The organism is Bacillus sp. FSL W8-1127, from assembly GCF_038006725.1.
GTDB classification, from domain to species: domain Bacteria; phylum Bacillota; class Bacilli; order Bacillales; family DSM-4216; genus Bacillus_O; species Bacillus_O smithii.
This window is the reverse complement of record NZ_JBBOVU010000001.1, coordinates 2,710,561-2,768,231: the sequence shown is the minus strand read 5'-3', so window position 1 is coordinate 2,768,231 and position 57,671 is coordinate 2,710,561. Positions and strand designations below refer to the sequence as shown.

Annotated in this window: 45 protein-coding genes, 21 tRNA genes and 3 rRNA genes (2 of these 69 only partly in view); 55 read left to right on the top strand and 14 right to left on the bottom strand. The window is 42.6% G+C overall.

Going from position 1 to position 57,671, the window contains the following annotated elements:
* Positions 1-212 carry the end of a hypothetical protein gene (locus NST12_RS13025; protein ID WP_048623903.1) on the top strand. The gene continues 421 nt to the left of window position 1, outside the view, so only the last 212 of its 633 coding nucleotides appear in the window; its start codon lies off the left edge, out of view; the stop codon is at positions 210-212.
* Between the two features lie 2 nt (positions 213-214).
* Positions 215-1,174, top strand: coding sequence for a hypothetical protein (locus NST12_RS13020; protein ID WP_341101441.1), 960 nt, complete (start codon positions 215-217; stop codon positions 1,172-1,174).
* Positions 1,175-1,237: 63 nt separating this feature from the next.
* On the opposite strand, the gene NST12_RS13015 is transcribed toward NST12_RS13020, so the two are convergent.
* Positions 1,238-1,636: a kinase-associated lipoprotein B gene (locus NST12_RS13015; RefSeq protein WP_061778466.1), complete on the bottom strand. Its 399-nt coding sequence runs from the start codon at positions 1,634-1,636 to the stop codon at positions 1,238-1,240.
* Positions 1,637-1,798: 162 nt separating this feature from the next.
* On the opposite strand from NST12_RS13015, the gene NST12_RS13010 reads away from it, so the two are divergent.
* Positions 1,799-2,389, top strand: coding sequence for a peptidylprolyl isomerase (locus tag NST12_RS13010; RefSeq protein ID WP_003354310.1), 591 nt, complete (start codon positions 1,799-1,801; stop codon positions 2,387-2,389).
* Between the two features lie 219 nt (positions 2,390-2,608).
* Positions 2,609-2,812 carry a hypothetical protein gene (locus NST12_RS13005; protein WP_003354307.1) on the top strand — a complete coding sequence of 68 codons (204 nt, stop codon included), beginning with the start codon at positions 2,609-2,611 and terminating at the stop codon, positions 2,810-2,812.
* Between the two features lie 104 nt (positions 2,813-2,916).
* Here the strand turns inward: NST12_RS13005 and NST12_RS13000 are convergent, their stop codons facing one another.
* Positions 2,917-4,089, bottom strand: a complete 1,173-nt coding sequence (locus tag NST12_RS13000; protein ID WP_327797029.1) for a MalY/PatB family protein — start codon at positions 4,087-4,089, stop codon at positions 2,917-2,919.
* Between the two features lie 82 nt (positions 4,090-4,171).
* On the opposite strand from NST12_RS13000, the gene NST12_RS12995 reads away from it, so the two are divergent.
* Positions 4,172-4,447, top strand: a complete 276-nt coding sequence (locus NST12_RS12995; protein ID WP_341101438.1) for a DUF1871 family protein — start codon at positions 4,172-4,174, stop codon at positions 4,445-4,447.
* On the opposite strand, the gene NST12_RS12990 is transcribed toward NST12_RS12995, so the two are convergent.
* The gene (locus NST12_RS12990; protein WP_341101436.1) at positions 4,407-5,264 is read right to left on the bottom strand and encodes an alpha/beta fold hydrolase; all 858 of its coding nucleotides are present in this window, start codon (positions 5,262-5,264) and stop codon (positions 4,407-4,409) included. The genes NST12_RS12995 and NST12_RS12990 overlap by 41 nt on opposite strands.
* 129 nt (positions 5,265-5,393) lie before the next feature.
* Here NST12_RS12990 and NST12_RS12985 point away from each other — a divergent pair, with 129 nt between their 5' ends.
* The 6 genes from NST12_RS12985 (at position 5,394) to NST12_RS12960 (ending at position 12,730) form a co-directional block, all read left to right on the top strand.
* A complete protein-coding gene (locus NST12_RS12985; protein WP_327797027.1) occupies positions 5,394-5,894 on the top strand; it encodes an Lrp/AsnC family transcriptional regulator in 501 nt (166 codons plus the stop codon).
* Positions 5,891-7,057, top strand: coding sequence for an aminotransferase (locus NST12_RS12980; RefSeq protein ID WP_341101435.1), 1,167 nt, complete (start codon positions 5,891-5,893; stop codon positions 7,055-7,057). Before NST12_RS12985 ends, NST12_RS12980 begins: the two co-directional genes overlap by 4 nt.
* Before the next feature lie 493 nt (positions 7,058-7,550).
* Entirely contained in the window at positions 7,551-8,894 is a 1,344-nt protein-coding gene (locus NST12_RS12975) for an ISLre2 family transposase (protein ID WP_341101434.1), read from the top strand.
* A 186-nt stretch (positions 8,895-9,080) separates the two neighbouring features.
* On the top strand, positions 9,081-9,464 hold the full coding sequence (gene yugI / locus NST12_RS12970) for a S1 domain-containing post-transcriptional regulator GSP13 (protein WP_341101433.1): 384 nt from the start codon (positions 9,081-9,083) through the stop codon (positions 9,462-9,464).
* 172 nt (positions 9,465-9,636) lie between these two features.
* Complete coding sequence (gene pruA, locus NST12_RS12965) at positions 9,637-11,181, top strand: L-glutamate gamma-semialdehyde dehydrogenase (RefSeq protein WP_341101432.1); 1,545 nt, start codon at positions 9,637-9,639, stop codon at positions 11,179-11,181.
* A gap of 304 nt (positions 11,182-11,485) precedes the next feature.
* Positions 11,486-12,730, top strand: a complete 1,245-nt coding sequence (locus NST12_RS12960) for a Glu/Leu/Phe/Val family dehydrogenase (RefSeq protein ID WP_048623896.1) — start codon at positions 11,486-11,488, stop codon at positions 12,728-12,730.
* 269 nt (positions 12,731-12,999) lie between these two features.
* Here NST12_RS12960 and NST12_RS12955 read toward each other — a convergent pair whose 3' ends face one another.
* Positions 13,000-13,233, bottom strand: coding sequence for a DUF378 domain-containing protein (locus NST12_RS12955; protein WP_003354296.1), 234 nt, complete (start codon positions 13,231-13,233; stop codon positions 13,000-13,002).
* A gap of 185 nt (positions 13,234-13,418) precedes the next feature.
* On the opposite strand from NST12_RS12955, the gene NST12_RS12950 reads away from it, so the two are divergent.
* The 5 genes from NST12_RS12950 to NST12_RS12930 all read left to right on the top strand — a co-directional run bounded on the left by NST12_RS12950 (position 13,419) and on the right by NST12_RS12930 (position 22,194).
* On the top strand, positions 13,419-14,582 hold the full coding sequence (locus tag NST12_RS12950) for an iron-containing alcohol dehydrogenase (RefSeq protein WP_003354295.1): 1,164 nt from the start codon (positions 13,419-13,421) through the stop codon (positions 14,580-14,582).
* Between the two features lie 212 nt (positions 14,583-14,794).
* Positions 14,795-16,144 (top strand): glucose-6-phosphate isomerase, encoded by a 1,350-nt coding sequence (locus NST12_RS12945; RefSeq protein ID WP_003354294.1) that lies wholly within the window; start codon positions 14,795-14,797, stop codon positions 16,142-16,144.
* Between the two features lie 1,477 nt (positions 16,145-17,621).
* Positions 17,622-19,721, top strand: coding sequence for a glycosyltransferase family 39 protein (locus NST12_RS12940; protein WP_371836620.1), 2,100 nt, complete (start codon positions 17,622-17,624; stop codon positions 19,719-19,721).
* A gap of 307 nt (positions 19,722-20,028) precedes the next feature.
* Positions 20,029-21,219, top strand: coding sequence for an MFS transporter (locus tag NST12_RS12935; RefSeq protein WP_341030092.1), 1,191 nt, complete (start codon positions 20,029-20,031; stop codon positions 21,217-21,219).
* Between the two features lie 570 nt (positions 21,220-21,789).
* Positions 21,790-22,194, top strand: a complete 405-nt coding sequence (locus NST12_RS12930) for a YugN-like family protein (RefSeq protein ID WP_327797021.1) — start codon at positions 21,790-21,792, stop codon at positions 22,192-22,194.
* Here NST12_RS12930 and NST12_RS12925 read toward each other — a convergent pair.
* The gene (locus NST12_RS12925; RefSeq protein ID WP_341030091.1) at positions 22,191-23,177 is read right to left on the bottom strand and encodes a potassium channel family protein; all 987 of its coding nucleotides are present in this window, start codon (positions 23,175-23,177) and stop codon (positions 22,191-22,193) included. The genes NST12_RS12930 and NST12_RS12925 overlap by 4 nt on opposite strands.
* Before the next feature lie 239 nt (positions 23,178-23,416).
* Between NST12_RS12925 and NST12_RS12920 the strand changes: the two genes are divergently transcribed.
* Complete coding sequence (locus NST12_RS12920; RefSeq protein ID WP_169799149.1) at positions 23,417-23,584, top strand: hypothetical protein; 168 nt, start codon at positions 23,417-23,419, stop codon at positions 23,582-23,584.
* 495 nt (positions 23,585-24,079) lie between these two features.
* On the opposite strand, the gene NST12_RS12915 is transcribed toward NST12_RS12920, so the two are convergent.
* Together NST12_RS12915 and NST12_RS12910 are read right to left on the bottom strand one after the other, a co-directional pair.
* A tRNA-Ala gene (locus tag NST12_RS12915) sits at positions 24,080-24,152 on the bottom strand.
* Positions 24,153-24,301: 149 nt separating this feature from the next.
* Positions 24,302-24,988 carry an MgtC/SapB family protein gene (locus NST12_RS12910; protein ID WP_327797103.1) on the bottom strand — a complete coding sequence of 229 codons (687 nt, stop codon included), beginning with the start codon at positions 24,986-24,988 and terminating at the stop codon, positions 24,302-24,304.
* Positions 24,989-25,857: 869 nt separating this feature from the next.
* Between NST12_RS12910 and NST12_RS12905 the strand changes: the two genes are divergently transcribed.
* The 28 genes from NST12_RS12905 (at position 25,858) to NST12_RS12770 (ending at position 41,091) form a co-directional block, all read left to right on the top strand.
* Positions 25,858-27,412: ribosomal RNA gene (locus tag NST12_RS12905) — 16S ribosomal RNA — on the top strand.
* A gap of 260 nt (positions 27,413-27,672) precedes the next feature.
* Positions 27,673-30,605 (top strand): 23S ribosomal RNA (locus NST12_RS12900).
* Between the two features lie 165 nt (positions 30,606-30,770).
* Positions 30,771-30,886: ribosomal RNA gene (gene rrf / locus NST12_RS12895) — 5S ribosomal RNA — on the top strand.
* Together the 16S, 23S and 5S rRNA genes with 20 tRNA genes alongside form the textbook arrangement of a ribosomal RNA operon.
* A gap of 6 nt (positions 30,887-30,892) precedes the next feature.
* Positions 30,893-30,968 (top strand) — tRNA-Val (locus tag NST12_RS12890).
* Between the two features lie 10 nt (positions 30,969-30,978).
* A tRNA-Thr gene (locus tag NST12_RS12885) sits at positions 30,979-31,054 on the top strand.
* A gap of 129 nt (positions 31,055-31,183) precedes the next feature.
* Positions 31,184-31,256 (top strand) — tRNA-Lys (locus tag NST12_RS12880).
* 6 nt (positions 31,257-31,262) lie between these two features.
* Positions 31,263-31,344, top strand: a tRNA-Leu gene (locus tag NST12_RS12875).
* A gap of 9 nt (positions 31,345-31,353) precedes the next feature.
* Positions 31,354-31,428, top strand: a tRNA-Gly gene (locus tag NST12_RS12870).
* A 7-nt stretch (positions 31,429-31,435) separates the two neighbouring features.
* Positions 31,436-31,521, top strand: a tRNA-Leu gene (locus NST12_RS12865).
* Positions 31,522-31,528: 7 nt separating this feature from the next.
* Positions 31,529-31,605, top strand: a tRNA-Arg gene (locus NST12_RS12860).
* Positions 31,606-31,607: 2 nt separating this feature from the next.
* A tRNA-Pro gene (locus NST12_RS12855) sits at positions 31,608-31,681 on the top strand.
* Between the two features lie 16 nt (positions 31,682-31,697).
* Positions 31,698-31,773, top strand: a tRNA-Ala gene (locus NST12_RS12850).
* A 22-nt stretch (positions 31,774-31,795) separates the two neighbouring features.
* Positions 31,796-31,869 (top strand) — tRNA-Met (locus NST12_RS12845).
* 6 nt (positions 31,870-31,875) lie between these two features.
* Positions 31,876-31,952 (top strand) — tRNA-Ile (locus NST12_RS12840).
* Between the two features lie 9 nt (positions 31,953-31,961).
* Positions 31,962-32,054: transfer RNA gene (locus NST12_RS12835), tRNA-Ser, on the top strand.
* A 20-nt stretch (positions 32,055-32,074) separates the two neighbouring features.
* Positions 32,075-32,148 (top strand) — tRNA-Met (locus NST12_RS12830).
* Positions 32,149-32,179: 31 nt separating this feature from the next.
* Positions 32,180-32,255: transfer RNA gene (locus NST12_RS12825), tRNA-Phe, on the top strand.
* 33 nt (positions 32,256-32,288) lie between these two features.
* Positions 32,289-32,364 (top strand) — tRNA-His (locus NST12_RS12820).
* Positions 32,365-32,375: 11 nt separating this feature from the next.
* Positions 32,376-32,449 (top strand) — tRNA-Gly (locus NST12_RS12815).
* A 13-nt stretch (positions 32,450-32,462) separates the two neighbouring features.
* Positions 32,463-32,536, top strand: a tRNA-Ile gene (locus NST12_RS12810).
* A 6-nt stretch (positions 32,537-32,542) separates the two neighbouring features.
* Positions 32,543-32,614 (top strand) — tRNA-Asn (locus tag NST12_RS12805).
* 14 nt (positions 32,615-32,628) lie between these two features.
* A tRNA-Ser gene (locus NST12_RS12800) sits at positions 32,629-32,721 on the top strand.
* Between the two features lie 13 nt (positions 32,722-32,734).
* Positions 32,735-32,806: transfer RNA gene (locus tag NST12_RS12795), tRNA-Glu, on the top strand.
* A 356-nt stretch (positions 32,807-33,162) separates the two neighbouring features.
* Positions 33,163-35,163 (top strand): 1,4-alpha-glucan branching enzyme, encoded by a 2,001-nt coding sequence (gene glgB, locus NST12_RS12790; protein WP_244878009.1) that lies wholly within the window; start codon positions 33,163-33,165, stop codon positions 35,161-35,163.
* Positions 35,105-36,178 (top strand): glucose-1-phosphate adenylyltransferase, encoded by a 1,074-nt coding sequence (locus NST12_RS12785; protein WP_327823827.1) that lies wholly within the window; start codon positions 35,105-35,107, stop codon positions 36,176-36,178. The genes glgB and NST12_RS12785 overlap by 59 nt, the downstream gene beginning before the upstream one ends.
* Positions 36,179-36,222: 44 nt before the next feature.
* Positions 36,223-37,251, top strand: a complete 1,029-nt coding sequence (locus NST12_RS12780) for a sugar phosphate nucleotidyltransferase (protein WP_048623888.1) — start codon at positions 36,223-36,225, stop codon at positions 37,249-37,251.
* A complete protein-coding gene (gene glgA / locus NST12_RS12775) occupies positions 37,248-38,699 on the top strand; it encodes a glycogen synthase GlgA (protein ID WP_341030089.1) in 1,452 nt (483 codons plus the stop codon). The genes NST12_RS12780 and glgA overlap by 4 nt, the downstream gene beginning before the upstream one ends.
* On the top strand, positions 38,686-41,091 hold the full coding sequence (locus NST12_RS12770) for a glycogen/starch/alpha-glucan phosphorylase (protein ID WP_341101429.1): 2,406 nt from the start codon (positions 38,686-38,688) through the stop codon (positions 41,089-41,091). The genes glgA and NST12_RS12770 overlap by 14 nt, the downstream gene beginning before the upstream one ends.
* A gap of 259 nt (positions 41,092-41,350) precedes the next feature.
* Here NST12_RS12770 and NST12_RS12765 read toward each other — a convergent pair whose 3' ends face one another.
* Positions 41,351-42,274: a 1,4-dihydroxy-2-naphthoate polyprenyltransferase gene (locus tag NST12_RS12765; protein ID WP_048623885.1), complete on the bottom strand. Its 924-nt coding sequence runs from the start codon at positions 42,272-42,274 to the stop codon at positions 41,351-41,353.
* Between the two features lie 403 nt (positions 42,275-42,677).
* Between NST12_RS12765 and NST12_RS12760 the strand changes: the two genes are divergently transcribed.
* From NST12_RS12760 to NST12_RS12740, 5 genes are all read left to right on the top strand, one after another.
* Entirely contained in the window at positions 42,678-44,090 is a 1,413-nt protein-coding gene (locus tag NST12_RS12760; protein WP_048623884.1) for an isochorismate synthase, read from the top strand.
* Positions 44,083-45,828: a 2-succinyl-5-enolpyruvyl-6-hydroxy-3-cyclohexene-1-carboxylic-acid synthase gene (gene menD, locus NST12_RS12755; RefSeq protein ID WP_327823830.1), complete on the top strand. Its 1,746-nt coding sequence runs from the start codon at positions 44,083-44,085 to the stop codon at positions 45,826-45,828. The genes NST12_RS12760 and menD overlap by 8 nt, the downstream gene beginning before the upstream one ends.
* Positions 45,825-46,634 carry a 2-succinyl-6-hydroxy-2,4-cyclohexadiene-1-carboxylate synthase gene (gene menH / locus NST12_RS12750; protein ID WP_048623882.1) on the top strand — a complete coding sequence of 270 codons (810 nt, stop codon included), beginning with the start codon at positions 45,825-45,827 and terminating at the stop codon, positions 46,632-46,634. Before menD ends, menH begins: the two co-directional genes overlap by 4 nt.
* A 14-nt stretch (positions 46,635-46,648) precedes the next feature.
* On the top strand, positions 46,649-47,467 hold the full coding sequence (menB, locus tag NST12_RS12745) for a 1,4-dihydroxy-2-naphthoyl-CoA synthase (protein WP_003352704.1): 819 nt from the start codon (positions 46,649-46,651) through the stop codon (positions 47,465-47,467).
* A gap of 76 nt (positions 47,468-47,543) precedes the next feature.
* Positions 47,544-49,049 (top strand): o-succinylbenzoate--CoA ligase, encoded by a 1,506-nt coding sequence (locus tag NST12_RS12740; RefSeq protein WP_341101426.1) that lies wholly within the window; start codon positions 47,544-47,546, stop codon positions 49,047-49,049.
* A 152-nt stretch (positions 49,050-49,201) separates the two neighbouring features.
* Here the strand turns inward: NST12_RS12740 and yidD are convergent, their stop codons facing one another.
* Positions 49,202-49,444: a membrane protein insertion efficiency factor YidD gene (gene yidD / locus NST12_RS12735; protein ID WP_270583970.1), complete on the bottom strand. Its 243-nt coding sequence runs from the start codon at positions 49,442-49,444 to the stop codon at positions 49,202-49,204.
* A gap of 126 nt (positions 49,445-49,570) precedes the next feature.
* Between yidD and NST12_RS12730 the strand changes: the two genes are divergently transcribed.
* The gene (locus NST12_RS12730) at positions 49,571-50,011 is read left to right on the top strand and encodes a Dps family protein (RefSeq protein WP_048623879.1); all 441 of its coding nucleotides are present in this window, start codon (positions 49,571-49,573) and stop codon (positions 50,009-50,011) included.
* A gap of 999 nt (positions 50,012-51,010) precedes the next feature.
* Here the strand turns inward: NST12_RS12730 and NST12_RS12725 are convergent.
* Together NST12_RS12725 and NST12_RS12720 are read right to left on the bottom strand one after the other, a co-directional pair.
* Positions 51,011-51,223, bottom strand: coding sequence for a hypothetical protein (locus NST12_RS12725; protein ID WP_048623878.1), 213 nt, complete (start codon positions 51,221-51,223; stop codon positions 51,011-51,013).
* Positions 51,224-51,432: 209 nt separating this feature from the next.
* The gene (locus NST12_RS12720) at positions 51,433-52,305 is read right to left on the bottom strand and encodes an EamA family transporter (RefSeq protein WP_341101425.1); all 873 of its coding nucleotides are present in this window, start codon (positions 52,303-52,305) and stop codon (positions 51,433-51,435) included.
* Between the two features lie 453 nt (positions 52,306-52,758).
* Here NST12_RS12720 and ahlS point away from each other — a divergent pair, with 453 nt between their 5' ends.
* Positions 52,759-53,607: an AhlS family quorum-quenching N-acyl homoserine lactonase gene (gene ahlS, locus NST12_RS12715; protein ID WP_341101423.1), complete on the top strand. Its 849-nt coding sequence runs from the start codon at positions 52,759-52,761 to the stop codon at positions 53,605-53,607.
* 17 nt (positions 53,608-53,624) lie between these two features.
* Positions 53,625-54,749: a zinc-dependent alcohol dehydrogenase family protein gene (locus tag NST12_RS12710; protein ID WP_048623875.1), complete on the top strand. Its 1,125-nt coding sequence runs from the start codon at positions 53,625-53,627 to the stop codon at positions 54,747-54,749.
* Between the two features lie 116 nt (positions 54,750-54,865).
* Here the strand turns inward: NST12_RS12710 and NST12_RS12705 are convergent, their stop codons facing one another.
* Complete coding sequence (locus NST12_RS12705) at positions 54,866-55,111, bottom strand: DUF6154 family protein (protein ID WP_003352715.1); 246 nt, start codon at positions 55,109-55,111, stop codon at positions 54,866-54,868.
* Between the two features lie 238 nt (positions 55,112-55,349).
* On the opposite strand from NST12_RS12705, the gene NST12_RS12700 reads away from it, so the two are divergent.
* Positions 55,350-55,694 (top strand): hydrolase, encoded by a 345-nt coding sequence (locus NST12_RS12700; protein WP_341030081.1) that lies wholly within the window; start codon positions 55,350-55,352, stop codon positions 55,692-55,694.
* 77 nt (positions 55,695-55,771) lie between these two features.
* A complete protein-coding gene (ytkD, locus tag NST12_RS12695) occupies positions 55,772-56,254 on the top strand; it encodes an RNA deprotection pyrophosphohydrolase (RefSeq protein ID WP_003352721.1) in 483 nt (160 codons plus the stop codon).
* On the opposite strand, the gene NST12_RS12690 is transcribed toward ytkD, so the two are convergent.
* The gene (locus NST12_RS12690; protein WP_048623873.1) at positions 56,251-57,060 is read right to left on the bottom strand and encodes an ABC transporter permease; all 810 of its coding nucleotides are present in this window, start codon (positions 57,058-57,060) and stop codon (positions 56,251-56,253) included. The two genes, ytkD and NST12_RS12690, sit on opposite strands and share 4 nt — an antisense overlap.
* Positions 57,047-57,671 carry the 3' portion of an ABC transporter ATP-binding protein gene (locus tag NST12_RS12685; RefSeq protein ID WP_327823836.1) on the bottom strand. The gene runs 146 nt beyond the window's last position, so 625 of the gene's 771 nt are visible here — the last part of the coding sequence; the start codon falls outside the window, past its right edge — the gene reads right to left on this strand; the stop codon is at positions 57,047-57,049. Before NST12_RS12685 ends, NST12_RS12690 begins: the two co-directional genes overlap by 14 nt.

The following is a 57,671-nucleotide window of genomic DNA, read 5'->3' as shown; positions in this document are numbered from 1 at the left end:
ATGAAATATCATGGATCAAGAAAGCGACGTTAAAGAGTTTTGGCGTTCCGCCTCAAACAAATGATACAACCGGCAGCGTGAACGGTTATACAACCGATAATGCAACAGACAACACCGCTATTGATCCAACAACGTTGCCGCGCTATCAAGCGGAGTATGTTTTACAGCTTGAAACGAGTAAATTAAAGATCGATACAGAAAAGGATGAGTAGGCATGAGCAAACGAGTGAAAATGTTGATCCCGTTAATTCTTGTGATCCTTTTCTGTTTTTTAGACATTTTTTATTATTGGAAAGCAATCGTCCCTGCCAAAAAACAGATTGCTGCCCTTTCTTCGCAAATGGCTCATGTCAATGATTCATCGGAAAAGGTTCAATCTGAAAAACAATTATCAGCAGACGATTTGAAAAAGGTCTATCAATGGCAGACAGCGCTTCCTTGGAACGATTCTGTCGACCAATTTATTTTGGATTTGCAAAAGGCTGAAGCATCATCAGGCTGTACCATTATTCAATACGCTCTTGCGGAAGACTCTGACTCATCAACGGATGCTGATGATGGTACGAATCAAGCGGATCAAATGGATCAAATGACTGGAACAAACTCAAACTCCAATGCGACTAGTTTCAATACGGGTGAAACGACGAGTACAACTGCACAAAATAACGATACGAAACCATCAAAAACGGCCAAAACTTCATTGCCGTCGGGGATAAAACAAGAAAAAGTCAATTTAGTCGTACAAGCGTCAACGTATCCTGAGATTTATCAGTTTTTAAAAAAATTGGAGCAAATGGATCGTGTCAATCGAGTGGAATCGATCCAATTTGCTGGAAACAACGAACCTGTTTCCACAGAGAATGAAGCGAATGCCTTAACGGTTAATATGACGATTTCCGTTTATTATGATTCAACGATTGCCAAAAAGTTAAAACTAACGCCGCCAAGTATCTCGACTCCGGATCCTTCAGGGAAAAGCAATCCATTAGTACCGGTGGCACCGACCAATCAATCGACGGAAAACAATCAGAACAACGACCAGAACAACAATGGTACTGCTGATCATACGCAAACGTCAGAAAACAATCAAAGCCAAACAACAAATGCCGATCAACCTTCGACGAGTGAAAACTCTCCTAATCAATCAAATGAAAAGATCCATCAGTCTCCATGATGGCAAACATGGAGAAGCGAAGGTTTGATGTGTAGAGAAAATACGAATTTTTGTACTGGATGATTAATTTGGGAAGGAAATCGAGTACATGAATTCGTATTCTTTTTGTATGGATGATAAACATTGGAGGCTTTTTTGGGCATATTCATTTTCCGGGTTTTGTTCCAGTTCCTGTTTATAAACGATAAAGGATTTCACCAATGATTCCGTGTAATTCGGCACTTTTCCGGTAAAAGGTTTCACCATTTTTTTAGGAATATTGGCTTGTTCTTTGAAAGCCAGCGCTTTGCGTTCGTGGAAAAAGCCTACATTTCCTTGTTTCGGATGATGAAGGTCTCCTTGCAGCGGGTGCTTTTCTACCGCTAATATTTGCACGGTATAATGTTCCGGTCGTTCGTCCGTAATTTTTCCGATATATTTTCCTGTTTTGTAAATGGCGGTTACCACATCTCCTATATCCATGATTCGTTCCTCCTGAAAAGTCTTTTTCATAAACATAACACAAAAAGAATGGAACGGGAAAAGAACTTTTTAGTCGGGAAGCTCCAGCCGAAGTTGCGATGTGGAAATTTCATCCGCAATAAGGTAAAGTAAGAGAGATAATAAAACGGAAGGAGAAAATTTATGACATTTCCGCAATTAACCAATCAAGTAGCAGAAAATGAGATCGTTGTTGAAATGAAGACCAATAAAGGCAGCATTAAAATCAAGCTGTTTCCGGAATACGCGCCGAAAACCGTGGAAAATTTTATTACTCACAGCAAAAACGGCTATTACAACGGATTAATTTTTCATCGTGTGATTCGCGATTTTATGATTCAAGGCGGCGATCCGAAAGGAAATGGAACAGGTGGAGAGAGCATTTACGGAAAGCCATTTGAAGATGAATTCTCGCCGAATTTGTTTAACATTCGAGGAGCGCTCTCGATGGCCAATGCGGGGCCAAACACAAATGGAAGCCAGTTTTTTATTGTCCAAAATCAAAACATCGATCCTGGTTTTCGGGAACAAATGGAAAAAGCCGGGTATCCGAAAGAAATTATTGACGTTTATATGGAGAAAGGTGGAACGCCTTGGCTTGACTTCCGCCACACTGTCTTTGGACAAGTGTTGGAAGGAATGGACGTTGTAGATGAAATCGCCAACGTGGAAACAGATCAACAAGATCGTCCTTTGGAAGATGTGATTATTGAAACGATATTGGTGGCCGAATAAATGAAAGTCCTCCGCGGGATGCTTCAATCCGGCGGAGGAACGATGGATTTCGAACATGATGATTTAAAGGTAGAGTGTAAGAAATCAGAATTTTGGGAATAAAATGTTTGATGTGGCTGCTTTTTTCTCGTATTTGAATCGAGAATGGACGAAGGGGATAGAAGTTGGAATGGTGAAGAGAAATAGGGAGCTCATTACTATTAAGGGGGCTGTTTTGTTTTGATCGCTTTCATATTAGGCTTGTTTTTGTATTTTCCGGAAGATAAATCGGAGTACATTCCGGCGGCTATATCTATGACCATTTTTTTTATTTTGGCAGTGATCGCCTTCCTGTTGATTAAAAAAATCTCCAAAAAAGAAGAGGAAAAAACAAGGGAATTAGAAGAGCAAATTAATAAACAAAGACGCCATTTAAGGAAATAAGCTCATTATTTTAAATTGGCGAGTTTATGTATCCAAACCATTGGGCGCCGGTTCAGATGACCGACGCTTTCGTCCATTTACGGCAACGTGCTGCATGAAGTGAATTAGTCTTTCGAAAACGCAGCTTTCATTCGCTTCAAACCTTCCTCGACTAAGGAGCGCGGGCAGCCGACATTCATACGGACAAACCCTTCTCCGCCTGGTCCGTATTTAGGGCCGGACTCTAAAGCGAGTTTTCCTTTGAATAAAAGCCGCTCTTTTATTTCTTGATCCGTTAAGCCGGTTTCTCGGCAATCAATCCAAATCAGATATCCGCCTTGCGGTTCCATTACTTTTAATGATGGAATTTCTTTTTCAATAAACTGCTTCACAAGCTCCACGTTTCCACGAATATAGGAAATGGCTTCATCCAACCACTTTTCCCCGTAACGATAAGCAGCTTCCATCGCTGCCATTCCCATCATATTCAGCTGGAAAAAGCCTTGACGTTTTTGAACGCGGGATAATTGATTCCGAATTTTTGGGTTTGGCACAATGATACAGGAAGCTTGAAGTCCTGCTAAATTGAAAGTCTTGCTTGGCGCGATGCAAGTAATGACAAATTCGCGGTATTCTTCTTTTATGGAAGCGATGGGGATATGTTTGTTTGGGAGTGCCGTCAAATCACTATGGATTTCGTCAGAGACGATCCATACTTGGTAAGTTTGACAGAGATCCGCTATTTTGGTTAATTCTTTTTTTGTCCATACCCTTCCGCCGGGATTGTGTGGACTGCACAGCAAAAACAATCGAATATTTCTAGTTTTTAACAACTGTTCAAACGCGTCAAAGTCGATCTCGTATTGATTGCCCTTTAATACAAGCGGGCAATAGGCCACTTTGCGGTTATTTGCTTTTACCATGTTGAAAAACGGCGGGTATATGGGCGGCTGCACTAGCACTTCGTCACCTTCCTCCGTCAACGCTTGAATGGCTAAACTGATGGAAGGAACTACGCCCGGGCTGAAAAGCAGCCATTCTCTTTGAACGGGAAAATGATGACGCTTCTCCATCCATTGGCAAACAGCTTCGATGGCAGAGTCCGGCATGGTCGTATAACCAAAAACGCCATGTTCGATTTTTTTCTTCAGAGCCTCGATCACTTCTTGCGGGGCGCGGAAGTCCATGTCTGCTACCCACATAGGCAACGCTTCTTCGGTTCCGAATATCGTTTTGATTTGGTCCCATTTTACTGAGGAAGTTCCTTTTCGGCCGATGATTTCGTCAAATTGCACCATTCCATATTTCCTCCTAGTTTTTGATTTCTCTACTCCATGGTAAAATAAGAAGCAAAAATGGTAAAACAAAAGGTGATGCAACTTGAATCCAATCGCTAAAACGAATCTGCAGCTGGCAGATATTTTAATGGGCTGGGATCCATTCCGCATTGGAGCAGGTCAATATGATACGGAAATGGCGGATATTATCCAAGCGGTTCATGAAACGGATAACCTTGAAACTCTTGAGCGAAAAATTCGTGCCATCTTTGAACTTTCATTTGAAGAACTTCTTCCGCGTGAAGAAATTGAACCCATAGCAAGCGCATTGTTAGCCGTCAAAGAAAATTCTTCGTGCGATCTCCCTTTTCAACGCTGACAAATTCGTTCAAGTGCCGGCAGATCTCTTCCGGATTTTCTTCCGGTAAAAGATGTCCGGCTTTTTCGATCATAACGAGACGACTGTTCGGCAAATCTTGAGCTAACCGTTTGCCGATATGGAAAGGAACGATCTTGTCAAATTCCCCGTGAATTAAAAGAGAAGGGGTTTGTATGTTTTGAATTTCTACGGAAGAAAGATCGCCTTCCCTATGGCGCAGAAATCGGATCAGTCCGTGGAAAATATCCTCAGAAAGAAATGGTTCCATATAGCCTGCCACCATTTCTTGATCAATTTTTTCATGTTCATAGACAGCTGACCGCAAATTTCCCTCCACCCCCGTTTTTTCCAGCAAGCGTTTTACCAATCGATGGGCAAATGGCAGATAACTGGCCAAAATCAGAGATTGTTTGAACCTCGGAATATAAGCAGAGCCATTGATGAGTATCATTTTTTCCGCCGCATCCGGCTTTTGTTTCAGCATATTCAAAATCAACTGTCCTCCCATGGAATGACCCACGAGCACGACGGATTCGAATTGGAAAGAACGAAGCAGCCGGAGAATGGAGGCGGCAATATTTTCGTACGAGTAAAGAAATGCCTTTGATTTTTTGCTTTTTCCAAACGGCGGCCAGTCAATCAAAAGAAGTGCATAATCTGTTTTTAATAAAGGAATCAGTTTGCGAAAACTAAAAGAGGAAGAAAGAAAGCCGTGCAAAAAGACAAGCGTGTATTTGGCTGCACTATTTGGAATATAGCGGTAATATAAGCAAGAATCGTCTATTTTCATTGAAACTCTTTCTTTTTGATTGAACAATGTTGGTTCCCCCCTAGTTGATGGAAATCCGTGAGAAACTTTTCTTGATTAAATGGAACTCTCTTCATTATTTTCTCCTAAATTTGTTATAATAAAGTAGTCTTAATATTTCAAAAATGGGGGAGAATCATGGAGCTCAACGAGAAAGAACTGGAGATATTGGCGATCCTGGAAAAGGATGCCAGAACGACTCTCGAGAACATAGCAAAAATGACACAATTATCTGTCGAGGAAGTTCAAGACGTGATTCAAAAATTAGAAAAAGAAAATATTATCGTCCATTATACAACTTTAGTAAATTGGTCGAAAGTAGATAGCTATCATGGAGTCACCGCCATGATAGATGTGAAAGTCACGCCAAAACGGGGAGTAGGTTTCGATGCCGTGGCTGAGCGCATTTATCGGTTTAAAGAAGTGAAATCCGTTTATTTAATGAGCGGCGCTTACGATTTGTCCGTGACGGTGGAAGGCCGTTCGATGAATGAAATTTCCCGCTTTGTTTCGGAAAAACTGTCCACGTTGGATTCGGTCGTTTCGACTACTACACATTTCCAACTGAAAAAATATAAGCATGACGGAATTATTTATGACCAAAACAATGATGATAGAAGAATTGTGGTGTCACCATGAATACAACGAAAAGCTATATAGCCAAATCAGTGGATAAAATTCCTCCGTCTGGGATTCGAAAGTTTTTTGATCTGGCGGCCAATATGGAAGGCGTCGTTTCACTAGGAGTGGGAGAGCCGGATTTTGTTACCTCTTGGTCCGTTAGGGAAGCGGCCATCTCCTCGCTGGAAAGAGGATATACTTCCTATACGGCCAATGCAGGTTTAATCGAACTAAGAAGGGCGATTGCCGATTATATGCGAGAACGGTTTCAAGCAGAATATGATCCGGAACAAGAAATTATCGTGACATCGGGGGGAAGCGAAGCGCTGGATATTGCCCTTCGAACGATTATTGACCCTGGAGACGAAATCGCGGTAGTAGAGCCATGCTTCGTTTCTTATGGACCCCTCGTTCAGCTGGCCGGCGGCAATGTCGTTTCCATAGGCACATTGGCGCAAAATGATTTTAAACTTCAGCCGGAAGAATTGGAACGGGCCATTACACCTAAAACGAAAGCGTTGTTGATCTGTTCTCCGAATAACCCGACCGGAACACAGCTGGCACGGGAAGACTTGATCGCCATTTGCGATATCGTAAAAAAATATGACTTATTGGTGATTGCGGATGAAATCTATGCTGAGCTGGCTTACGATATTCCGCATATCTCTTTTGCAAGCTTGGAAGGGATGAAGGAGCGGACGATATTAATAAACGGATTTTCGAAGGGATTTGCCATGACGGGCTGGAGACTTGGATTTACATGCGCTCCAAAAGAAATTTCCAAAGCGATGTTGAAAGTGCATCAATATACCATGATGTGTGCTTCCACTCCTGCGCAATATGCTGCGATTGAGGCTTTGCAAAACGGAATGGAGTATGTGGAAGAAATGAAAAACGATTATAGAAGAAGACGAAACTTCTTTGTCGAATCTTTAAATGAACTAGGATTGGATTGCCATATGCCGGGCGGTGCTTTTTATGCTTTTCCGTCTATTAAGGGAACGGGGCTTTCATCGGAGCAATTCGCTGAACAGCTTTTGCTTTCGGAAAAAGTGGCCGTTGTTCCCGGACATGTATTCGGCAAAGGCGGAGAAGGATATATTCGTTGTTCTTATGCTTCATCGATCGAACAGCTTCAAGAAGCGATTAAAAGAATGAAACGTTTTCTGGCTTCCCTTTAGATATGATCCAAAGGCTGAATTCCTTTACCGGGAAATCAGCCTTTCATTTTTGGCAAAAAAAAGAGGACGATCCACTCGTCCTGATAATAAGGGTAGGGGGAATACTATTAGAAAGCTTTGCTGCATTTTAAGGATGTCCAATGATGTGAAAATTTATTCTTATTTTTCCTAAAAATTTTGGATGATGGATAAATAAGACGTCTCTTGATGATGATTAGGCAAGTAATGTTTTGACCGCCATAAACATGGAATGCTTATAGACGATCGAAATTTATTCAGTTGAATATGGATGAAGTTTACAGTATGAGTAAAATTATTGTGGGCAAAATTTAACCCCCTCATTTGTTGAGGGAACGTTAGAACGCTCAACAAATGAGGGGGCCACCAAGCGAAAGCGCGGTAGTTAATAAGCAAATAACATGAAAAAGAGGGTTACTCCTTGGTAGAATCTTAGTCAACCAAAACTAAATCACAAACAAAGGAGTAACCCCTCATGCAAAAGAATAACACAGTATATCCAAATTTAAAACAGATTGAGCAATTAGTTTGGAGGCAATTACAGGAAACCTTCTCAAAGGTCATGAAAACACTATTAGAGGACATGGACAAGCAGATTGCTGAAGAACGAAATAAAAAGCGTTATCGTCTACTCGATAAGCGTATCACCACTATTATCCGTCTTTTTGGAGAAATAAAGGTGAAACGGAACTACTACCGAGACAGGGAGAAAGGTGAATATGTCTATCTGCTTGATCGCTCTTTGGAATTCGAAGGGACCGGCTCCTTTAGTCCGCTGATAGAAGAAGCGGCTCTAGAGCTTGCCATTACAGGGCCATCCTATCGAAAGGCAGAACACACGCTTGAAACACTTTTAGGATACCGAGTGATTAGTCACGAAGCTATACGTCAACACCTGTTACAGATTGAAAGTATCCCAAAAGAGCGACAGCCTGTAAACTATCCTGTCCTATTCGTGGAAGTGGACGGCCTATATGTGAAACGTCAAGGAAAAGGAAAACGGGGCAAGGAAGAAAAAATTGCAGCGGTTCATCAGGGCTGGGAAATCAACGGAAAACGAGTAAGTTTGAAAGACAAACGCCATTTTATTCACCGTGGGAACCAGCCATTTTGGGAGGCGTTTGAGGATTTTCTCATTGAAAACTTCGAGTATGACCCAACTGTCCATAAGCTAGTAATAAACGGGGATGGTGCCGGATGGATTACAGCCTGTCGAGACCATTTTAAAGGCAGGGCATTCTTTTCAATTGACCGTTTCCACGTGGCAAGGGATATTCGCAGCTTATTCCGTAAGCATCCTCGCTATCGCCAAATGCAAAAGGCACTAGCGTCCTATGACAGTCAGAAACTACTTACGGAATTAAACAGTGCTGTTGGAACACTAGAGACAGAGGATCAGGAAGAACGTCTTGACCAATTGATTCGTCAACTAGAAAAATATCCTGAAGCCCTCGGGGATTACCGGAAGTGGCTCCAAGAACAAGGTATTGACACCAAAGGAATGCGTCCAATGGGAAGTGCCGAGGGAACGATGAGTGTCTTCGCAAAAAGGCTCAAAAATGGACGTAGCTGGGTAGAAAAAGGCGTAAGTGCCATGATTACTGGATTGGTGGCTTTCCTAGACAATCTGGCATTGAAAACATTATTTGGGAAAGTCGAAAGATGGACAGAAACCAAGGAGGAAAAGAATCCACCAAAACATTACGTAGAAAAGGTGACAAGTACAATTGGTGAAGTCACAAGAGACAATCTCCTATACCTAAAAGGTAAGGCAAATATTCCAGTGTACAAGACTTTAAAGGAGTTGGCCGGATTTTAAAAAAGACAAATTTTTTATCAAGAGAGTACCCTAAAATGGTGAATCCGCTTTCATTGTTAGGGAGAAAAAAACTGCCCACAAATACTTGACTCAATCAAGTTTACAATCGTTTTTGCGGTGGAAGTATGATTATGCTATAATTGATCAATGCGTAAATAGGAGAAAAAATTTTATAGGAGTGTTTGCATGTCTGCAAAATATGAAGTTGGTGCCATAGTAACCGGAAAAGTCACCGGGATTCAACCATATGGGGCGTTTGTCGCCTTAGATGAGGAAACGCAAGGACTCATCCATATTTCGGAAATTACACATGGATATGTCAGAAACATTGAAGACTATTTAAAAGTTGGGGACGAGGTTCAAGCTAAAATTGTTGCGATTGATGAAGAAGATGGAAAAATCAGCCTTTCAATGCGTGAAATGGAATCCTCCAAAACGGATCGGAAAATGCCTCGACGATACGGAAATATTAAATTGGACGATTCTTCCACCGGATTTAATACTTTAAAAGAGAAACTGAAAGAATGGATTGCTCAATCCGAAAAAAGCAATACGTATCAAAAAAAATAAAATCGAACGGCAAAGCCGTTCGGTTTTATTTTTGCATGAAAAAAAGCCTTTTTCGATATCATGTAATAAGCTGATTTCCAAACAAAAAGATGATTTTTATCTGAACTTCATGGATGATTGCCTGTTTTATCGTGTTCCGCTGATTCCAATTTCATGTTCAGGAGGGAAAAAGATGATAGCTTATCAACATGAACCGTTGACAGATTTTATGAATGAGAATAATCGGGAAGCGTTTCAAGAAGCTTTAAAGAGGACAAATCAACATTTGGGGCAAGAGTATCCGCTTGTGATCGATGGCAAATTCATCACAACGAAAGAGAAAATCATTTCCCGGAATCCTGCGAACAAAACAGAAGTGATCGGCTTCGTTTCCAAAGCCAATCAAGAATTGGCGGAAAAAGCGATTCAAGCAGCTGCAGAAGCGTTTGAATCTTGGCGTAAAACGAAACCTGAAATGCGTGCGGACATTTTGTTTAAAGCAGCGGCCATCATCCGCAGCCGAAAGCATGAATTCTCGGCTCTCATGGTGAAAGAAGCCGGGAAATCGTGGATAGAAGCGGATGCTGATACGGCGGAAGCCATTGACTTTATGGAGTATTATGGACGACAAATGCTGAAAATAAAAGATGGCGCTCCTGTCCTAAGCAGAGAAGGAGAACGCAATCGATATCATTATATACCGCTCGGAGTGGGAGTGGTGATCTCTCCGTGGAACTTTCCGTTGGCCATAACCGCGGGAACGACGGTTGCTGCACTTGTAACAGGAAATACAGTATTGTTGAAACCGGCCTCCACAACGCCTGTGGTGGCGGCAAAATTGGTGGAAGTGTTGAAAGAAGCCGGTTTGCCTGACGGTGTTCTTCAATTTGTTCCGGGAAGCGGTTCGGAAATAGGCGATTTTTTAGTCGATCATCCGAAAACGAGGTTTATTTCATTTACCGGTTCTCGTGATGTTGGACTTCGAATTTATGAAAGAGCGGCAAAGAAACAAACCGACCAAATTTGGCTAAAACGAGTCATAGCAGAAATGGGTGGAAAGGATACGATCGTGGTGGATAAGGAAGCCGATTTGGAGTTGGCTGCTCAATCCATCGTCGCTTCCGCTTTTGGTTTTTCCGGGCAAAAATGTTCTGCCTGTTCACGGGCTGTTGTATTGGAAGAGGTATATGACGAAGTTCTCCATCGGGCAGCCAATTTGGCGAAAACATGGAAAATCGGCGACCCCGCTTGTTTTGAAACCAAAATGGGGCCGGTTATTGATCCCTCTTCTTTTCAAAAAATTATGAGATATATCGAAATCGGCAAAACAGAAGGAAACATCATTATTGGGGGCACGGGAGACGATTCAACAGGATATTATATAGAGCCGACCATTATAGCGGACGTGGAACCGGATGCTCGGATTATGCAGGAGGAAATTTTTGGTCCGGTTGTTGCGTTTGCGAAGGCGAAAAATTTTGAACATGCGCTGGAAATTGCGAATAATACGGAATATGGATTAACCGGGGCCGTTATTTCCAATGATCGACGAAACTTGGAAAAAGCGCGCGAAGATTTTCATGTAGGGAACTTATATTTCAACAGAGGTTGTACAGGCGCGATCGTAGGATACCAGCCTTTTGGGGGATTTAATTTGTCAGGTACTGATTCAAAAGCGGGAGGACCGGATTATTTGCTTCTTCATATGCAAGCCAAAACAGTGTCGGAAGCGTTTTGAGTGAAAAAATGGTTTTGTCGCCATCAGCGGAAGAATTCGTTAATCATACTTTTTTATAGAGAATTTTGAATTTCACAATGATTACAATAATAAATGAGAGATAAAAGACGTCGAACGAAATCTCTGAAAGTAATGGAAAGATTGGAAAGGATGAGAAATTTTTTTTGAAAAAACATGATAAAACCGTTATTCGTCTTGATGTTTCTGATCCGTAATGAAAAGAACTTTTCAAAGGGCGGTTGAACGAATCATCAAAATGTTATTATAATAGTAAAGATGAAAAAGGTGTAAAGAGGCGAAATTTATGACGGAAAATTTAAATCTATTTACTTCTACTCAAAGTGTAATCAAAGAGGCTCTTGTCCGATTGGGATATAATGAAGAAATGTATGAACTGTTGAAAGAACCAATGCGTATGCTGACGGTTCGGATACCGGTCCGCATGGATGATGGAACCACAAAAGTATTTACCGGCTACCGAGCACAGCATAACGATGCAACCGGCCCGACAAAAGGAGGAGTTCGCTTTCATCCGGATGTCACTGAAGATGAAGTGAAAGCGCTATCCATGTGGATGACGATCAAATCAGGCATCGTGAATCTTCCATATGGCGGCGGAAAAGGCGGGATTGTCTGCGATCCGAGACAGATGTCGATGGGAGAAATCGAACGATTAAGCCGCGGCTATGTCCGAGCGATCAGCCAATTGGTAGGACCGACAAAAGATATTCCGGCGCCTGATGTGTACACAAATTCTCAAATTATGGCCTGGATGATGGATGAATACAGCCGACTGCGCGAATTTGATTCCCCTGGTTTTATTACAGGCAAACCTCTTGTATTAGGGGGATCGCAAGGACGGGAAAAAGCCACCGCTCAAGGTGTGACCATTTGCATTAAAGAAGCGGCGAAGAAGCGAGGCATTGATATAAAAGGAGCGAAAGTCATTATCCAAGGTTTTGGCAATGCGGGAAGCTTCTTGGCCAAATTCTTGTATGATGAAGGAGCTAAAATTGTCGGAATTTCAGACGCTTACGGGGCTCTGTATGATCCGGATGGCCTTGATATCGATTACTTGCTGGATCGCCGTGACAGTTTTGGCACCGTCACAACATTATTTGAAAATACAATCACGAATAAAGAGCTTCTGGAATTGGAATGTGACATTTTAGTGCCGGCAGCAGTAGAAAATCAAATTACCTCAGAAAATGCACATAATATTAAGGCATCCATTGTGGTAGAAGCGGCTAACGGACCTACGACGATGGAGGCGACAAAAATTTTAACGAATCGCGGCGTCCTTCTTGTTCCGGACGTGCTGGCCAGCGCCGGCGGCGTAACGGTTTCTTATTTTGAATGGACGCAAAATAACCAAGGATATTATTGGACAGAAGAAGAAGTAAATGAGCGATTAAAAGAGAAATTAGTGAAAGCTTTTAACACGGTATACGATACCGCCCAATCCAGAAATATTGATATGCGCTTGGCTGCTTATATGATTGGAGTCCGCCGTACAGCGGAAGCGGCTAAATTTAGAGGCTGGGTATAAGTAAATAGATGAGTCAGATTTTTTAAACCGATGTAAAAGGAAGAAATATAAAAAGAAGAAGGACGAGCGCCTTCTTCTTTTTTGTGCGGAGAAAGGAATTCAGTTTGAGAAAGGAGCAGCGAAATAACTTTGGCAGGAGACGTTAGCGGCTGTTCGCTTCAAATGATGATAATGTCGTATGATTCAGCCGCCTTTTTGTTTTTATGTCTGTCCAAGCGATGCCTTTCGCTTTTGTCGAAAATTTCTTTCGTCTTCAAGACCAAAAATGTTTAATCAGCCGTGTTGGGTTCAGGATCGTGTTCAAGTGATTCGTTCGGCTTAAACAACAGACCGAGATTGATTAATCCGGCGATGCCTATAATGCCGTAAATGATTCGTGAAAGAGCCGAATCTTGTCCACCGAAAATGGCGGCTACTAGATCATACTGAAAAAAGCCAATTAATCCCCAATTGATGGCTCCTAATATAGTAAAGATAAGCGCCACTCTTTGAAGAGCACTCATAAGACAAACCTCCTTTTTTACGATTCTTTATTATAGTTTGCAGCAGAAGAAGACGTCCTATTCTTTTTGCCATCCGGTAAATTTTTCATTTCAAAACTTCCACTACTTTAAAAAGGTGGATGTTTTGAAAAATATATAGAAAATGTTACATAATAACATAGTTAGGATAGAAAGGAGAGTGCGGTATGGATAATTTTACTTTTTATAATCCGACGAAGTGGATTTTCGGGAAGGGACAACTGGAGGAGCTGAAAACGGAAGTTCCGAAATACGGAAAAAATGTGCTTCTTGTTTACGGGGGAGGAAGCATTAAAAGAAACGGACTTTATGACCGCGTGCTTTCTTTGTTGAAAGAAATCGATGTCCAAGTGCATGAGCTTTCCGGGGTGGAGCCGAATCCGCGGATTTCAACCGTTAGAAAAGGAGCAGATATATGCAAAAGAGAAGGAATTGATTTTATATTAGCGGTTGGCGGCGGAAGCGTTATTGACTGCACGAAAGCCATTGCGGCAGCAGCAAAGTTTGATGGAGATCCATGGGATATTGTCATGAAAAAAGTGGAAGTCGAGTCGGCATTGCCTTTTGGAACGGTGTTGACTCATGCAGCGACTGGATCAGAAATGAACGCAGGATCCGTCATCACCAATTGGGAAACGAAAGAAAAAGTGAGCTGGAAAAGCCCGCTCGTATTTCCGAAATTCTCTATTTGCGACCCGACCCATACGTTTACCGTACCGAAAGATCAAACCGTTTATGGGATTGTCGATATGATGACTCATATTTTTGAACAATATTTTCACGATGCCAAAGACACTCCTCTCCAAGACCGGATGTGTGAAGGGGCTTTAAAAACCATAATAGAAACAGCTCCTAAGCTTATCGAAGATTTGGAAAATTACCAGCTGCGCGAAACGATTATGTTTGCCGGAACGATCGCTTTAAACGGCATGCTGCAAATGGGCTACCGCGGCGATTGGGCTACTCATAATATTGAACATGCAGTTTCCGCCGTATATGATATTCCACATGCCGGTGGGCTGGCGATTCTTTTCCCAAACTGGATGAAACATAACTTGCATGTTCGTCCGGAACGTTTTCAACAATTAGCGGTCCGTGTCTTCGACGTGGATCCAACAGGAAAAACGCCGGAAGAAGCAGGATTAGAAGGAATCCAAAAACTGCGGGAATTTTGGAGTTCGCTTGGCGCTCCATCTCGTTTGGCTGATTACGACATTGACGATTCACGCTTGGAAGAGATTGCAGATAAGGCCATGTTCCGTGGGGAATTTGGCAATTTCCATGCTCTCAATCGCGACGATGTGCTTTCGATTTTAAAAGCTTCTTTATAAAGGGCATTTAAAATCTTTTTTGGCAGGGGCTGTATAGAACAGCCCCTGCTGATTTCATTATAAAAAATGGATATTGAACCATATAATAACTGATTATAGGAGTTTGAAATAATGTCAAATTTGTAATCGTTTCCTTCTTAAGGCTACAGCTTGATTATTTTTTTTTCATTCGATAAAGTTAAGTTGAAAATATTTCCTACGGAGGCTGCAATATGACACATATTCAATTCGATTACTCAAAAGCCTTAACTTTTTTTGGAGAACATGAAATTCGCTATTTGCAAGACGCTGTAAAAGTATTTCACCATGCTCTTCATGAGAAAACGGGACAAGGCAGTGATTTTACTGGATGGATCGACCTGCCTGTTGACTATGACAAAGAAGAGTTTGCTCGCATCCAAAAAGCGGCGGCAAAGATACAACAAGATTCCGATGTGCTGCTTGTGATTGGAATCGGCGGTTCTTATTTAGGCGCAAGAGCTGCCATTGAAATGCTCAATCACAGTTTTTATAACGCTCTTCCAAGCGAAAAAAGAAAAACGCCGCAAATTATTTTTACCGGCAACAATATTAGCTCCACTTATATGAAGGATGTCATGGATTTTCTCGAAGGCAAGGATTTTTCCATTAATGTGATTTCTAAATCGGGAACGACGACTGAGCCTGCCATTGCCTTCCGAATTTTCCGTAAGTTGTTGGAGGAAAAATACGGAAAAGAAGAAGCGCGCAAAAGAATTTATGCTACTACCGATAAAGCAAAAGGCGCGTTGAAAACAGTGGCCGATGAAGAAGGGTACGAGACCTTTGTGATTCCGGACGATGTCGGCGGCCGCTATTCTGTATTGACGGCAGTAGGACTTTTGCCGATTGCGGTAAGCGGAGCAGATATTGAAGCGATGATGAAAGGTGCTGCTCAAGCTCGTGAAGATTTCGGCCATTCCGAGTTGGAAAACAATTTGGCTTACCAATATGCAGCAGTGAGAAATATTTTATACAATAAAGGAAAAACGACCGAATTGCTCATCAATTATGAACCGGGACTGCAATACTTTGCGGAATGGTGGAAACAATTATTCGGAGAAAGCGAAGGAAAAGACCAAAAAGGCATTTATCCTTCTTCTGCAAACTTTTCCACTGATCTTCATTCATTAGGGCAATATATTCAAGAAGGACGCCGTGATCTTTTTGAAACGGTCATTAAAGTCGAAAATCCGCGCCATGAAGTGACCATCGAAGCGGAAGAAAACGATCTTGACGGCTTGAACTATCTTGCCGGCAAAACGGTTGATTTTGTGAACAATAAAGCGTTTGAAGGCACGATGCTCGCTCACACAGACGGCGGTGTTCCGAATTTAATCGTTCGCATTCCAAAAATGGATGAGTATACGTTCGGATATTTAGTGTACTTCTTTGAAAAAGCCTGTGCCATGAGCGGCTACCTGCTCGGAGTCAATCCGTTTGACCAACCGGGAGTGGAAGCTTATAAAGTCAACATGTTTGCCCTTCTCGGCAAACCAGGCTATGAAGAGAAGAAAGCGGAACTTGAAAAACGATTGAAATAACGACGTTTTTCGAAGAATCGAGAAAAGAGCAGATTTTCGGAGTACAAAAATAGTTTGACATGTACTCCGAAAATCTTTTTTTCGATTCTTTTTTTATTTTTCGTGTTTTACGTATCCGCCGTGATGGGGGTGCTTTCGTGCCCCAAATCGTGCCGGATTTGTTTGTTGTTCAAGTTGGTGAATAAGTTGAAACAAGAATGATCGCAAATGGGCCATTAAAAAAGCGCATTGAACAATTCGTAAAAGAAGGTAAGGAATCTGCTTTGTGAGCTACACATCTTTAGTTTATTTTTTTGAGGTGAAAATTGTTTTTAGTTTATAAGCAATTATTGAAGCATACACAATAATTAATATCCATAAATAAGTGGATGGCATATCATCCTTTATAAACCAATAAATAAAGAAAATTAAAAATACAGAATACATAACTAGATCCAATATATTTTGCTTTTTAGTCTTCATATTATTTTTTTCTCTCCCCTTTATTTTTTAAAAAATTTTAATATTTTAATATTAAGAAGATGGAATATTTTAGGGTATATTAAAATTCATTCGGTAGATTATTACTTTTATTCAACCAGAAAAAGTATTAATCAGCAATACCGGAGAATGAACAATCAATTTCTAAGCTTAAATGAGATATAAAATAAGGGTCTTTTATATAGAGAAGTGTCAACTGTAAATCGGACTGAGTGAGGAACGAACGCGGGAGAGTTTAAGGAATTGACACGAACGCATGGAGAAGTCGAAAATAGGGCTTTTTTATTTTCTTTGAAATGGAGAGAGAGTAAGTGTTGTTTATAAAAGTTTCATGTCTGCCATTGGCGATATTGTCGGTTTTTTCTTCGGTGGCTGGACCGGACCTTTAACAACCTGGTTTTCCTTCTGCTGACTATACAGCGGGATTAATCGCAGGAGTGGTAGAAAAGAATCTTAGCAGCAAAATTGGATTTAAAAGTATTGACGCTTGTAGGGGCAGGAATTTTAGTTGGCCTTTCGATTGGAAAAGTATATGTCTTTCTGACGCAATCATTTTCTTTTATATCTAAAACGAAGTGCTTTCTATCATAAAAAACGGCGGTCACATTTCAGTGTCAGTTTGCTAATGTAGCTCCTTCTTAGGATAAACCTAAGTCAAGGAGCTTTTTTATTGCCGCTTTCTATCGGGATATATCTTATCAAACTTTTGTCAAGAAATTCGAAAATGAAAATTCCGTTTATTGCTTTCTTGATTTTTCCTCCAATTTCTTGCCTTCACAAACAACAAAAGCTTTTTTTATTTTCTCCTCCTTCGTTTCATCAAACATTCGTTAAGAAAAAATTAAGGAAAATTTTATATGATCAACACGGTTTCAAATAAGGGTCGAACTGGGGCATAAGCGGGCTTTATAAAGATTCTCCGAAAATGTATTCATTGTAAGAATTTTATTATTTGAGAGCGGGATTCTCTACTTTAAAAAAGGAGCGAATAATAATTATGAGAATGAAATTAAAAGGAAGAATCGATTTTTTATTGTTAGGAATTCTCCTTCTCTCGATTTTTCTTAATTTTTATCGGTTAAAGGATGCCGGATCCAATACATATTATACGGTGGCTGTTAAAAGTATGTTGACAAGCTTCCATACGTTTTTCTATGCATCCTTCGATCCTGCGGGATTTATTACCGTGGATAAGCCTCCCGTTGCGTTGTGGATCCAAGCGCTTAGTGCGTATCTCTTTGGATTAAGCGACTTTAGTGTTCTGTTGCCGGAAGCACTTGCAGGGGTAATATCCGTATGGCTCATGTATGTCATTATCAAACCTCAATTTGGACGAAAAGCAGCTTTACTGTCCAGCTTAGTATTGGCATGCACACCCATCTTTGTAGCCGTTGTACGTACAAATAATGTAGACAGTATTCTCATTATGACGCTCTTAGTGGCCACATGGTCTTTAATGAAAGCAGTGGAAAAACAAAAAATTCGCTGGTTATTATTGAGTTTTTTTCTCGTCGGAATTGGTTTTAACATTAAAATGCTGCAAGCTTATATGGTATTACCGGCGTTTTATCTTTTTTATTTTATCGCGGCGAAATCAAAATGGACGAAACGAATGGTACAGTTGATTGCGGCAACCGTTGTGCTCCTTGTCGTATCCCTTTCATGGGCGACGATTGTGGACATGGTGCCGAAAGATAAGCGCCCTTACATCGGAAGCAGCCAGACAAACTCTGTACTTGAACTGGCTTTAGGCTATAATGGGATCTCACGTTTAACAGGAATGGACCATGGAAATGGCAGAGCTTTCAAAGGAATGCCGAACATGGAGCAAAATCAAAAGCAGTTTGAAAACGGAAACGGGAGTTCTCCACAAGGAATGCCCTATGGGAATAGAACACCGGGAAATGGAGAATTTCCTCCCTCCTTTGGCCAAGATGGCGGTAAACACTTGATGGGGAATGGAGGAATGGGAAGGGGAATGTTTGGAACCGGAAATCCCGGTGTAACCCGACTCTTCTCGAAAGAATTAGCCGGTCAAATTAGTTGGCTGTTGCCATTCGTCCTCTTTTCGGTTATTGGATTAATTGTATCGTATCGGAAAACGAGAGAATTTACGATGCAGCATAAATTTGCGATCTTTTGGCTGGCATGGCTTATACCGATGATGATCTTTTTCAGCATCGCGGGATTTTTCCATCAGTATTATTTAAGTATGATGGGTCCTGCCATTGCGGGGTTAGTCGGAATGGGCTGGATAATTTTATGGGATTTCTACAAGAAGAAGCAAGGATGGCCAAGTTGGCTTTTGCCTGCGGCTATTCTAGCTACCGCTTTCTTTGAAACATTGATCTTATTCCAAAATAGAGAAGCTGTATCGGAAACATGGATGGCTTTTACTGCGATAGTTGGAGTTATTTTATTCGTGTTCTTGACGATCATGCAAAATCGAGAAAAAGCTGCTTACTTCCTGTCTGTTGCGGGAATGCTTGCCGTGCTGATCCTTCCGTTTTATTGGGGACTTACGACCGTTTTACATGGGGGAAACAGCACAATTCCAGTTGCAGGACCTACGAGTCAATCATTTGGCCCGATGATGGATGAAAAAAGGAACTCTGCACAACCGGGTGAAGCACCAGCCGGGATGTTCCATACCGGACAAAGTGTCGGAAGGCCGAGTGGCCAAACAGATTTTAGACAAAGAGGCGGAATGATGGAAGAAGAAGTGAATACAAAACTCCTGAATTATTTAGAAAAACACTATCATGGGGAAAAATTTATGTTAGCTGTTGATAGTGCGACAACCGCCGCTCCATTCATGTTGAAAACCAATTATGCTGTGATGGCGATGGGAGGATTTTTAGGAAGTGATCCTGTTTTGACGCCTCAGAAGCTTGAAAAGATGGCAAAAGCGGGTGAAGTGAAATATTTCCTGATTTCTTCAGGCATGGGAATGGGACGCGATCAGAAAATCAACGAGTGGATTGAAAAGAATTGCAAAGAAGTTCCAAGCAGTGAGTGGGAATCGGCAAAGAACTCTGACAACAATCAACATTTTCGCCGAGATCAAAATATGAAACTTTACGTGTATAAAGGATAAAAGAGGGGGGAGTGAGTCTCTCCCCTAACTTTATCATAAGGAAAAAAATGGATAACAGCTTGTCATGCAAAACAATTACAACATTCCAGACTGCCGAGTTTCAAAATACTTTATATTGGGTATGAAATGAATAACGAATAGCAAACCCTTGCAATGAAATGTTTTATTTTGTCTTTGCATAGCATGATAGAAGGAAACTCATCTACTAAAAATCTATACTTTTTTAGATAAAGTAAATTGGAGACTACCTGTTTAGTGGATTCTTAAAAACAAGTAGTTTATTATTCTGAACGGGTAGGTGATATTCATGTATTGGAAACGTACTTTATGGGTTTTATGGCCGGCTAATTTTTTACAAGCCGCCGGAATGAGTCTTATCATACCGTTTTTACCGTTATATATTGAAAAGCTGGGAGTTCATCATATTCAAAATGTGGAACATTGGACAGGATGGATTTTCTCAGCTCAATTTATCACTTCTTTTTTATTTCAACCATTATGGGGTTCTTTGGCCGATAAATATGGACGGAAAGTGATGCTGCTACGTTCTTCCGTCGGGATGGGGATTGTGACCATTTTAATGGGGATTGTGACAAGTCCTTGGCAATTGCTTGGTCTGCGACTAATCAATGGTTTATTTTCCGGTTTTATTTCGATGTCCATTTCATTGCAGGCTTCTGTGACGCCGGACAAAGACTCGGGAAAGGCGCTTGGAACGTTGCAAACGGGTCAAATTGTCGGTACGCTGATCGGCCCGCTGATTGGCGGAATATTGTCTGAGCTGGTTGGATTTGAAGGAGTATTTTTTCTCACAGGAAGCCTTATTTTATTAGCCGGGCTGGTGGTCATGATCTTTATAAAAGAGACAGCAACGGTTAAGAAAGAAAAGGCATCAAAACAAAAAAAGAATTGGAAATCGTTAAAACCGCTTCTCCCTGTCTTTATTGCGGCCACAATTACACAATTGGCCATGATGAGCATTCAGCCCATCATCACACTATACACAAAAACACTATATCACGGAAGACATTTGGCCTTTATAGTCGGACTTGTCAGTGCAGTTACTGGCATCGCCAATCTGATTGGCTCTCCTATTTTAGGGAGAATAGGAGATAAAATTGGGCAGCGAAAAATTTTAATCATATCCCTCACGATGTCTGCCTTGGCTTTCTTGCCGCAAGTGTTAGCTAAAAATATCACTCTTTTGCTTATTGGACGCTTTTTTCTAGGACTGTTTACCGGAGGAATGATCCCTTCGTTAAACGTTTTGGTCAAGAAATTAGCCCCCGCCAATCTCCAAGGAATGGCGTTTGGAATCAATTCTTCCGCACGGTTTCTTGGAAATTTGCTGGGGCCTTTGTTAGGAAGTTCGATTGCTGCGGCTTATAACATAAAGCTTATATTTTATGTCACTATGGCGTTTCTGTTGGTAAACATGGTATTGATATTGCGAAACAAAAGTCTGGAAGTTCCTGTTACCAAAATGAAAAACAGCTAGTTTCATACCAAAAGATGTAGATGGCGCAAACATTCGTTTTTTGTTTGTGCAGTCTCCAAAAAGCATATTCATCATCAGCTTCTTCCAAAGTCATGGAACTGCTGATTTGTCGATTATGGGTAATACTTTTACAGTAGCTGAAAACCTTGTCTCTTCCCCAAATTCAAAAGTCTGAACTTAGACCTTCTTTTACTTTGACCAGCTTCAGGGCAATCCAAGTGATGAATGATATCTCGTTCTTCATGCTGCTTGGTTTTCCCTGCAGCTATGATTGATTCTCCTCTTTCTTGATCTCCTAAATTGAAAACTAAAGATGCTTCAAGTTATAAGTGGCATGTTGTGCGAAAATTGGACCACTCACAAACTTTCCATCGAGATCAAAACTCCAAGACTGTGTAAGAATAAAGATCATAAAGCCGCTTATTTTATTCCAAAAACATGAAACACTGCCGCAACTGGCAAGCTAAAAAGAAACAAAACCATACATAATGAAGAAGCATAGTGTTAAAAACAAAATGACGGATTCTTTAAGATAAGCTGTAAATACTAAAAAGAAAGGAGGGAATTGCAATGATTCAAATACCTTCGAAAATAGAGGGGCGGCATTATTCTTTATATAATCTGGAACAATCATTAAAACCAAAAGGGTTTCAAATTGGCGGGAATTGGGATTATGATCATGGATCGTTCGATTATAAAATCAGCGATGATGAAGGTTATCAATTTTTACGCATCCCATTTACGGCTGTAGACGGCCAATTGGATTCAGCAGGTGTAACTGTGAAACTAGGGAGGCCATTTTTAATGAATCATGTATATCAGCGCGGCTTGGACGATTATGCTTCCTCCGGAAATTTGGCCGCCTCTTTTAATCAATTTTCGGAACCGCAAGAGAAAGATGCTGAATTTCCGGAAGAGTATATCCAGTTTGGAAGACAGCTTGTGCGTGACATCGAGTCTTTGTTGATAGACTAATCGGATATAATGATCAGCTGAAAACTTTTTTTCATTGTTAATTCAGGTGGGGGGTTGATGATTACGTCTTCTTCCCGCTTCACTCCGAGCAGAAGCATTCGTTTTTGGATGAGCACATTGCTTAACTGTCGAAAGGTCAACCCATCCCACTCGTCTTCCATTACGATCGTTTTGAAATGACTGCCATTCACATGATCAAATAGATCCATTACGGCGTCAGACATTCCGTGGCAAAGCAAGCTGTTCAACATAGCGAAACTTGCAAGCTGATTCGTATGAATCAATTCATCTGCACCGGCTCTTTTAGCATTTTCTACTTGTTCTGCCGTTAAAATTTCTGCTAAACAATAGACGTTTGGATTCATTCCTTTTACAGCGATAATCGTTAAGATGGTGGCCATATCCGCTTGACGTTCGTTTTTATCCTGATCCGCTGTAATCAAAACGAGATCGGCTTGCTTTACATTTCCTTTTTGCAAGGTGTCGTCTTGATAAGGAACTCCTTTAATAAAGTGCACTCTGCCATCTGAAAATGGATTTTGGTGCAAAGACTCATCGATCAACAAGATGGACTTGGAATTTTTTAAGAGAGACCAATGATGAATAAACGCACGCGATCGTTCATTCCAGCCGATAATGACGATATGGCGGTCTTCCTTAAATGTTTCTTTGCCATCTATATAGGCATTTTGACGAGTGACCGCGGTTGCTGCTAATGAGGCGAAATAAGTCGTTAAAAATCCGGCGCCGGCAAAAATTAGAATCAATCCGATTAGCCGCCCTTCTAATGTTGCGGGAACGTAATCTCCGTAGCCAACCGTGGAGGCGGTGATCACAGCCCACCAGATTCCTTCAAATATAGTAGGAAAAGTGACCGGTTCCAAGAAGTGAATAATGACTCCGGCTGCTACAATAATGGCTACAGAGATGGCTAATACACGGCCGACAAGCGGCCAGCGCAGAAAAATCCGGTAAAAAGCCATTCCGCATCCAGCTCCTTTATTTTCTGTCTATCAGTATGTCCGTTTTGTCGGCATTGCATAACTAGAGAACAAAGACTCTCAAGTCGGAGCATGTTTTTTTGGAACTTCGATAAACTAAAACTATAAACGAAACTTCTCCATATGGATAAGATTGCTTTTTATTGAACACAAATTCTTGATTTATTGTCTTATGAGAGTTTTTCATCTAAACCAAAAAGATGAGAAAGGAGGGGCGGAAGATGGGAAAATGGAATGAAGAAGCGGCCCCAAACAATAATTTGAATTCGGCAGAGCTTCGATCTTCGAAAATGCCTTCTCAAGAACGAGACAGCCACCCGTTTGCAGAAGCACTGTCCGATGACGGTGAACGAAATAAATGGGCGGAACGACAAACAAAAAGATCATAGTCATAAAAGAAATAGTGAATGGAGATTTCCTTTGCGTAGCGTTGAGGAAGCGTGCCTTTTTTCTACTCATTTAATGGTTGAATATCCTTTCCGGTGATAAACGAACAGTAATGACTCATGGGAGATCAGTCCGATCATATGATGTAATCTCTTATGACAGAGGAAAATTCGTTATTTGATTAAAATAAAAACGCCTTCCTTTTTAAGCAAGGCCTTTTTGCATTCATTAACCCAGCATATATGGAGAACAGGGGATCTTAAGCAGAAGCGAAGTTGAAGTAACTTGAATTTTTTTAAGTCTCTGTTGTTTTTTTCTATCAGTAGATCAAAACAAACAGCATTCAAAGAGTGTTTGTTCAACAAAAGTATAGAACTCAAACTAGCATTTAACACATTTTATCATAATAAGGGTTTGCATTTGTTTGCAAATGAAATGTATAAAAAAACAGTGCGGTTGCCATATGGTCTAACCGCACTGAATTCACGTTTTTATGATGGAGCATAGGGGGCTCGAACCCCTGACCTTCGCGCTGCCAGCACGACGCTCTCCCAGCTGAGCTAATGCCCCGTTTTTTTGTAACTCTTAAAACGAACAATTACATTATAATTATTTTGTTTTAAAAAGACAAGAGGTTTTTTATATTTTTTTATTCTTTCCATTGCTGCATTCATGGCGAAGAGGTCTTTGTTACACAACAATATAAGCGTCTAAAAAAACTAAAGACTTTCGATTTCCACGTTTTCCACTCCAGGAATTTCAGAAACAGAATAGTACAGTTGAGTAGTCCTTCTCCGGAAATCTACGGACACATTTAGTTCTAGGAGATGAGTATTTCCGTCTTTCAGGTCTTTAATATGAATATTGTCGATTGTAATTTTATCTTTTTGAATAATATCAATCACTTCTTGAATCTGTTCTTTATTTTTAATGGTCATTTTGAGCAATACTTCTTTTTCACGCAATTTTTTAGGCCCAATCACAAGAAAAACAAGGGGAATTATTTCTACGCTGATGATCAGTAAAACAACGCCAGCAATCGCTTCAACGTAAAATCCGGCTCCGACTGCAATTCCAATCCCGGCGGCACCCCAGATAATCGCAGCAGTTGTCAAACCTGATATACTGTCATTGCCTCTGCGCAAAATGACGCCCGCTCCTAAAAAACCAATCCCTGAAACAATTTGGGCTGCAAGACGGAGAGGATCCATCGTGATATTCACATCATGATTTGCGGGAAATACATAAGCAGACTCACTTGAAACGATCGTCAACAAGCAGCTGACGATCGATATAACCAAACTAGTTTTCAATCCGACCGGTTTTCTTTTTAATTCCCGTTCCAAACCAATGATTAGTCCTAATACTGCTGAAATGACAAGTTTCACTAATATATGAAAGTCCATCCAATCCATTCTCCTCATCCCTCCTTATCGAAATTTGGATCATTGGTATTTTCAATTCTTTTTTGGATTCTTTAAGCAATTTTAATTTTAATTTATTATGAAATTAAGTAAGTATCTTTATAAAATAAAATGAAGCTCTTATCGGCGTCAAGCATTTTGATTTAGAAATGAAGGAAGGATTGTTTCCTGTTTTTGCTCAAAAGCTTCATTTTCCGTTTCCGTCATAACCTAGAAGGGGCAAAGGCTAATTTGAACACTATTATTCTGATAAGTTATGTTTACAATCTGACGTTTATGACATGGAATTTTACAAATCACAAATTCCTATTCAATACAGCCTTCCAGTCCTCCTAAAGTAGAGACAGTTGATAGATGTTCTTTCGTATTTGGAGAGTCATCATATTATGAGTACACATTTCGTTTTGAACGGCTATTTTACGATGGTTGTTCCTATGTAGATAATTTTTTGTCTAGTTAAAAGGAGATTATGTACCAAATGGACTGAGTGAATAAAAACATTTTTACGATAAAATGAAAATGACCTATCTGTTTTTAAAGCAATATGGGATATTTTAAAAGTTAAAATGCATCATTTATTCGCCTAACCTAATTATTTAACGCCAAAAAGTAATGCAATATTGTATTCTTTTTTGACTTTAGAACAATGAAGAAAAATTTTTTTAAAAAAGTGGTTGCCAAGGGACTTTTTTCATGATATATTATTAATCGTCCGTTAGATACGGATGAAAAACTTGATGTTGATTTGAGTTTGTGATATAATAGAAAAGTCGCTTTTGATAGATCCTTGAAAACTGAACAAAACGAAGCGTAAACCAATGTTTCGATAGAAACAAGCCAAATCAAATTTCTTTTTGGAGAGTTTGATCCTGGCTCAGGACGAACGCTGGCGGCGTGCCTAATACATGCAAGTCGAGCGGACTTTCAAGAAGCTTGCTTTTTGAAAGTTAGCGGCGGACGGGTGAGTAACACGTGGGCAACCTGCCTGCAAGACGGGGATAACTCCGGGAAACCGGGGCTAATACCGGATAATATCTTCCTTCGCATGAAGGAAGGTTGAAAGGCGGCGCAAGCTGCCGCTTGCAGATGGGCCCGCGGCGCATTAGCTAGTTGGTGAGGTAACGGCTCACCAAGGCGACGATGCGTAGCCGACCTGAGAGGGTGATCGGCCACACTGGGACTGAGACACGGCCCAGACTCCTACGGGAGGCAGCAGTAGGGAATCTTCCGCAATGGACGAAAGTCTGACGGAGCAACGCCGCGTGAGCGAAGAAGGTCTTCGGATCGTAAAGCTCTGTTGTCAGGGAAGAACAAGTACCGTTCGAACAGGGCGGTACCTTGACGGTACCTGACCAGAAAGCCACGGCTAACTACGTGCCAGCAGCCGCGGTAATACGTAGGTGGCAAGCGTTGTCCGGAATTATTGGGCGTAAAGCGCGCGCAGGCGGTCTCTTAAGTCTGATGTGAAAGCCCACGGCTCAACCGTGGAGGGTCATTGGAAACTGGGAGACTTGAGTGCAGAAGAGGAGAGCGGAATTCCACGTGTAGCGGTGAAATGCGTAGAGATGTGGAGGAACACCAGTGGCGAAGGCGGCTCTCTGGTCTGTAACTGACGCTGAGGCGCGAAAGCGTGGGGAGCGAACAGGATTAGATACCCTGGTAGTCCACGCCGTAAACGATGAGTGCTAAGTGTTAGAGGGCTTCCACCCTTTAGTGCTGCAGCTAACGCATTAAGCACTCCGCCTGGGGAGTACGGCCGCAAGGCTGAAACTCAAAGGAATTGACGGGGGCCCGCACAAGCGGTGGAGCATGTGGTTTAATTCGAAGCAACGCGAAGAACCTTACCAGGTCTTGACATCCTTCGCTACCTCTAGAGATAGAGGGTTCCCCTTCGGGGGACGGAGTGACAGGTGGTGCATGGTTGTCGTCAGCTCGTGTCGTGAGATGTTGGGTTAAGTCCCGCAACGAGCGCAACCCTTGACCTTAGTTGCCAGCATTCAGTTGGGCACTCTAAGGTGACTGCCGGTGACAAACCGGAGGAAGGTGGGGATGACGTCAAATCATCATGCCCCTTATGACCTGGGCTACACACGTGCTACAATGGATGGTACAAAGGGTCGCGAAACCGCGAGGTGGAGCTAATCCCAAAAAACCATTCTCAGTTCGGATTGCAGGCTGCAACTCGCCTGCATGAAGCCGGAATCGCTAGTAATCGCGGATCAGCATGCCGCGGTGAATACGTTCCCGGGCCTTGTACACACCGCCCGTCACACCACGAGAGTTTGCAACACCCGAAGTCGGTGAGGTAACCCTTACGGGAGCCAGCCGCCGAAGGTGGGGCAGATGATTGGGGTGAAGTCGTAACAAGGTAGCCGTATCGGAAGGTGCGGCTGGATCACCTCCTTTCTAAGGAAGAAGAAAAGCAGAGGCGACTGTTCAGGTGCGACAAGCACAAGACAGCTTGCGAGGAGGTAGTATTTCAACCACCGCAGCAAGATGGATTGTGACCTCGAGCACCTAGGAGCCGGAGCTGGACAGGTATCTATTGTACGCTTTCGTTTTGTTCAGTTTTGAAGGATTTCATCCTTCGCACTTGTTCCTTGAAAACTAGATAGAAGAAAGAAGCAGCATAAACCGAGTATCGCCATCTAGGATAAAACCAACATGGTTAAGTTAGAAAGGGCGCACGGTGGATGCCTTGGCACTAGGAGCCGATGAAGGACGGGACTAACTCCGAAAAGCTCCGGGGAGCTGTACGTAAGCGTTGATCCGGAGATTTCCGAATGGGGAAACCCGCTGCCCGTAATGGGGCAGCATCCTTGCCTGAATCCATAGGGTAAGGAAGGCAACCCGGGGAACTGAAACATCTAAGTACCCGGAGGAAGAGAAAGCAACAGCGATTCCCTGAGTAGCGGCGAGCGAAACGGGAACAGCCCAAACCAGAAGGCTTGCCTTCTGGGGTTGTAGGACACCAATCGTGGAGTTACAAAGGAACGAGGTAGACGAAGAGGTCTGGAAAGGCCCGTCAGAGAAGGTAACAACCCTGTAGTCGAAACTTCGTTCCCTCCCTGGTGGATCCTGAGTACGGCGGGACACGAGGAATCCCGTCGGAAGCTGGGAGGACCATCTCCCAAGGCTAAATACTCCCTAGTGACCGATAGTGAACCAGTACCGTGAGGGAAAGGTGAAAAGCACCCCGGGAGGGGAGTGAAAGAGAACCTGAAACCGTGTGCCTACAAGTAGTCAGAGCCCGTTTACGGGTGATGGCGTGCCTTTTGTAGAATGAACCGGCGAGTTGCGATCTCATGCGAGGTTAAGTCGGAAAGACGGAGCCGCAGCGAAAGCGAGTCTGAACAGGGCGCATGAGTATGGGGTCGCAGACCCGAAACCAGGTGATCTACCCATGTCCAGGGTGAAGGTGAGGTAACACTTACTGGAGGCCCGAACCCACGCACGTTGAAAAGTGCGGGGATGAGGTGTGGGTAGGGGTGAAATTCCAATCGAACTTGGAGATAGCTGGTTCTCTCCGAAATAGCTTTAGGGCTAGCCTCAAGGAAAGAGTCTTGGAGGTAGAGCACTGTTTGGACTAGGGGCCCTCATCGGGTTACCGAATTCAGACAAACTCCGAATGCCAGCGACTTATCCTTGGGAGTCAGACTGCGAGTGATAAGATCCGTGGTCAAAAGGGAAACAGCCCAGACCGCCAGCTAAGGTCCCAAAGTATACGTTAAGTGGAAAAGGATGTGGAATTGCTTAGACAACCAGGATGTTGGCTTAGAAGCAGCCACCATTTAAAGAGTGCGTAATAGCTCACTGGTCGAGTGATTCTGCGCCGAAAATGTACCGGGGCTAAACGTATCACCGAAGCTGCGGGTGGACACCTTCGGGTGTCCGCGGTAGGAGAGCGTTCTAAGGGCAGAGAAGCCAGACCGGAAGGACTGGTGGAGCGCTTAGAAGTGAGAATGCCGGTATGAGTAGCGAAAGAAGGGTGAGAATCCCTTCCACCGAATGCCTAAGGTTTCCTGAGGAAGGCTCGTCCTCTCAGGGTTAGTCGGGACCTAAGCCGAGGCCGACAGGCGTAGGCGATGGACAACAGGTTGATATTCCTGTACCACCTCTTTTCCGTTTGAGCGATGGGGGGACGCAGGAGGATAGGGTAAGCGCACTGCTGGATGTGCGTCCAAGCAGTAAGAGGGGCAGCGAGGCAAATCCCGTTGCCACTAACCTCAAGCTGTGACGGCGAGGGAAATATAGTACCGAAGTTCCTGATTCCACACTGCCAAGAAAAGCCTCTAGCGAGGAAAAAGGTGCCCGTACCGCAAACCGACACAGGTAGGCGAGGAGAGAATCCTAAGGTGTGCGAGAGAACTCTCGTTAAGGAACTCGGCAAAATGACCCCGTAACTTCGGGAGAAGGGGTGCTTTTTGGGGTGCATAGCCCCGAGAAGCCGCAGTGAATAGGCCCAGGCGACTGTTTAGCAAAAACACAGGTCTCTGCGAAGCCGTAAGGCGAAGTATAGGGGCTGACGCCTGCCCGGTGCTGGAAGGTTAAGGGGAGCGCTTAAAGCTTTGCTTGAAGGTGCGAACCGAAGCCCCAGTAAACGGCGGCCGTAACTATAACGGTCCTAAGGTAGCGAAATTCCTTGTCAGGTAAGTTCTGACCCGCACGAAAGGCGTAACGATCTGGGCACTGTCTCAACGAGAGACTCGGTGAAATTATAGTACCTGTGAAGATGCAGGTTACCCGCGACAGGACGGAAAGACCCCGTGGAGCTTTACTGCAGCCTGATATTGAATTTTGGTACAGCTTGTACAGGATAGGTAGGAGCCTGAGAGACATGAGCGCCAGCTTGTGTGGAGGCGCCGGTGGGATACTACCCTGGCTGTACTGAAATTCTAACCCGCACCCCTGATCGGGGTGGGAGACAGTGTCAGGTGGGCAGTTTGACTGGGGCGGTCGCCTCCTAAAAGGTAACGGAGGCGCCCAAAGGTTCCCTCAGAATGGTTGGAAATCATTCGCAGAGTGCAAAGGCAGAAGGGAGCTTGACTGCGAGACCTACAAGTCGAGCAGGGACGAAAGTCGGGCTTAGTGATCCGGTGGTTCCGTATGGAAGGGCCATCGCTCAACGGATAAAAGCTACCCCGGGGATAACAGGCTTATCTCCCCCAAGAGTCCACATCGACGGGGAGGTTTGGCACCTCGATGTCGGCTCATCGCATCCTGGGGCTGTAGTCGGTCCCAAGGGTTGGGCTGTTCGCCCATTAAAGCGGTACGCGAGCTGGGTTCAGAACGTCGTGAGACAGTTCGGTCCCTATCCGTCGCGGGCGCAGGAAATTTGAGAGGAGCTGTCCTTAGTACGAGAGGACCGGGATGGACGCACCGCTGGTGTACCAGTTGTCTCGCCAGAGGCATCGCTGGGTAGCTATGTGCGGAAGGGATAAGTGCTGAAAGCATCTAAGCATGAAGCCCCCCTCAAGATGAGATTTCCCATTTCTTCGGAAAGTAAGATCCCTGAAAGATGATCAGGTAGATAGGTCCGAGGTGGAAGCGTGGTGACACGTGGAGCTGACGGATACTAATCGATCGAGGACTTAACCAAAAGAAAGCGCGAAATCGGTGAAACTGCTTCTTTTATCTAGTTGTAAAGGAGTACATATAAAGGTTTTACTACATAAAGAATCGTTAAAGAAGAAAAATTTATTCTTGAAAATTAAAAATAATTTGTTATAATAATATTTGTCTTACGACAAACTAGAGTAACTAGTCTGGTGGCGATGGCGAAGAGGTCACACCCGTTCCCATACCGAACACGGAAGTTAAGCTCTTCAGCGCCGATGGTAGTGAGGGGATTCCCCTTGCGAGAGTAGGACGCTGCCAGGCGATGATGGAGGTTTAGCTCAGCTGGGAGAGCACTTGCCTTACAAGCAAGGGGTCGGCGGTTCGATCCCGTCAACCTCCACCATACATAACGAGCCGGCTTAGCTCAATTGGTAGAGCAACTGACTTGTAATCAGTAGGTTGTGGGTTCAAGTCCTACAGCCGGCACCATTTTGATTTGGATCGCTAGATCAATCGGAAAATAATAAACATATTATCTTTGAGAAACGTGTCGGGTTTACCACCCAATCAGATGATCCAGATTCCTAAATACAGCAATTGACCATTCAAATTTGTTATGAGCCATTAGCTCAGTCGGTAGAGCATCTGACTTTTAATCAGAGGGTCGGAGGTTCGAATCCTCCATGGCTCACTTTATGCGGGTGTGGCGGAATTGGCAGACGCACCAGAATCAGGGTCTGGCGCCGCAAGGCGTGGGGGTTCGAGTCCCTTCACCCGCACATGTAAATGCGGAAGTAGTTCAGTGGTAGAACACCACCTTGCCAAGGTGGGGGTCGCGGGTTCGAGTCCCGTCTTCCGCTCCATTATCATGCCGGGGTGGCGGAATTGGCAGACGCACAGGACTTAAAATCCTGCGGTGGGTGACCACCGTGCCGGTTCGAGTCCGGCCCTCGGCACTCGTTTGCGCCCATAGCTCAATTGGATAGAGCGTCTGACTACGGATCAGAAGGTTAGGGGTTCGACTCCTCTTGGGCGCGCCATACGGGAAGTAGCTCAGCTTGGTAGAGCACATGGTTTGGGACCATGGGGTCGCAGGTTCGAATCCTGTCTTCCCGATTGAAATAAAAGTAATGGGGCCTTAGCTCAGCTGGGAGAGCGCCTGCTTTGCACGCAGGAGGTCAGCGGTTCGATCCCGCTAGGCTCCACCAATTACAAGTTTATATGACATATGGCGGTGTAGCTCAGCTGGCTAGAGCGTACGGTTCATACCCGTGAGGTCGGGGGTTCGATCCCCTCCACCGCCATTTAAAGGACCTTTAGCTCAGCTGGTTAGAGCAGACGGCTCATAACCGTCCGGTCGTAGGTTCGAGTCCTACAAGGTCCACCATTCATTCGTGGAGGAGTACCCAAGTCTGGCTGAAGGGATCGGTCTTGAAAACCGACAGGCGGGTTAAACCGCGCGGGGGTTCGAATCCCTCCTCCTCCGCCATTCTGAATGATGATTATCGTCGCGGGGTGGAGCAGTCCGGTAGCTCGTCGGGCTCATAACCCGAAGGTCGCAGGTTCAAATCCTGCCCCCGCAATTGCTTTTCCTTCTTAGAATTTAAATATTTTGGCTCGGTAGCTCAGTCGGTAGAGCAAAGGACTGAAAATCCTTGTGTCGGCGGTTCGATTCCGTCCCGAGCCACCATTTTTGCCCATTGATTCTCATGTAATGTCTATGGCGGCTATGGCGAAGTGGTTAACGCATCGGATTGTGGCTCCGACATTCGTGGGTTCGATTCCCACTAGTCGCCCCATTGCAGTGTTCGCGGGTGTAGTTTAGTGGTAAAACCTCAGCCTTCCAAGCTGATGTCGTGGGTTCGATTCCCATCACCCGCTCCAATTCGTTCAGCATGGGCCTGTAGCTCAGCTGGTTAGAGCGCACGCCTGATAAGCGTGAGGTCGATGGTTCAAGTCCATTCAGGCCCATTTTGTTCCGCAGTAGCTCAGTGGTAGAGCAATCGGCTGTTAACCGATCGGTCGTAGGTTCGAATCCTACCTGCGGAGTCATTTTTGTATAAGGAGAAGTACTCAAGTGGCTGAAGAGGACGGTTTGCTAAACCGTTAGGTCGCAAATATGCGGCGCGCGGGTTCGAATCCCGCCTTCTCCACCATTTATATGAATATGGCCCGTTGGTCAAGTGGTTAAGACACCGCCCTTTCACGGCGGTAACACGGGTTCGAATCCCGTACGGGTCACTCTGAAAAATCGGCAGCATGCTGCCGATTTTTTTGTCTTATCTCCTATTCGTTTTTAGCCGCAGTGTTAAAGCCACTGCGGTTTTTTTATGTTCATATGAGTTTGAACCTCCATATATCTGTTAAGCACATAAATGCTCCCATATGGAAGATATAAAGACTATAAGATGTACTGTTAAAATGAAGTCTTTCCCTCTTTGACGCCTGTATCATTAGAAGCCCTTACATGCTAGACAACATTTTCCCGTGGTGAAATGGTTTGGATTTTGTCAGAAAACAGTGAAAAGTTATAAAAGGAGTTCTCTCTCTAACAGCAGAATTTAATCATGACACTAATTGGAGGAGGGGATACTTTTATGTCTGCATCTGCCCCTACGGATATGGATCATTATTTATTTCATGAAGGAAAACATTTTCATTGTTACGGTCTTTTTGGTGCACACATCCGAAAACGCCATGGTAAGGAAACGACAGAATTTTGTATTTGGGCCCCAAATGCAGTGGAAGTAAGGCTGATGGGTACTTTTAATGGATGGAATGGTGAGGGATACCGTTTGGAGCGTACCGGTCCGGATGGTATATGGTTCCTGTCAGTGAACGGAAATTTGGAAGGAGAGCTATATAAATATGAAATAACGACCCGGGACGGAGAACGTTTTTTGAAAACCGATCCATATGCTTTTTATACGGAAAAGCGTCCGAGAACCGCAGGGATTATTTATTCGTTGAACGACTATAAGTGGCATGATGAATCATGGCTGTTGGAAAAAGAAAAAAAGAGATTATATGACGAGCCCATGTTCATATATGAGGTTCATCTTGGAACGTGGCGAAAGAAAGAAAACGGTGATTTTTATTCTTACAAGGAATTAGCGGAAACTTTAATTCCGTATGTAAAAGAACAAGGATTTACTCATATTGAAATAATGCCGATAACCGAGCATCCATTTGATCTATCTTGGGGATATCAAACAACGGGCTACTACGCCGTGACAAGCCGATACGGAACCCCGCATGATTTTATGTATTTTGTAGATTGCTGCCATCAACACGGATTAGGGGTTATTTTAGATTGGGTCCCAGGTCATTTTTGCAAGGACGCTCATGGTCTGTCAAAATTTGACGGGAGTTTTTTATATGAATACGAACATGAATGGGATAGGGAAAATTATGTATGGGGAACAGCTAATTTCGACTTAGCTAAAAAGGAAGTTCACAGTTTTTTAATTTCCAATGCGTTATTTTGGCTAGATATTTATCATATAGATGGTTTTAGGATCGATGCCGTTGCGAACCTTCTCTATTGGCCAAACCGCCATGAAAATCAGTTGAATTCTTTTGGAGTTGAATTTTTGAAAAAGCTGAATGAATCGGTCTTTCAGTATGATGAAAATACGCTGATGATTGCAGAAGATTCTACGGACTTTCCTCTTGTTACTTCTCCTGTTTATTGCGGTGGTCTTGGATTTAATTACAAATGGAATATGGGATGGATGAATGATGTTCTTACCTACATGGAATTAGGATTTGAGGAACGTTCTCATTATCATTCTCTTATTAGTTTTTCTTTGATTTACGCTTTTTCTGAAAATTTCATTTTGCCTTTCTCCCATGATGAAGTTGTGCACGGCAAGAAATCACTGTTGGATAAAATGCCCGGAGACTATTGGCAAAAGTTTGCCCAGCTTCGCCTGTTAATAGGGTATATGGCGGCTCATCCTGGGAAAAAACTGTTGTTTATGGGCACTGAGCTGGCCCCATTTTCCGAATGGAAAGATCGGGAACAGTTAGATTGGCATTTGAGTCAATATGAGCTTCATGCGAAATTCCAACATTTCTCGAAAACACTGCTCTCCTTATATAAAAAAGAGACTCCTCTTTTTCAACTAGATCATTCCTCTGAAGGATTTGAATGGATTGATGTTCATAATTACAGCCAAAGCATCTTTTCATTTATACGGAAAGACAAAGATGGGAATCTACTTATCGTGATTTGCAATTTCAGAGAGTTTGTGTACGAGAAATATAAGGTAGGAGTGCCCTTTTTGGGAACCTATAAAGAGATTTTGAACAGCGATAGTGAGGAGTTTGGCGGCTCAGGAAGGGTGAATCATAGGCCATTATCGGCGAAAAAAGGGATGTATCATGGCAAACCCGCGTACATAGAATTAATCATACCACCTTTTGCAGTTCTTTATTTAAAACCGGAAACGCTTGAAAGGAAGGAATCAATCGATGGCAAAAGAAAAATGTGTTGCTCTAGTGCTAGCGGGAGGTCAGGGGACCAGGCTGTCCGCGTTGACCAAACAACTGGCAAAACCGGCCGTTCCGTTCGGCGGAAAGTATCGGATCATTGATTTTACTTTGAGCAATTGCTCGAACTCGGGAATTAATACGGTGGGGGTGCTTACCCAATATCAGCCGTTAGTCTTAAACTCTTATATCGGCATCGGAAGCGCCTGGGATCTTGACCGCAAAAACGGAGGAGTGACGGTTTTGCCCCCGTACAGCGAATCATCGACGATGAAATGGTATTCGGGAACAGCTAGTGCCGTTTATCAAAATCTTAATTATTTGCGGCAATATGATCCGGAATATGTATTGATTTTGTCAGGAGACCATATTTATAAAATGGATTACTGCAAAATGCTCGAGTTTCATATTGAAAAGGGTGCAGAGGCGACGATCTCCGTAATCGAAGTGCCATTGAAAGAAGCAAGCCGGTTTGGAATTATGAATACAAATGAAAAAATGGAAATAACCGAATTCGAAGAAAAACCTAAGATTCCAAAAAGCAATTTGGCATCTATGGGAATTTATATTTTTAATTGGGATTTGTTGCAAGATTGTTTAGAAAAAGATAATCAAGATCCTTTATCAAGCCATGATTTTGGAAAAGATATTATTCCGACTCTTTTACGCAAGCGGAGACGTCTTTACGCCTATCCATTTTCGGGGTATTGGAAAGATGTTGGTACGGTTCAAAGTTTATGGGAAGCGAACATGGATTTGCTGGAAGAAGAATGTGGATTAAACATTTTTGATCAATCATGGAGAATTTACTCTGTAAATCCAAACCAGCCTCCGCAATCGATTGGCGAACATGCCGTTATACAGGACTCATTAGTGAATGAAGGGTGCGTCGTGGATGGATATATTCATCATTCGGTTTTATTCCAAGGAGTAGTCGTCGACGAAGAGTCCTATATAAAAGATTCTGTCATTTTGCCCAACACGAAGATAGGAAAATATTGCACGATTGAACGGGCCATTGTTACTTGTGATTTGCCGGAACATACGGAAATTCGCGGTTATGATTTCATGGAAATTCCATTGGTCACACAAGATAATCTTCATCAATGGATTGCTTAAATTTAAAAATGAAAATAGAGAATAATAAATAGGGAGGGGATCGATTGAAAGCTTCTTTGCTTGGTGTCATTGATGCAACCACTTATTTTGATTCTATGGAGGAACTGCTAACCCATCGTTGTTTAGCAGCCGTTCCATTCGCGGGGCGCTATCGCTTGATCGATTTTATTCTTTCCAATATGGTGAATTCGGGAATCGAGAGTGTGGCCATTTTTCCGCGATTTCAGTTCCGTTCCTTGATGGATCATTTAGGATCGGGAAAGGAATGGGATTTAAACCGTAAAAGAGATGGGCTCTTTTTCTTTCCATCACCAGGTTTAGAAGTTATGGAAGAGGGGATTGGATCGTTTAGTCATTTTGCCCATCACATGGATTATTTTGACCGAAGCCAGCAACAATATGCATTAATCAGCAATTGCTTTACGGTTTTTAACATGAACTTTGAACCGATCTTAAATCGATTTATAAATGAAAATTGTGATATTATGATGATTTCCCACCATGGACAATCTATGGATATGTACCTTGTGAAGAAGTCTTTGTTAGTTCAATTGATACAAACAAGGAAAATAACAGGATATCGATGCATGCAAGATGTGGTGGAAGATCAAAATAGTCGTTTGACAATATGCCTGTACGAATATGAAGGATTTGTGAAAAAAATTACTTCGATTGCTTCATACTATCAAGCGAGCATGGATGTGTTGGAACGAGACAATTGGTCAGCATTGTTTAAGGACGGCCAGCCGATCTTTACAAAAGTGAAAGATGAGCCGCCGACAAAATATACGAAATCGGCTATTGTCAAAAATTCGATTATTGCTAATGGCTGTGTCATTGAGGGAACGGTCGAGAATAGTGTGATTTTTCGCGGCGTCAAAATAGAAAAAGGTTCGGTCATTAAGAACAGCATTATTATGCAAAAATCCCAAATTGGCAAGGATTGTCATTTGAATGGAGTCATTGTCGATAAAAATGGCCAAATTAAGAACGGTGTATCTTTGGAAGCTCGAAATGGGTTCCCGATTGTCTTGCCAAAAGGCGCAAAACAAGGAGAGTTGATGAAGTCTTGAAAATATTATTCGTTGTATCGGAATGTGTGCCTTTTATCAAGTCAGGAGGATTGGCAGATGTGGCGGGATCATTGCCAAAAGAACTGAAAAGGTTCGGCAATGACGTTCGCGTCATTCTTCCCAAATACGGCAATATAGAGGGTCGTTGGAAATCGCAAATGACAAAAGAGGCGGAATTGACGGTTTCGGTCGGATGGAGAAATCAATATTGCGGAGTGGAACGGTTAGAATACGATGGAGTGATTTATTATTTTATCGATAATGAATATTATTTTAAAAGAGAGGGCCTGTATGGCTATTTCGATGACGGGGAACGATTTTCTTTTTTTACAAGAGCGGTTTTGGACAGTTTGGCCGCTTTGAATTTTTATCCAGAAATTCTTCATTGTCATGATTGGCATGCCGGAATGATTCCGTTTATGTTACGGATGGAGCATCAACATCGACACGGATATGAATTGATCCGAACCGTCATGACCATTCATAATCTTCAATTCCAAGGAATTTTCCCTAAAACCGTGCTCACTGATTTGCTCGGGTTGAAAGAGGAGCATTATCACCCTTCATTAACCGAATTTTTCGGCAATATTAATTTCCTGAAAGCGGGGCTTGTATCTGCTGATTGGATCACAACGGTTAGTCCGACTTATCGCGAGGAAATTCTAACCCCTTATTTCGGCGAGAAGCTTCACGGAGTATTAAATAGTCGAAAAGAACAGATAACGGGCATACTGAATGGAATAGATGAATCGATATATGATCCTCGTCATGACCCGTATATCGAACCTTATTCGGAAGAAGATCTAAGTGGAAAAAAAGAAAATAAAAAGCGCCTTCAGGAACAGCTTCATTTAAACGTGGAGGAACATATTCCTGTTATAGCGATTATTTCGAGGTTGACAAAACAGAAAGGGCTGGATCTGGTCAAATGTGTATTTCATGAGATCATGCAAGAGAATGTTCAATTGATTGTACTGGGTACGGGAGAAGCAGAATTCGAACGATTTTTTGCCGAAATGGAAAACCTTTATCCAAAAAAAGTTAAAGCCATTTTGGAATTTAACGAGGAAATGGCCCATCGGATTTATGCGGGGGCGGACCTATTTTTAATGCCGTCGAAATTTGAACCGTGCGGATTAGGGCAAATGATCGCAATGAAATACGGTACTCTTCCAATAGTAAGGGAAACAGGCGGGCTCAACGATACGGTTCAATCTTATAATGAAATCACGAAAGAAGGGAACGGGTTTTCGTTTCGAAATTTCAATGCACATGATATGCTGTATACCATTCGGAGAGCACTGTCTTTTTATCGTCAGCCTGACATTCGTCATGAACTGATTAAGCGGGCGTTGGCTGCTGATAACAGTTGGTCTCATTCAGCTTATCAATATAATGAAATGTATGCCGATTTGCTAGCTGGGAGGGAAAGCCATGTTTTCTACTAAAGCAGAGTTTAAGGAAGCATTTTTAAACCGAGTTGAAAGAACGTCTGGAAAAAGTTTTGCGGAAACAACACCTTCGGATCAATTTCAAACATTGGGAAACATGGTGCGGGAGTATATTAGCCTGAATTGGATTCGAACGAATGAACATTATCGTTCTCATCGTCAAAAACAGGTGTACTATTTGTCCATTGAATTTCTTCTTGGAAAGCTTCTTGGACAAAATTTATTAAATGCCGGGATTTATGACCTCGTAAAAGAGGGACTTTCAGAGCTGGGGATTCAACTTTCCGAGTTGGAAGAAATAGAAATGGATGCAGCTCTGGGGAACGGCGGTCTTGGGAGGCTGGCCGCCTGCTTTCTTGATTCGCTTGCAACGCTTGATTTACCTGGACATGGGCTTGGTATTCGCTATAAATACGGCCTTTTTGAACAAAAAATGGTCAATGGCTATCAAGTTGAACTGCCGGAGCAATGGTTGAAGCATGGGCATGTCTGGGAAGTGAGAAAAGCCGATTTAACGATGGAAGTTCCCTTTTGGGGAAGAGTAGAAACGGAGAATGATAATGGAAGGTTGACATTCCATCAATTGGATGCTGAATATGTATCAGCTGTACCATACGATATTCCCGTTATTGGCTATAAACGAAAAACCGTAAATACTTTAAGGCTGTGGAGCGCTGAACCGTCTCGATATATGCCTAATAAAGATGTGATGAAGTATAAGAAAGATACAGAGGCGATTTCAGAATTTCTTTATCCCGATGATGCTCATGATGAAGGAAAAATATTGCGTTTGAAGCAGCAATACTTTCTCGTTTCGGCGAGCATTCAATCGATTGTAAAAAATTATCTTTCCCAGCATAAACAGATTCGGGATTTTCATCGCTATACGGCCATACATATTAACGATACCCATCCTGCTTTGGCGATTCCTGAACTGATGAGGATTTTAATGGACAAACTAGGATTAGGATGGGATGAAGCATGGCATATTACGTCCCATACTTTTTGTTATACGAATCATACTACGTTGTCAGAAGCTCTTGAACGTTGGCCTGTCCGTCTTTTTCAGCCGCTGCTGCCGCGAATTTATATGATTGTTCAAGAAATAAATGAACGTTTTTGCCAACAGCTTTGGGAAAAATATCCGGGAGATTGGGAACGGATTGAGAAGATGGCCATTATTTCGTACGGGGAAGTCCGAATGGCTCATTTGGCGATTTCCGGAAGCTATAGTGTAAATGGAGTGGCCAAACTTCACACAGAAATTTTGAAAAAAAGGGAAATGAAACGGTTTTATGAATTCCAGCCGGAAAAGTTTAACAATAAAACGAATGGAGTGACTCATCGGACATGGCTGTTAAAAGCGAATCCCGAGTTATCCCACTTAATAACGGAATCGATTGGAAACAGCTGGATCAGAGAACCGGAAAAATTAAGCTTATTGAAACAATATGAGGACGATTGGCTGTTTTTAGAACAATTGAAGAAAGTAAAAGCGGCCCGCAAAGAAATATTGGCTGAAAGAATTTGGAAACAAAATGGGATCAAAGTCGACACCCATTCTATTTTTGATGTCCAAGTGAAACGTCTTCATGCCTATAAAAGACAGCTGCTGAATATTCTTCATATTCTTTATTTGTATAACCGCATCCGAGAAGATTCCACTTTTTCTATTTATCCGCGAACTTTTATTTTTGGCGCGAAAGCATCTCCGGGTTACTATTATGCGAAACGAATTATTAAGCTGATCCATTCTTTAGCTGAAATCGTGAATAACGATCCTATTGTCAATCGGTTCATCAAAGTGATATTTCTTGAAAATTACCGTGTTTCGCTTGCAGAAGAAATCATTCCTGCAGCCGATATAAGTGAACAAATTTCTACAGCCAGCAAAGAAGCTTCAGGCACTGGAAATATGAAATTTATGATGAACGGGGCCATTACAGTCGGGACGATGGATGGGGCTAATATTGAGATGTTGGAGCGGGTTGGTTCGGAATCCATTTTGATTTTTGGTTTGACATCGGAAGAAGTGATGAAATTTGAAAAAGAAGGCGGCTATTATTCCCGTGAATATTACCACCATGACAAGCGTATCAGGTGGGCGGTGGATCGGCTGGTTGATGGTCTATTGCCTGATTCCGAACAGTTCGAAGTGATTTATGATTCTTTGCTTGAAGGAAATGATCAGTATTTTGTGTTAAAAGACTTTTCTCCTTATGTGGCGATACAAGAAAAAGCAGGATACCTCTATGAAAAAGAACAAGAGCGTTGGTTGCGAATGATGGTTCAAAACATCGCGCAGTCGGGATATTTTTCCAGCGACAGGACCGTTCAAGAATACGCCAAAGAGATATGGAAGATTGGAAAATATGAAAATCGAGACTAATCCGACTTTTCGCCAATGGAACTTTTAGTTTGAATAAGCCTATGTTCGGCGGGCGCCTTTTCAGCAAGAATAAAAGCAGCTTTATGGGACTGTTATATTGTTTTCCCCGGCTCCCGCCAATTGGCATTCAGCCATTCACTTCTTGGATCCATCCCCTCGTTGATTTTAAAAACCCCTTTCCATCCTTGCGGGCGACAATGCTCATCATCCAGACATCTATTTTTGTACAAAGAAAAAACCTGTCCTCATTAGGGACAGGTTATAAGAAGTAACTGATAAAAAGCCCGATTGATAACAAAAATCCAAAGATCGTATTCGTTTGTGCGGTAGCTTTCATGGCAGGCATCATTTGGATTGGTTTTGTTTTTCCGATAAATCCTTTAACAGCTTTGACAGCTTTTGGTACACTTAAAAAGACGATCAATAGCCATGGAGAGGCGATTTGAAATAGGACGAGGGCTGTTACCCAAGCATACGAAACGATAAACATCCCTTGCAGGAAACGGATCGCATTTTCTCGACCGAGCAATATGGCTAATGTTTTTCTGCCGTTTTCTTTGTCGCCATCCAAATCTCGAATATTATTCGCCAATAAGATGGAGCCGATCAAAATAGAAATGGGAATCGAGATCAGAACACTTGTAGTGGTGATGAATCCCGTTTGAATGTAAAAGGATATTAAAATAATGATAAGTCCCATGAACAAGCCTGATGTCAGTTCGCCAAACGGGGTATAAGCAATCGGTTTCGGTCCGCCCGTATAGAGGTATCCGGCAATCATTCCAAGCGTTCCGACAGCCGCAATCCACCAGCTTGATTGCATGCAAATATAGACGCCGAGCAGTACAGATATTCCGCACAGGGCAAAAGCTAGAGATAAAACAGTCTTCGGTTTAATGCCGTTTCGTACGATGGCTCCACCGATTCCGACTGAATGCTCCGTGTCCAAGCCGCGCACATAATCGAAATATTCATTAAACATATTGGTAGCCGTTTGGATCAGCAAACTAGCCAACAGCATGGCAAAAAATAAACCAAAATGTATCGATGTATATTGATATGCGAGCGCGGTCCCTATTAAAACAGGAACAAAGCCGGCTGTCAGGGTGTGTGGACGAGTAAGACGCCACCAAACACGCCATCCTTTCTCCGGCTGTATAGCAGGAGTTGTATGCATTTCCATTGATGGATCTCTCCTTATATTTCTAGTAAAAATAGCCTATAAAACATCCTATTCTCCCACCATCACTATAGAAAATGAAACAAAAGGTGTCAATCTTTTTTTACCGATTGATGAACGGGAGGGGGGATAATGACAGCCTAAGGAATGCGCGGGAAAAGAAACAGCCGATTAAAATCTCTGCTGGATCCTTCTGACTTTCGTCGTAATGCGAATGCCAACTTTTTCTTTAGCTTATTTTATTGTGGGCAAGCGTATTTGATTAATCTTTGGCAAGGTTAAGATATAATAGAAATGGAATTGTGAAAAAAGTGTTACGTTGACTTTAAAAACGACAGAGGTGTATCTTTAAAGAAGTTTAAACGCGAGAGTCGAATAAAGTATAGTTGAAGTGGAGGCTGTTTCATTGTCTATTAAAAGTCATCATCTTCCTGTTCAATTGATGAGCAAATTGGAAAACAGAAAAAGGAAGAATCAAGCTATGCTTTTCAGTATAACAGAAGAAATGGATTTTATAGATCCCCTCGCTTTTTATTATGGCAATGATTCCGTTTATTCAGGTGAACGCTTTTTTTGGAAAGACTCCGAAAGCGACACGATTATAGTTGGTGTGGGGAATGCAGCTGTTTTAAGGAGCGAAAAGGGAATTAAAGAAAGATATAAAGAAATAGAGGAAAAATGGAATCATTTATTGAAAGAAGCGGTGATCGAAAACGCCCATAAAGAGGTTATGGGCACCGGCCCCCTTTTATTCGGTGGTTTTTCTTTTGACCCCGGCACGATAAAAGAGGAAAAATGGGCTCCGTTTTCTTCTGCCTATTTTGTTCTTCCGTCGTTTATGGTAACGATAAAAAAAGACCGTACATATTTGACTTCCAACGTGATTCATACGGCCCATGAAGAAGACGATTTTCTTGAAAAATGGATCAGCCAAAAAGAAAAGGTCATTAGAAATGCGAAAGAAGTCCCAGGAAGAATGACGGCCATCGTAAATGTGGCTGAGCACGGCAGCAACGAATGGAAGCAAGCAGTCCATAAAGCGGTTGAACAAATTCACCGTAATGAAACACTAAAAAAAGTGGTATTAGCCAGAATGTTAACCGTACAGTTTCAAGAAAGACCTTTTCTGGAAGCTGTATTAAAACGTTTATGGGAGGAGCAGCATGAAAGCTTCCTCTTTGCGCTGGAAACGATGAATCGTTGTTTTTTAGGCGCGTCTCCAGAAAGATTGGTCCAAAAGTGGCATGAAAATGTGCTTTCCACATGCTTGGCTGGTTCGATCCGGCGCGGCAAAGATTTAAAAGAGGACCAAAAGCTTGGACAAGAATTAATGGGAGATCGTAAAAATCGAAAAGAACATCAGTTGGTTGTCGATATGATTGGCAGCGTCATCAACAGTTTGTGTGAAAACGTTCAAATTCCAGAACAGCCGGAGCTGCTGAAATTGAGTGATATACAGCATCTTTTTACGCCTGTTGTCGGAAAAAACCGTCAAAATATGTCGGTGCTGCAGTTTGTTGAAAGATTGCATCCTACTCCTGCGTTAGGCGGTCTGCCTCAGCAAGAAGGGCTGGAAAAGATTCGTCAATTGGAAGGAATAGATAGAGGTCTTTATGGCGGACCTATCGGCTGGATAGATGGCGACGGAAACGGAGAATTTGCAGTGGCCATCCGTTCTGGTCTTTTTCATGACGCTCAAGCTTATCTATACGCAGGATGCGGAATTGTAGCTGATTCAGAAGCGGAGAGCGAATATATAGAAACAAGCATTAAGTTTCGGCCAATGCTCCGGGCTATAGGAGGAGACATCCATGAATAATGAATCATTGACATTGTATTTATCCCATTTCATTGATGAATTGACGAAAGCAGGAGTTCGCCATGTTGTCGTCAGTCCGGGTTCGCGATCAACTCCGATGGCCATGTTGATGGCAGAACATCCTGACCTGCATTTGTATCTTCACATCGATGAGCGGTCAGCCGGTTTTTTTGCTTTGGGCATGGCAAAAGCTTTGCGAAAACCGATCGCGTTGCTCTGTACATCCGGAACTGCTGCAGCCAACTATTATCCGGCTGTGATCGAGGCAAATTATGCACGCGTCCCCTTGATTGTTCTTACCGCTGATCGACCACATGAACTAAGAGAAGTAGGGGCACCGCAAGCGATCGATCAAAATCATCTTTACGGTCGCCATGTGAAATGGTTTGTCGATATGGCGCTTCCGGAGACGGGGGATACGATGCTTCGCTACGTGCGTTCGAATGCGGCTCGAAGCGTTTATATAGCTTCTCAAGCACCGATGGGCCCGGTTCATTTGAATTTTCCGTTTCGTGAACCGCTTATCCCTGATTATGAGCATGCTTACGAATCCATCACACAAACTGGACGGACTGTTCAGCTTCAAAATGTTGCGCGTGAACTTCCGGAGGAGGAACTGGAAGGCCTTGCGCATGAACTGGTTCAATATGAGCGCGGGATTATCGTTTGTGGAGCGCTTGATTCCACCGGTTTTTCCGAACAAGTCGTGAAGCTTTCGAAAGCGTTAGGTTTTCCCGTTTTGGCGGACCCGCTCTCACAGTTGAGAAGCGGCCCTTTTTTGTCAAAAGAAATTATAGACAGTTATGATTCTTTTTTGCGGGATCAAACCGTCCGCCGTCTGCTTGCTGCAGATGTGATCATTCGTTTTGGTGCCATGCCGGTCTCTAAAGCGTTGACTTTCTTTTTGCAAGAAAACCGTGATGCTGAGCAATGGGTGGTAGATGGCGGAGGTCTTTGGCGTGACCCATCTTATTCTGCCACACGAATGATTGCCTGTGAGGAAACATCTTTTTGCCGAAAATTATCTGAAAAAGTACGAAGAAACCATCATTCCCAGTGGATTGAAAAATGGATAGCCGTCAACGAGAAAACAAAAGAATGGATGCGCACCGTAAATGATGTCGAGTTTTTAGATGAAGGGAAACTGTTTTATCAGCTTCATCATGCATTGCCTGAAGGAGCCACTCTCTTCGTAGGCAACAGCATGCCGATTAGAGATGTAGATTCCTTCTTCTTTAAGAATTCTAAACAGATTGAAATTATGGCGAACAGGGGAGCCAATGGCATTGACGGGGTTGTTTCCACTGCCATGGGGGCGAGCGTATTTAGGCAGCCATTGTTTTTAGTCATCGGCGATCTTTCGCTCTTTCACGATATGAACGGGCTGCTCGCAGCTAAACTGCATCGATTGAATGTGAATATCATCATCGTCAACAACAACGGCGGCGGCATTTTTTCTTATTTGCCCCAGGCAGAGCATCCAAAACATTTTGAAGAACTTTTTGGCACTCCCATCGATCTGGATTATTCGCTTGCTGCTGAAATGTACGGAGGCGACTATCAAAAAATATCAAGCTGGGATGAATTTCAAGAGTCTGTCCAAAAAGCGGTTTCCCATGAAGGATTATCCATTATTGAAGTACCGACCAATCGGGAAAAAAATGTCATGGTCCATCGACAATTGTGGAAGAATGTTTCCCGGGAAATAACTTCTATGCTGCTAGGTGAGAGAAAATGAATATGACGGTCAATGGCCGAACGTATTATTTCACAATCGCTGGAAAAGGGGAGCCGCTTTTATTTCTTCATGGATTTACCGGCGACCATACAACATGGGATGAAATAGTGGCAAAGCTGCAAAAAGATTATCAATGCATTTCCATCGATATTCTCGGCCATGGCAACAGCGCACATCCGGAAAACAGCGAAGAATATGCGATCGAAAAGATTGCTGGTGACGTGATCGAACTATTGAGACGTCTCAATATCCAGAAAATCAATGTGATCGGCTATTCCATGGGAGGGCGGCTAGCCTTGACGATGGCGGTATTATATCCGAAAAGAGTCAAACGGTTGATTTTGGAGAGTTCTTCTCCCGGTTTGAAAACTGAAACGGAAAGGTCTGCGCGCAGAAAACGAGATCATGCATTGGCAGAAAAAATTTTGCAAGCCGGAATTCGTGCATTTGTAGATGAGTGGGAAAAGATCCCTTTGTTTGCTTCTCAGTCTCAATTGCCGATCGAGATCAGAAAAAAAATCCGCGAACAAAGACTTCGCCAACATCCTTTAGGACTGGCCAATTCTCTTATAGGGATGGGTACTGGCGCACAGCCGTCTTGGTGGAGCCAATTAGATCGTCTGGACATGCCGGTGCTGTTGATCACCGGTTCACTGGATGTGAAATTTAAAAAAATTGCCCAAGAAATGAAAAAAATGCTGCCGAATGGACGTTGGGAAGAAGTCGAAGGCGCGGGGCACGCAATTCATGTCGAAGATAGTCAAAAGTTTGGTACAATAGTGAACGAGTTTATTAGTTCTACATAAGGAGGAGAATGAAAATGGGGTTTCCTTGGGTTAAGGAACGCGAATACGAAGATATTATTTATGAAACTTATAACCACATTGCCAAAATTACGATTAACCGCCCGGAAGTCAGAAATGCTTTTCGGCCGAAAACGGTCATGGAAATGATCGATGCTTTTTCGTATGCTCGCGATGATTCTAATATTGGAGTCATCATTTTAACAGGTGCGGGAGACAAAGCGTTTTGCTCCGGCGGTGACCAAAAAGTCCGCGGCCATGGCGGCTATGTAGGAGAAGATAATATTCCGCGCTTAAATGTTTTGGATTTGCAGCGTTTGATTCGCGTGATTCCGAAACCGGTTATTGCGATGGTAGCCGGATATGCCATTGGCGGCGGTCATGTCCTTCATGTCGTTTGCGATTTAACGATTGCGGCTGACAATGCGATCTTCGGACAAACCGGGCCGAAAGTGGGAAGCTTTGACGGTGGATACGGAGCTGGCTATTTGGCTCGTCTTGTCGGTCATAAAAAAGCGAGAGAAATCTGGTATCTCTGCCGTCAATACAACGCTCAGGAAGCATTGGAAATGGGGCTTGTCAATACAGTTGTTCCACTTGAGAAATTAGAAGAAGAAACGGTGAAATGGGCGGAAGAAATTTTAGAAAAAAGTCCTACGGCCATTCGTTTCTTAAAAGCGGCGTTCAATGCCGATACCGATGGCTTAGCCGGAATTCAGCAATTGGCCGGCGACGCAACGTTGCTTTATTATACAACCGATGAAGCAAAAGAAGGACGCGATGCCTTTAAAGAAAAACGTAAACCAAATTTTGGACAATTCCCGCGTTTCCCTTGATATCGTACAAGAATCACGAAGAAAGCTTGATGGAATTCCATCAAGCTTTTTTGAATCATAGAAAGGAGGTTTTCGTGTGGCCGCAGTATTACCCAATTTTTTAAAACAGCGGGCATCATTAACTCCTGACCGTCCTGCCGTTCTTTTTCATGATCAGTCTTATACGTTTCAAGACGTTTTCGAAAAAGCGCTGAAATTCGCGGGAAAAATTGCATCCTACTCCATCAGTTCGGGGGATGCGGTAGCCTTGTTAGTCAAAAACAAACCGGAATCGATTTTTATTATTTATGCTTTACAGCAGTTAGGCGCAGTGGCGGTCATGATCAATACAAGATTAACAGAATCAGAAATCTCATGGCAGATTACGGATTCAGAGGCCAAGCTCCTGATTTACGATGATGAATTTAAAGATACAGCGGATCGCGTCCAAAATCAAAAAGGGAATTTGGAAAAAGCAAGCATAGATGAACTGAAGGAAAGAGAGCCGCGTCTTACATTTATTGCTGAAGAGTGGAAGATGGATCATATATGTTCCATTATGTATACTTCAGGTACGACCGGCAATCCAAAAGGAGTATTGCAATCATATGAAAATCATTTTTGGAGTGCAGCCGGTTCTGCGTTGAATTTAGGGTTAAAAGAAGATGATCTATGGATTTGTGCTGTCCCTCTTTTCCACATCAGCGGCTATTCCATATTAATGCGCAGCATCATATACGGAATGACTGTTCGGCTATATGAACGATTTGATGAAGAAGACATCAACAATAAGCTGATCAACGGTGAAGGAACGATTATTTCCGTTGTGACGGTGATGTTGCAGCGTTTGTTGAATAATCTTGGGAATAAATCCTATTCATCACGTTTCCGCTGCATGCTTCTCGGCGGAGGGCCGGCGCCAAAATCGATTTTGGAACAATGCTCTGAAAAAGGAATTCCCATTTTTCAAACATACGGAATGACCGAAACTTCCTCGCAAATCGTAACGCTTCCGCCTGAATATAGTTTGAGCAAGCTTGGATCAGCCGGAAAGCCGCTTTTTCCAGCGCAAATTCGCATTATGGAAGATGGGAAAGTGCTGCCTCCTCTGAAAGCCGGAGAAATTGTCGTGAAAGGACCAAATGTGACGAAAGGTTATTTGAAAAGGGAAGACGCAAATCGCGAGCGATTCCAAGATGGTTGGCTGTTCACGGGGGATATCGGCTATTTGGATGAAGAGGGTTTTCTGTATGTGTTGGATCGTCGTTCAGATTTGATTATTTCCGGTGGAGAGAACATATATCCGGCAGAAATCGAATCGGTTCTAACGGGACATCCGGATGTTGTTGAAGCCGGAGTCATTGGGGTAAATGATGCAAACTGGGGCCAAGTGCCGGTTGCGTTTCTCGTCGTGAAAAAAAACGTTCCAGAAAAGGAATTATTGGATTATTGCCGAATGCATTTGGCAAAATATAAAATTCCAAGGCGCTTTTTTACCGTGCCGGCATTGCCAAGAAATGCGTCCAACAAATTGTTAAGAAGAGAATTAAAACAGCTGTACCGGGAAATGATGAAAAAGAATGCCCAAAACTCGGATGAATAAAAAAGGCTTGCCAAAGCGGCAGCCTCTTTTTTATGGATTGACGTTTTCTTTTAAGGTAAATGTCAATGCCTCTTACTTACATATAAAGTTGGAAGCGAATTGTAACGATTCGGAATTTAGATGGTCGCTTTCTTAACGAACGAGTTTCTTTTTCAATCATCATTCTTTTTTTGCGGCCATTTTTCTGGTACGGGATCATAGCCGCCGGGATGGAAAGGATGGCATTTGCTGATTCGTCTTAATGTTAACATTCCGCCTTTCAGGACGCCGAAGCGTTCTATCGCTTCTAAACCGTACTGAGAGCAGGTTGGATAAAATCGGCAAGAAGGAGGTTTTAATGGAGATATCGCTTGTTGGTAAATTCGGATAAAGAATATGGCAAACTTTTTTCCCATGATACACCTCTCCCTAGCAGTAGGTTTATTTTATCATGATTCAAGATCGAGGTACAAAAAATGACAAGGTTCCATGTTTAGTTTAAAATGGAAATGGGAACAACATAAATGTGGAGGGTGATAAAAATGTCGGAAAAATTATTGGAAATCGTCAATAAGCAAGTAGCCAATTGGACAGTGCTTTACACAAAATTACATAACTTCCATTGGTATGTAAAAGGTTCACAATTTTTTGTCCTTCATGAAAAATTTGAAGAATTTTATAATGAAGCAAGCGAAAATATTGATGAATTGGCAGAACGACTGCTGGCATTAGGCGGTCAGCCGATCGCTACGTTGAAAGAAAGCTTGGAAGTAGCTAGTGTGAAGGAAGCCGAAGGAACGGAAACCGCTGAAGAAATGGTGCAGGCGACCGTAAACGATTTCTCGATCTTAATAAAAGAATTAAAAGAAGGAATGGACTTGGCCGCAGAAGTGGGCGATGACACGACGGGAGATATGCTGCTTTCCATTCACCAAAAACTAGAAAAGCATGTTTGGATGTTGAATTCTTTTCTTGGCAAATAAGTAGTGTGAGGGTGTCCTGAATTTGAATGAGGAACACCCTTTTTTATTCATGCAATCATCATAAAAACACTATGGAGTGTATAAAGAGTACAATACAAGTCAATACATTGAGCCAATGAACTGGGAGATTCACACTTTCAAAAATGAACTTCCGGAAATATCCGAATGAAGGCTCAAACATCATTCAGAGCATGTTGGTGTTTAAATGAAAAAGCAACCTTTCCGAGTGTTTACTATTTTTTATTCGTGTAACACTCTCATTTCTTTTTTTAAATGGCTCTGTTAAATGTTTGCTGTTTTTGCAAAATAATGGACCTTAGATGGATGAGGTCCATTTATCTATGTGCGCCCGGCATGTACATGAACTATAGGGTGTAAGTCCCGAACCCCGAAGACAGAAGTAGAGGTTAGCCAAGAGCAAGGGTGTCCGTGGTGACGCGGAATCTGAAGGAAGCTGGAGGCAAAACACCGGTCCGAGGAACACGAACCTCATATAAGGCTAGGTATGATTGAGTGAGTTTGCATAACAAAACAAAGCTCTTTCTGTCGAAGGTCATATCGAGTAAATGAGGCGGATAGATGGTGTGAAAGTGCATGTACTTACCCGGGGAGGTCTGGCGGATATGTGAAGTACTCTTCATAACCTACTTAGTGATAAGTAGCTGAACCGTCAGAAGTCAGCAGAGGTCATAGTATTAGTTGGTCTAGAACAACTAAGAAGGACCGAACAATTAAGAGAGAATAGCCCTTGGTATTCAGTGAGTCATGATGAACACAGAAAACGTAGTACCTCACTTGAGGGAGGAAGCGGTGAATCCCGTGGGAGACCTCTTGGAGGGTGGAGTGACCACTGGCATAAAGAGAACAGCTATTCACGGAAGTTATAAAGACTTGCGTCAATTATCTTAATTGAACCGCCGTATACGGAACCGTACTTACGGTGGTGTGAGAGGACGGGAGTTAATCGTTCCCTCCTACTCGATTAGAAATCCATAAAACTTATTTTTCTTTGAAAATTGCTGGATTTTCAGCAACAAGTTCTACATACCCACATTGAGTGCATACAAATGCGTTAACGCTTGACGTTTTTCCTTTAAAGAATCCTGACTTCATCTTTTCAATTAGCAATGCTCCCCCGCCACCGCCGGGGATTACAGACACCCTAGTCATCTCTTCTTGGCATCTTAAACAGTTTCGATTATTGGTTTCCATTTGTGTTGCCCCCTATTTCCTAAAAACATACGTTTTGATAATAAATTAGTTTTACATCTGGTAAAACGTCGGGGAATACAGGTAATTCTTCAGCTTGGAAATTCGGAAAGATAATTATTAACATGATGATAACTTCCTTTAATATGCTCTTTCCGATCTTATTGAAAGCGATCATGTTATGAAATAACGGGTATGATCGATGGGTCAAACTATCTTCTTTTTTGCTTTCCGGGTTTAAAGGACAATAATCCTAACCCGATGAATAACAAAAGAACTCCTGTCCATGCAATGGGAGCCAGCGTCTCACCAACTATGAAAACACCAAGTAATGCAGCAGTGAGCGGTTCAGCCAAAGAAAGGGTAACCGCTGTTGAGGCGTGGATCCCCATCAGTCCTTTCGCAAAAAACATATAAGAAAGCGCAGTGGCAAAAAGTCCGAGATATAAAGCAACAGCTATCCCATGAAGATCTAATAGCCATTTGAGATTGTATACAAATAAAAAGGGGGTTAAGAAAATCGAACTTAAAGTAAACACAACCCCAACTACTGCCTCGGGTATGTGCTTTTCGAGCAAATGTTTCGTGATCAACGTATATGCCGCAAATGATAATCCCGCACCAATTGCCATAATGATGCCTAACGGCGCGGCATTCATTTCATGATCATTCCGAATAAGCAATAGACAGCCCATCATTGCTAAAAACGTCGCAAGCCACCAATTTCGTTCAGGAATTTTCCTCTTCACAATCCATTCAAGGATGCCTGCCAAAATCGGGGCGCTTCCGATTGCCGTAACGGTTCCTATTGCGACTCCTGTTAATTTCACTGCGGAGAAAAAAAGCGGTTGATAGGCAGCGATACATAATGCAGCCATGATAACGGGGATAACCGACCACCCTTGATGATTTAATTTCCCTTTCAAAAAAGCGGAGATGAGCAACGCGGGACCGCCGATGGCTAACCGGACAGCTCCGATAACAACAGGGGTGGCGCTATCAGGTGCAAAAGTTTGGGCTGTTCCCGTTGTCCCCCATAATATTGCAGCTAGAAAAACAAGAAAAGCAGACCTCCCATCTGTCATAAGAAATTCTCCTCCTGTAAAAAGAAACACCATGGTCAAAGGGGGGATGGTATCTAACTTTTTTCTTTATTATATATTATTCAGAAAATATATAATATTATAAAGCGTTTAGATTTTAACATACTACTTTTTTATTTCCAAGAGAAAAAGAAGACGTCGTTATGGAGCAGGTATTAAACTGTACGCCTTAATAAAACGGAAATTTCACTTTATATTTAATTATTAGATAATTTATGTAATAATGAATTAAAAGAATAGACCGAATTGAACAAAAGAGTGATTTGATTTGCATCTGGTGGAGGAAAAAATGACGGACGGTTTTAGTGATCCTAATCGGGGGTGATAAAAGGATAAGGGAAAGGATAGCTGAAATTTAGAGGATTATTGAATGTATTGGATTCGTTGGGAAAATGAAAGAGCCGTCAGTAAATACGGAAAGATGGAGGTGCTGTGATGACGAATTTTGTGAAAGCGCATTCTAAACTATATGTGCTGGATAATGGCCGAATGAAAATGGATAAAAACTTTATGGTTGCCATGCATAATCCGGCTACTGTAGATCATCCAAACCAGCCTGCGGAATTTATTGAGTTTCCGATTTATACCGTACTGATCGATCATCCGGAAGGAAAAATTTTGTTTGATACCGCTTGCAATCCGAACTCAATGGGAGTGAAAGGGCGCTGGGAAGAAATGACCCAAAAGACCTTTCCTTGGGAAGCGAGCGAAGAATGCTATTTACATAACCGGCTGGAACAGTTGAAAGTGCGTCCTGAAGATATCCGATACGTTGTAGCTTCTCATTTGCATTTGGACCATGCCGGCTGCTTGGAAATGTTTACAAATGCGACGATTATCGTTCATGAAGATGAATTGAACGGTGCTTTAAGATGTTATGCTGAGCATCAAAAAGGCGGCGCCTATATTTGGGCTGATATTGATGCTTGGATCAAAAACCATCTGCAGTGGAAGACCATCGGCAGAAATGAGGACCAGCTTAAATTGGCGGAAGATGTGACGCTTTTGAACTTTGGCAGCGGCCATGCTTGGGGGATGTTAGGTCTGCATGTTCAACTGCCGGGTACGGGAGGAATTATTTTAGCTTCCGATGCTGTCTATTCAGCTGAAAATTATGGCACTCCCATCAAAGTTCCGGGAATTATTTATGATTCTTTAGGTTATGTAAAAGCAGTGGAAAAAATTAAAAGATTGGCGAAAGAAACCAATTCTCAAGTATGGTTTGGCCACGACAGCCAACAATTTCAATCATTTATTAAGTCTACTGAAGGATATTATGAATAGGGAGATGTACTAGCAAAATGAAGACAAAATCAGCCGTATTGTATGAGTTGGGATTATCACGTCCGTATGCAGAAAGCCAGCCTTTGAAAATAAGAGAATTGGAGCTGGATCCGCCGAAAAGGGGAGAAATCCTGGTAAGAATCAAAGCGGCTGGATTATGCCACTCAGACTTATCTGTGATTAACGGCGACAGACCAAGGCCTACACCAATGGCACTGGGACATGAAGCAGCAGGAATTGTAGAAAAAGTCGGAGAAGGGGTAGACGATTTACAAGAAGGCGATCATGTAGTTTGTGTCTTTGTTCCTAGTTGCGGACATTGTCTGCCCTGTCAGGAAGGTCGGCCGGCTTTATGCGAAAAAGGAGCCGAAACAAATAATCAAGGTACTCTATTGAGCGGTGAAAGAAGACTGCATGAAAACGGTTCAGATATTCATCACCATCTCGGCGTTTCGGCTTTTTCTGAATATGTAGTGGTTGCCAGAAATTCAGTTGTAAAAGTGGATAAGGATGTACCGTTTGAACGATTGGCATTATTCGGATGTGCGGTGATGACCGGAGTCGGAGCAGTAGTGAATACCGCAAAAGTACAGATGGGAAGCACCGTGGCGATTGTCGGGTTGGGCGGAGTCGGTTTGAGCGCCCTTTTAGGCGCGGTGGCATCTGGTGCGAGAAAGATCGTCGCCATTGATCTGAATCAAGAAAAGCTGGAATTCGCCAAACAGCTTGGTGCGACGGATGTTTTCAATGCAGGAGATGAGCATGTAGTAGAAAACGTGAAGGCCGCTACTGACGGAGGGGTTGATTATGCGTTTGAAACGGCAGGAGCGGTACCGGCCATGGATACGGCTTATAAAATTACCAGAAGAGGTGGAACGACGATTACAACCGGTCTTCCTCACCCTTCGCACAAGTTTTCATTCACGCAAGTGACTTTAACGGCAGAGGAAAGAACGATGAAAGGTTCTTATGTCGGAAGCTGCGTTCCTTCCAGAGATATTCCGAGATTTATTGATATGTATAAACAAGGGAAACTGCCGATTGATAAACTTCTTAGCGGCACTATTCCTTTGGAGCAAATCAATGAAGGATTTGACCGCTTAAGCAATGGTGAAGTCAACAGGCTGGTTGTCCTCCCATAATAGGAAATTTGCAATCAGCACTAATCGAAAACACATGATGACGTCTTGCGATTTTTTACCGGGCGTCATCATGTGCTTTTTTTTGTGGACCGTAAAGTCATGGCTTATGTAACCAATTAGTGGAAATTGTGCTTTCCTTTTAACAGCTGTTCATCTTCCTGAGCAAATTTTTCCTTTAATTCTTCAAATAAATATAATCGAAAAAAATATTCCAGTTCTGGATCGGGCAAATCGTGGATGATATCCAGCAGTTCTTTTCGAGACAAATGTTCTAAAACGGATAACGTAATCATATCTAAGTCTTCTTCCGTTCCTTGCAAGCGCCCTCGATACAGTTCGTATAATTCATCGACTAATTTCATATGGAAAGCCTCCTTTACCTTTGGATTCCAAAAGCTTTTATGCAAGCATTCTTCTCCATTTTTTCCGTTTGCTGATGATTTATTCCGAGCGATGGAGAATGGCGGATTTTTAACTTTCCACTTCTTTTTCTTTCTTAGCGTTAAAAGGTTGTGAAAAGAGCAAATAGAAATGCTTGTATATTATAAGAGCGAGTGGAAAAAAGTAAAAATGAGAAATAGGAAAAGAGGAGGATATCATTTGGCCGGTGAGAAAAAAACTTACTATGTACATGTCGGGAATGGAGAGATTCTCACAACATCCCAGGATTCCCCATGGAATTATCGGATTTTTGCCACAGACGAAGAAATTACTCGTTTGCGCGAAATATTTGAATCGAATTATTCGGTAGAATGGCAAAATTTTTTCCGCAGCCACGCCCCGTATGTTCAATACCATTACGATCGGGAAAATGATGCCTATGACCGAAATCTTCGCAAAATCTATGAAATGATTTATCAATTGGGCGATGATGAGGCCAAAAATCATATCGAACAAATAGGGATTTTGGATGGCAGCTATTGGGACGAAAAAGGGGATTTGTAACGAATAGAAGGAATGCGAAACGATTCATTCCACGGTATAATATCGGTAAAACCAAGAAAATCGAGTGTGACCAAAAAATGAAGAAGTTTTACGATCAAAACGGATATGAAGTGCAGCTTTGTTTTTCTCAAAATGCTTTTACCATCCCTCCAAAGCATGTTCTTGTTCTATGCCGATACGACGATAGCTGGCTTTTGACCAATCATCCGAAAAGGGGATTGGAATTTCCAGGTGGAAAAATCGAAGAAGGAGAAACGGTGCAAGAGGCCGCCAAAAGGGAAGTTTGGGAAGAAACAGGCGGCCTGTTGAACAACCATTTGCTCTATTTGGGTGAATATTTGGTCAAAGATCCTATAAAGCCTTTTGTAAAAGCGATATGCTACGGCATGATTGATTCGTTGGTTCCTAAAAAGGATTATTTGGAAACAGACGGCCCGGTCTTAATAAAAGGGGACTTGAATCGGTATTTGAACTCAAGTAAATTCAGCTTTTTGATGAAAGACGATGTGGTGCAGCAAACGCTGCGTTATTTGAAACAATCGCAGGGCATTTCTTTTTAGTTTCGATTCTTGGCCGTTAATTTTTCCAACACGGCTACTGCTTGATACATAATGGCTGCCAATACGGCAATGATCAATAACGACATGAGTACAAGCGTAAAGTCAAATACTTGGAACCCGTAAATGATTAAATAACCGAGTCCTTCGTTGGAAACAAGATATTCTCCGACAATCACGCCTACCCATGATAGACCGACATTTACTTTCAAAGTAGAGATGATCGCGGGGAGGCTGGATGGAAAAACAGCTTCTTGAAAGATTTGTTTCCGGGTGGCTCCGAACGTCTGCAATACTTTCAAGTAGTTTGGATCCACTTCCCGAAAGGACGTATATACGACGATGGTGGTGATGATGACGGAAACCACTGCTCCCATCGTGATGATGGAAGTAAAACCAGGGCCTAACGCGACGATGAGAATCGGGCCAAGAGCTACTTTAGGCAGAGCGTTTAACACAACGAGGTAAGGATCCAAAATCTTGGAAAGAAGAGGAGACCACCACAAAATAGTGGCAAGTATCGTGCCGGCTAAAGTCCCGATGATAAATCCCGCCGCTGTTTCTGTTAAAGTAACGACCATATGGTGAAACAAGGAAGCATCGCTGATTTTATTGAGAAGCAAATGCCAAATTTTAGAGGGAGAGCTGAAGATCAGCGGATCCACCCATTCCCGGCGGCTGGCGACTTCCCAGATCGTGAAAAAGGCGAGAAATAATAGGATCTGGCATATGGTGATGAACCGTTTTTCCTTTTTGATTTTTAATTTATAGTTCTGATGCAGTGAGGAAATGCGATCATCTATTTTCAAGACTTTCCAACTCCTTCCATATTTCTTGGAAAAACGGTGTAAAGGATAAATGGTTTCTTGCTTCGAGCGGAGAAAGGGATCTCAGTTCATCCGGCACTTCAAAGACTTTATGGATTCGTCCGGGACCTTTGGAAAATAGATAGATCCTGTCGCTCATACAAATCGCTTCGCCAATATCGTGTGTCACTAAAATAGCCGTTTTTTGAAAAGACTTTAGCGTTTGGAAAACTAAATCCTCAAGCTTCAGTTTTGTTTGATAATCTAAGGCAGAAAAAGGTTCATCTAATAACAGCAGTTTCGGATTGACTGCCAATGTTCGGACTAGTGCCACTCTTTGCCGCATTCCCCCCGACAGCTGCCGAGGTGTTTGATTGCGAACGTTTTTTAATCCCATTTGCTCCAAAAGGGATAGGGCGTTTGCTTTACTCGTTTCGTTTAATTGTTTCATTACTTTTAAGCCGAGCAGAACGTTTTGTTCAATGGTTTTCCAAGGAAATAAGTAATCTTGCTGAAGCATATAACCGATGGTATTTTTTAAATTTTTTGGATGTTGTCCGTCCACATAAATCGTTCCATACGTCGGGGTCATCAGTCCTGCGATGAGCGATAGG

Bases quoted from the DNA above. Each gene is read 5' to 3' on its own strand.
- NST12_RS12765 (WP_048623885.1), bottom strand. From the start codon at position 42,274: ATGGAAATGCATACAACTCCTGCTATACAGCCGGAGAAAGGATGGCGT.
- pruA (WP_341101432.1), top strand. From the start codon at position 9,637: ATGATAGCTTATCAACATGAACCGTTGACAGATTTTATGAATGAGAAT.
- NST12_RS13015 (WP_061778466.1), bottom strand. From the start codon at position 1,636: ATGGATATAGGAGATGTGGTAACCGCCATTTACAAAACAGGAAAATAT.
- NST12_RS12770 (WP_341101429.1), top strand. From the start codon at position 38,686: ATGTTTTCTACTAAAGCAGAGTTTAAGGAAGCATTTTTAAACCGAGTT.
- NST12_RS12720 (WP_341101425.1), bottom strand. From the start codon at position 52,305: ATGACAGATGGGAGGTCTGCTTTTCTTGTTTTTCTAGCTGCAATATTA.
- menD (WP_327823830.1), top strand. From the start codon at position 44,083: ATGAATAATGAATCATTGACATTGTATTTATCCCATTTCATTGATGAA.
- NST12_RS12910 (WP_327797103.1), bottom strand. From the start codon at position 24,988: ATGGACTTTCATATATTAGTGAAACTTGTCATTTCAGCAGTATTAGGA.
- NST12_RS12940 (WP_371836620.1), top strand. From the start codon at position 17,622: ATGAGAATGAAATTAAAAGGAAGAATCGATTTTTTATTGTTAGGAATT.
- glgB (WP_244878009.1), top strand. From the start codon at position 33,163: ATGTCTGCATCTGCCCCTACGGATATGGATCATTATTTATTTCATGAA.
- NST12_RS12985 (WP_327797027.1), top strand. From the start codon at position 5,394: ATGGAGCTCAACGAGAAAGAACTGGAGATATTGGCGATCCTGGAAAAG.
- ahlS (WP_341101423.1), top strand. From the start codon at position 52,759: ATGACGAATTTTGTGAAAGCGCATTCTAAACTATATGTGCTGGATAAT.
- yidD (WP_270583970.1), bottom strand. From the start codon at position 49,444: ATGGGAAAAAAGTTTGCCATATTCTTTATCCGAATTTACCAACAAGCG.
- NST12_RS12730 (WP_048623879.1), top strand. From the start codon at position 49,571: ATGTCGGAAAAATTATTGGAAATCGTCAATAAGCAAGTAGCCAATTGG.
- NST12_RS13020 (WP_341101441.1), top strand. From the start codon at position 215: ATGAGCAAACGAGTGAAAATGTTGATCCCGTTAATTCTTGTGATCCTT.
- NST12_RS12945 (WP_003354294.1), top strand. From the start codon at position 14,795: ATGACACATATTCAATTCGATTACTCAAAAGCCTTAACTTTTTTTGGA.
- NST12_RS12925 (WP_341030091.1), bottom strand. From the start codon at position 23,177: ATGGCTTTTTACCGGATTTTTCTGCGCTGGCCGCTTGTCGGCCGTGTA.
- NST12_RS12710 (WP_048623875.1), top strand. From the start codon at position 53,625: ATGAAGACAAAATCAGCCGTATTGTATGAGTTGGGATTATCACGTCCG.
- NST12_RS13010 (WP_003354310.1), top strand. From the start codon at position 1,799: ATGACATTTCCGCAATTAACCAATCAAGTAGCAGAAAATGAGATCGTT.
- menB (WP_003352704.1), top strand. From the start codon at position 46,649: ATGGGGTTTCCTTGGGTTAAGGAACGCGAATACGAAGATATTATTTAT.
- NST12_RS12930 (WP_327797021.1), top strand. From the start codon at position 21,790: ATGATTCAAATACCTTCGAAAATAGAGGGGCGGCATTATTCTTTATAT.
- NST12_RS13000 (WP_327797029.1), bottom strand. From the start codon at position 4,089: ATGGTGCAATTTGACGAAATCATCGGCCGAAAAGGAACTTCCTCAGTA.
- NST12_RS12975 (WP_341101434.1), top strand. From the start codon at position 7,551: ATGCAAAAGAATAACACAGTATATCCAAATTTAAAACAGATTGAGCAA.
- NST12_RS12705 (WP_003352715.1), bottom strand. From the start codon at position 55,111: ATGAAATTAGTCGATGAATTATACGAACTGTATCGAGGGCGCTTGCAA.
- NST12_RS12935 (WP_341030092.1), top strand. From the start codon at position 20,029: ATGTATTGGAAACGTACTTTATGGGTTTTATGGCCGGCTAATTTTTTA.
- ytkD (WP_003352721.1), top strand. From the start codon at position 55,772: ATGAAGAAGTTTTACGATCAAAACGGATATGAAGTGCAGCTTTGTTTT.
- NST12_RS12955 (WP_003354296.1), bottom strand. From the start codon at position 13,233: ATGAGTGCTCTTCAAAGAGTGGCGCTTATCTTTACTATATTAGGAGCC.
- NST12_RS12950 (WP_003354295.1), top strand. From the start codon at position 13,419: ATGGATAATTTTACTTTTTATAATCCGACGAAGTGGATTTTCGGGAAG.
- NST12_RS12960 (WP_048623896.1), top strand. From the start codon at position 11,486: ATGACGGAAAATTTAAATCTATTTACTTCTACTCAAAGTGTAATCAAA.
- menH (WP_048623882.1), top strand. From the start codon at position 45,825: ATGAATATGACGGTCAATGGCCGAACGTATTATTTCACAATCGCTGGA.
- NST12_RS12725 (WP_048623878.1), bottom strand. From the start codon at position 51,223: ATGGAAACCAATAATCGAAACTGTTTAAGATGCCAAGAAGAGATGACT.
- NST12_RS12980 (WP_341101435.1), top strand. From the start codon at position 5,891: ATGAATACAACGAAAAGCTATATAGCCAAATCAGTGGATAAAATTCCT.
- yugI (WP_341101433.1), top strand. From the start codon at position 9,081: ATGTCTGCAAAATATGAAGTTGGTGCCATAGTAACCGGAAAAGTCACC.
- NST12_RS12920 (WP_169799149.1), top strand. From the start codon at position 23,417: ATGGGAAAATGGAATGAAGAAGCGGCCCCAAACAATAATTTGAATTCG.